This window comes from Amycolatopsis sp. NPDC051106 (assembly GCF_040682775.1).
Classification (GTDB): domain Bacteria; phylum Actinomycetota; class Actinomycetes; order Mycobacteriales; family Pseudonocardiaceae; genus Amycolatopsis.
This window is the reverse complement of sequence record NZ_JBFBBQ010000022.1, coordinates 57,672-113,383: the sequence shown is the minus strand read 5'-3', so window position 1 is coordinate 113,383 and position 55,712 is coordinate 57,672. Positions and strand designations below refer to the sequence as shown.

General features: G+C 68.7%; 56 protein-coding genes, 1 tRNA gene and 2 pseudogenes (2 of these 59 cut by a window edge). 29 read left to right on the top strand and 30 right to left on the bottom strand.

Translation table 11 applies throughout. The features are described 5' to 3' along the window. Window positions 1-140 carry the 5' portion of an NAD(P)H-dependent oxidoreductase gene (locus AB0M83_RS19235; RefSeq protein ID WP_364518746.1) on the bottom strand. It extends 838 nt beyond the left edge of the window, so only the first 140 of its 978 coding nucleotides appear in the window; its start codon is at window positions 138-140; its stop codon lies beyond the left edge, outside the window. A 138-nt stretch (window positions 141-278) separates the two neighbouring features. Between AB0M83_RS19235 and AB0M83_RS19230 the strand changes: the two genes are divergently transcribed. The 8 genes and pseudogenes from AB0M83_RS19230 to AB0M83_RS19195 all read left to right on the top strand — a co-directional run bounded on the left by AB0M83_RS19230 (window position 279) and on the right by AB0M83_RS19195 (window position 6,489). Then, window positions 279-1,076, top strand: a complete 798-nt coding sequence (locus tag AB0M83_RS19230; RefSeq protein ID WP_364518744.1) for an SGNH/GDSL hydrolase family protein — start codon at window positions 279-281, stop codon at window positions 1,074-1,076. Continuing rightward, window positions 1,055-1,612 (top strand): TetR/AcrR family transcriptional regulator, encoded by a 558-nt coding sequence (locus tag AB0M83_RS19225; RefSeq protein ID WP_364518742.1) that lies wholly within the window; start codon window positions 1,055-1,057, stop codon window positions 1,610-1,612. The genes AB0M83_RS19230 and AB0M83_RS19225 overlap by 22 nt, the downstream gene beginning before the upstream one ends. A gap of 89 nt (window positions 1,613-1,701) precedes the next feature. Then, a pseudogene (locus tag AB0M83_RS19220) lies at window positions 1,702-1,839 on the top strand (LuxR C-terminal-related transcriptional regulator); the annotation flags it as partial. Window positions 1,840-1,857: 18 nt separating this feature from the next. After that, complete coding sequence (locus AB0M83_RS19215; RefSeq protein ID WP_364518740.1) at window positions 1,858-2,577, top strand: DUF2786 domain-containing protein; 720 nt, start codon at window positions 1,858-1,860, stop codon at window positions 2,575-2,577. Between the two features lie 165 nt (window positions 2,578-2,742). Continuing rightward, a complete protein-coding gene (locus AB0M83_RS19210) occupies window positions 2,743-3,084 on the top strand; it encodes a helix-turn-helix domain-containing protein (RefSeq protein WP_364518738.1) in 342 nt (113 codons plus the stop codon). Then, window positions 3,081-3,329, top strand: a complete 249-nt coding sequence (locus tag AB0M83_RS19205; protein ID WP_364518736.1) for a hypothetical protein — start codon at window positions 3,081-3,083, stop codon at window positions 3,327-3,329. Before AB0M83_RS19210 ends, AB0M83_RS19205 begins: the two co-directional genes overlap by 4 nt. Window positions 3,330-3,441: 112 nt before the next feature. Beyond that, entirely contained in the window at window positions 3,442-5,559 is a 2,118-nt protein-coding gene (locus tag AB0M83_RS19200) for an MMPL family transporter (RefSeq protein ID WP_364518734.1), read from the top strand. Between the two features lie 27 nt (window positions 5,560-5,586). Beyond that, window positions 5,587-6,489, top strand: a complete 903-nt coding sequence (locus AB0M83_RS19195; protein WP_364518732.1) for a DMT family transporter — start codon at window positions 5,587-5,589, stop codon at window positions 6,487-6,489. On the opposite strand, the gene AB0M83_RS19190 is transcribed toward AB0M83_RS19195, so the two are convergent. Then, window positions 6,438-8,549 carry an EAL domain-containing protein gene (locus AB0M83_RS19190; protein ID WP_364518729.1) on the bottom strand — a complete coding sequence of 704 codons (2,112 nt, stop codon included), beginning with the start codon at window positions 8,547-8,549 and terminating at the stop codon, window positions 6,438-6,440. The genes AB0M83_RS19195 and AB0M83_RS19190 overlap by 52 nt on opposite strands. A gap of 19 nt (window positions 8,550-8,568) precedes the next feature. Then, window positions 8,569-9,387 carry an SAM-dependent methyltransferase gene (locus AB0M83_RS19185; RefSeq protein WP_364518727.1) on the bottom strand — a complete coding sequence of 273 codons (819 nt, stop codon included), beginning with the start codon at window positions 9,385-9,387 and terminating at the stop codon, window positions 8,569-8,571. 180 nt (window positions 9,388-9,567) lie between these two features. Between AB0M83_RS19185 and AB0M83_RS19180 the strand changes: the two genes are divergently transcribed. From AB0M83_RS19180 to AB0M83_RS19165, 4 genes are read left to right on the top strand one after another with little or no spacing between them, the layout of a single operon-like run. Then, window positions 9,568-10,872: a cytochrome P450 gene (locus tag AB0M83_RS19180; protein WP_364518725.1), complete on the top strand. Its 1,305-nt coding sequence runs from the start codon at window positions 9,568-9,570 to the stop codon at window positions 10,870-10,872. A gap of 42 nt (window positions 10,873-10,914) precedes the next feature. Continuing rightward, complete coding sequence (locus AB0M83_RS19175) at window positions 10,915-11,868, top strand: alpha/beta fold hydrolase (protein ID WP_364518723.1); 954 nt, start codon at window positions 10,915-10,917, stop codon at window positions 11,866-11,868. A gap of 52 nt (window positions 11,869-11,920) precedes the next feature. Then, window positions 11,921-12,559: a DUF6308 family protein gene (locus AB0M83_RS19170; protein ID WP_364518721.1), complete on the top strand. Its 639-nt coding sequence runs from the start codon at window positions 11,921-11,923 to the stop codon at window positions 12,557-12,559. A 16-nt stretch (window positions 12,560-12,575) separates the two neighbouring features. After that, complete coding sequence (locus AB0M83_RS19165) at window positions 12,576-13,997, top strand: restriction endonuclease (protein ID WP_364518719.1); 1,422 nt, start codon at window positions 12,576-12,578, stop codon at window positions 13,995-13,997. Here AB0M83_RS19165 and AB0M83_RS19160 read toward each other — a convergent pair. Further along, window positions 13,987-15,189 (bottom strand): cytochrome P450, encoded by a 1,203-nt coding sequence (locus AB0M83_RS19160; protein ID WP_364518718.1) that lies wholly within the window; start codon window positions 15,187-15,189, stop codon window positions 13,987-13,989. The genes AB0M83_RS19165 and AB0M83_RS19160 overlap by 11 nt on opposite strands. A 103-nt stretch (window positions 15,190-15,292) precedes the next feature. Here AB0M83_RS19160 and AB0M83_RS19155 point away from each other — a divergent pair, with 103 nt between their 5' ends. Then, a complete protein-coding gene (locus tag AB0M83_RS19155; protein ID WP_364518716.1) occupies window positions 15,293-18,382 on the top strand; it encodes a BTAD domain-containing putative transcriptional regulator in 3,090 nt (1,029 codons plus the stop codon). Here AB0M83_RS19155 and AB0M83_RS19150 read toward each other — a convergent pair. Next, complete coding sequence (locus tag AB0M83_RS19150; protein WP_364518714.1) at window positions 18,366-19,106, bottom strand: ABC transporter permease; 741 nt, start codon at window positions 19,104-19,106, stop codon at window positions 18,366-18,368. The two genes, AB0M83_RS19155 and AB0M83_RS19150, sit on opposite strands and share 17 nt — an antisense overlap. Then, window positions 19,103-20,041 carry an ATP-binding cassette domain-containing protein gene (locus tag AB0M83_RS19145; protein ID WP_364518712.1) on the bottom strand — a complete coding sequence of 313 codons (939 nt, stop codon included), beginning with the start codon at window positions 20,039-20,041 and terminating at the stop codon, window positions 19,103-19,105. Before AB0M83_RS19145 ends, AB0M83_RS19150 begins: the two co-directional genes overlap by 4 nt. Before the next feature lie 88 nt (window positions 20,042-20,129). On the opposite strand from AB0M83_RS19145, the gene AB0M83_RS19140 reads away from it, so the two are divergent. Next, window positions 20,130-20,729, top strand: coding sequence for a DinB family protein (locus AB0M83_RS19140; protein ID WP_364518710.1), 600 nt, complete (start codon window positions 20,130-20,132; stop codon window positions 20,727-20,729). 488 nt (window positions 20,730-21,217) lie between these two features. Here AB0M83_RS19140 and AB0M83_RS19135 read toward each other — a convergent pair whose 3' ends face one another. Next, the gene (locus tag AB0M83_RS19135) at window positions 21,218-22,990 is read right to left on the bottom strand and encodes a hypothetical protein (protein WP_364518708.1); all 1,773 of its coding nucleotides are present in this window, start codon (window positions 22,988-22,990) and stop codon (window positions 21,218-21,220) included. 166 nt (window positions 22,991-23,156) lie between these two features. On the opposite strand from AB0M83_RS19135, the gene AB0M83_RS19130 reads away from it, so the two are divergent. Beyond that, entirely contained in the window at window positions 23,157-24,122 is a 966-nt protein-coding gene (locus tag AB0M83_RS19130; RefSeq protein WP_364518706.1) for an S-4TM family putative pore-forming effector, read from the top strand. A gap of 20 nt (window positions 24,123-24,142) precedes the next feature. Here the strand turns inward: AB0M83_RS19130 and AB0M83_RS19125 are convergent, their stop codons facing one another. After that, window positions 24,143-25,024, bottom strand: coding sequence for a nucleotidyltransferase (locus AB0M83_RS19125; RefSeq protein WP_364518704.1), 882 nt, complete (start codon window positions 25,022-25,024; stop codon window positions 24,143-24,145). Window positions 25,025-25,304: 280 nt separating this feature from the next. On the opposite strand from AB0M83_RS19125, the gene AB0M83_RS19120 reads away from it, so the two are divergent. Then, the gene (locus tag AB0M83_RS19120; RefSeq protein WP_364518702.1) at window positions 25,305-26,120 is read left to right on the top strand and encodes an alpha/beta fold hydrolase; all 816 of its coding nucleotides are present in this window, start codon (window positions 25,305-25,307) and stop codon (window positions 26,118-26,120) included. A 47-nt stretch (window positions 26,121-26,167) separates the two neighbouring features. Here AB0M83_RS19120 and AB0M83_RS19115 read toward each other — a convergent pair whose 3' ends face one another. The 3 genes from AB0M83_RS19115 to AB0M83_RS19105 form a co-directional block, all read right to left on the bottom strand. Beyond that, the gene (locus AB0M83_RS19115; RefSeq protein WP_364518700.1) at window positions 26,168-27,010 is read right to left on the bottom strand and encodes a hypothetical protein; all 843 of its coding nucleotides are present in this window, start codon (window positions 27,008-27,010) and stop codon (window positions 26,168-26,170) included. 64 nt (window positions 27,011-27,074) lie between these two features. Then, window positions 27,075-28,979 carry a hypothetical protein gene (locus AB0M83_RS19110; RefSeq protein WP_364518698.1) on the bottom strand — a complete coding sequence of 635 codons (1,905 nt, stop codon included), beginning with the start codon at window positions 28,977-28,979 and terminating at the stop codon, window positions 27,075-27,077. 458 nt (window positions 28,980-29,437) lie between these two features. Continuing rightward, a complete protein-coding gene (locus tag AB0M83_RS19105; RefSeq protein ID WP_364518696.1) occupies window positions 29,438-30,940 on the bottom strand; it encodes a helix-turn-helix transcriptional regulator in 1,503 nt (500 codons plus the stop codon). A gap of 108 nt (window positions 30,941-31,048) precedes the next feature. Between AB0M83_RS19105 and AB0M83_RS19100 the strand changes: the two are divergent. Continuing rightward, a pseudogene (locus AB0M83_RS19100) lies at window positions 31,049-31,897 on the top strand (recombinase family protein); the annotation flags it as partial. Window positions 31,898-32,534: 637 nt separating this feature from the next. Here AB0M83_RS19100 and AB0M83_RS19095 read toward each other — a convergent pair. From AB0M83_RS19095 to AB0M83_RS19075, 5 genes are all read right to left on the bottom strand, one after another. Next, window positions 32,535-32,610: transfer RNA gene (locus AB0M83_RS19095), tRNA-Ala, on the bottom strand. A 53-nt stretch (window positions 32,611-32,663) separates the two neighbouring features. Continuing rightward, window positions 32,664-33,527 carry a gephyrin-like molybdotransferase receptor GlpR gene (glpR, locus tag AB0M83_RS19090; protein WP_364518694.1) on the bottom strand — a complete coding sequence of 288 codons (864 nt, stop codon included), beginning with the start codon at window positions 33,525-33,527 and terminating at the stop codon, window positions 32,664-32,666. 162 nt (window positions 33,528-33,689) lie between these two features. Continuing rightward, window positions 33,690-34,358 carry a GNAT family protein gene (locus AB0M83_RS19085; protein WP_364518693.1) on the bottom strand — a complete coding sequence of 223 codons (669 nt, stop codon included), beginning with the start codon at window positions 34,356-34,358 and terminating at the stop codon, window positions 33,690-33,692. Beyond that, window positions 34,358-35,635: a gephyrin-like molybdotransferase Glp gene (gene glp / locus AB0M83_RS19080; RefSeq protein WP_364518691.1), complete on the bottom strand. Its 1,278-nt coding sequence runs from the start codon at window positions 35,633-35,635 to the stop codon at window positions 34,358-34,360. Before glp ends, AB0M83_RS19085 begins: the two co-directional genes overlap by 1 nt. Continuing rightward, window positions 35,632-36,537: a UTP--glucose-1-phosphate uridylyltransferase gene (locus tag AB0M83_RS19075; protein ID WP_364518689.1), complete on the bottom strand. Its 906-nt coding sequence runs from the start codon at window positions 36,535-36,537 to the stop codon at window positions 35,632-35,634. The genes glp and AB0M83_RS19075 overlap by 4 nt, the downstream gene beginning before the upstream one ends. Window positions 36,538-36,561: 24 nt before the next feature. Here AB0M83_RS19075 and AB0M83_RS19070 point away from each other — a divergent pair, with 24 nt between their 5' ends. The 4 genes from AB0M83_RS19070 to mscL all read left to right on the top strand — a co-directional run bounded on the left by AB0M83_RS19070 (window position 36,562) and on the right by mscL (window position 38,758). Then, complete coding sequence (locus tag AB0M83_RS19070) at window positions 36,562-37,152, top strand: 5-formyltetrahydrofolate cyclo-ligase (RefSeq protein WP_364518687.1); 591 nt, start codon at window positions 36,562-36,564, stop codon at window positions 37,150-37,152. A gap of 86 nt (window positions 37,153-37,238) precedes the next feature. Beyond that, window positions 37,239-37,550: an FmdB family zinc ribbon protein gene (locus AB0M83_RS19065; RefSeq protein ID WP_364518685.1), complete on the top strand. Its 312-nt coding sequence runs from the start codon at window positions 37,239-37,241 to the stop codon at window positions 37,548-37,550. Between the two features lie 129 nt (window positions 37,551-37,679). After that, the gene (locus AB0M83_RS19060; protein WP_364518683.1) at window positions 37,680-38,309 is read left to right on the top strand and encodes an SAF domain-containing protein; all 630 of its coding nucleotides are present in this window, start codon (window positions 37,680-37,682) and stop codon (window positions 38,307-38,309) included. 35 nt (window positions 38,310-38,344) lie between these two features. Further along, a complete protein-coding gene (mscL, locus tag AB0M83_RS19055) occupies window positions 38,345-38,758 on the top strand; it encodes a large-conductance mechanosensitive channel protein MscL (RefSeq protein WP_364518681.1) in 414 nt (137 codons plus the stop codon). A gap of 5 nt (window positions 38,759-38,763) precedes the next feature. Here the strand turns inward: mscL and AB0M83_RS19050 are convergent, their stop codons facing one another. From AB0M83_RS19050 to AB0M83_RS19035, 4 genes are all read right to left on the bottom strand, one after another. After that, window positions 38,764-38,937: a hypothetical protein gene (locus AB0M83_RS19050; RefSeq protein ID WP_364518680.1), complete on the bottom strand. Its 174-nt coding sequence runs from the start codon at window positions 38,935-38,937 to the stop codon at window positions 38,764-38,766. 47 nt (window positions 38,938-38,984) lie between these two features. Beyond that, window positions 38,985-39,209 (bottom strand): hypothetical protein, encoded by a 225-nt coding sequence (locus AB0M83_RS19045; RefSeq protein WP_364518678.1) that lies wholly within the window; start codon window positions 39,207-39,209, stop codon window positions 38,985-38,987. 92 nt (window positions 39,210-39,301) lie between these two features. Continuing rightward, the gene (locus tag AB0M83_RS19040) at window positions 39,302-39,601 is read right to left on the bottom strand and encodes an aldo/keto reductase (protein WP_364518676.1); all 300 of its coding nucleotides are present in this window, start codon (window positions 39,599-39,601) and stop codon (window positions 39,302-39,304) included. An 84-nt stretch (window positions 39,602-39,685) separates the two neighbouring features. Further along, window positions 39,686-40,186 (bottom strand): molybdenum cofactor biosynthesis protein B, encoded by a 501-nt coding sequence (locus AB0M83_RS19035; RefSeq protein WP_013230045.1) that lies wholly within the window; start codon window positions 40,184-40,186, stop codon window positions 39,686-39,688. A gap of 122 nt (window positions 40,187-40,308) precedes the next feature. On the opposite strand from AB0M83_RS19035, the gene AB0M83_RS19030 reads away from it, so the two are divergent. From AB0M83_RS19030 to AB0M83_RS19020, 3 genes are all read left to right on the top strand, one after another. Continuing rightward, window positions 40,309-41,382 carry an NAD-dependent epimerase/dehydratase family protein gene (locus tag AB0M83_RS19030; RefSeq protein ID WP_364518674.1) on the top strand — a complete coding sequence of 358 codons (1,074 nt, stop codon included), beginning with the start codon at window positions 40,309-40,311 and terminating at the stop codon, window positions 41,380-41,382. Between the two features lie 101 nt (window positions 41,383-41,483). Next, window positions 41,484-41,726, top strand: coding sequence for a type II toxin-antitoxin system prevent-host-death family antitoxin (locus AB0M83_RS19025; protein WP_229907886.1), 243 nt, complete (start codon window positions 41,484-41,486; stop codon window positions 41,724-41,726). Beyond that, window positions 41,723-41,983, top strand: coding sequence for a Txe/YoeB family addiction module toxin (locus tag AB0M83_RS19020; protein ID WP_364518672.1), 261 nt, complete (start codon window positions 41,723-41,725; stop codon window positions 41,981-41,983). Before AB0M83_RS19025 ends, AB0M83_RS19020 begins: the two co-directional genes overlap by 4 nt. A 1-nt stretch (window position 41,984) precedes the next feature. Here AB0M83_RS19020 and AB0M83_RS19015 read toward each other — a convergent pair whose 3' ends face one another. Genes AB0M83_RS19015 through AB0M83_RS19005 form a run of 3 tightly spaced genes read right to left on the bottom strand, consistent with a single transcriptional unit; the run spans window position 41,985 to window position 45,170 of the window. Continuing rightward, entirely contained in the window at window positions 41,985-43,034 is a 1,050-nt protein-coding gene (locus AB0M83_RS19015; protein WP_364518670.1) for a HAMP domain-containing sensor histidine kinase, read from the bottom strand. After that, on the bottom strand, window positions 43,031-43,732 hold the full coding sequence (locus tag AB0M83_RS19010) for a response regulator transcription factor (RefSeq protein ID WP_364518668.1): 702 nt from the start codon (window positions 43,730-43,732) through the stop codon (window positions 43,031-43,033). Before AB0M83_RS19010 ends, AB0M83_RS19015 begins: the two co-directional genes overlap by 4 nt. Window positions 43,733-43,742: 10 nt before the next feature. After that, entirely contained in the window at window positions 43,743-45,170 is a 1,428-nt protein-coding gene (locus tag AB0M83_RS19005; protein WP_364518666.1) for a hypothetical protein, read from the bottom strand. Between the two features lie 143 nt (window positions 45,171-45,313). Here AB0M83_RS19005 and AB0M83_RS19000 point away from each other — a divergent pair, with 143 nt between their 5' ends. From AB0M83_RS19000 to AB0M83_RS18980, 5 genes are read left to right on the top strand one after another with little or no spacing between them, the layout of a single operon-like run. After that, the gene (locus AB0M83_RS19000; protein WP_364518664.1) at window positions 45,314-45,973 is read left to right on the top strand and encodes a glycosyltransferase family 2 protein; all 660 of its coding nucleotides are present in this window, start codon (window positions 45,314-45,316) and stop codon (window positions 45,971-45,973) included. Further along, window positions 45,970-46,653 (top strand): DUF2064 domain-containing protein, encoded by a 684-nt coding sequence (locus AB0M83_RS18995; protein WP_364518662.1) that lies wholly within the window; start codon window positions 45,970-45,972, stop codon window positions 46,651-46,653. The genes AB0M83_RS19000 and AB0M83_RS18995 overlap by 4 nt, the downstream gene beginning before the upstream one ends. Next, on the top strand, window positions 46,650-47,279 hold the full coding sequence (locus AB0M83_RS18990) for a class I SAM-dependent methyltransferase (protein WP_364518660.1): 630 nt from the start codon (window positions 46,650-46,652) through the stop codon (window positions 47,277-47,279). Before AB0M83_RS18995 ends, AB0M83_RS18990 begins: the two co-directional genes overlap by 4 nt. Further along, window positions 47,276-48,394: a molybdopterin-dependent oxidoreductase gene (locus AB0M83_RS18985; RefSeq protein WP_364518658.1), complete on the top strand. Its 1,119-nt coding sequence runs from the start codon at window positions 47,276-47,278 to the stop codon at window positions 48,392-48,394. The genes AB0M83_RS18990 and AB0M83_RS18985 overlap by 4 nt, the downstream gene beginning before the upstream one ends. Beyond that, window positions 48,391-48,978, top strand: coding sequence for a hypothetical protein (locus AB0M83_RS18980; RefSeq protein WP_364518656.1), 588 nt, complete (start codon window positions 48,391-48,393; stop codon window positions 48,976-48,978). Before AB0M83_RS18985 ends, AB0M83_RS18980 begins: the two co-directional genes overlap by 4 nt. 139 nt (window positions 48,979-49,117) lie before the next feature. Here the strand turns inward: AB0M83_RS18980 and AB0M83_RS18975 are convergent, their stop codons facing one another. The 7 genes from AB0M83_RS18975 to AB0M83_RS18945 all read right to left on the bottom strand — a co-directional run. Beyond that, window positions 49,118-50,548: a trypsin-like peptidase domain-containing protein gene (locus AB0M83_RS18975; RefSeq protein ID WP_364518654.1), complete on the bottom strand. Its 1,431-nt coding sequence runs from the start codon at window positions 50,546-50,548 to the stop codon at window positions 49,118-49,120. 72 nt (window positions 50,549-50,620) lie between these two features. Next, window positions 50,621-51,703, bottom strand: coding sequence for a galactose-1-phosphate uridylyltransferase (gene galT / locus AB0M83_RS18970; protein ID WP_364518652.1), 1,083 nt, complete (start codon window positions 51,701-51,703; stop codon window positions 50,621-50,623). After that, on the bottom strand, window positions 51,700-52,500 hold the full coding sequence (locus AB0M83_RS18965) for a DeoR/GlpR family DNA-binding transcription regulator (RefSeq protein ID WP_364518650.1): 801 nt from the start codon (window positions 52,498-52,500) through the stop codon (window positions 51,700-51,702). Before AB0M83_RS18965 ends, galT begins: the two co-directional genes overlap by 4 nt. A 100-nt stretch (window positions 52,501-52,600) precedes the next feature. After that, on the bottom strand, window positions 52,601-53,026 hold the full coding sequence (locus AB0M83_RS18960) for a hypothetical protein (protein ID WP_364518648.1): 426 nt from the start codon (window positions 53,024-53,026) through the stop codon (window positions 52,601-52,603). 49 nt (window positions 53,027-53,075) lie between these two features. Continuing rightward, complete coding sequence (locus AB0M83_RS18955; RefSeq protein ID WP_364518646.1) at window positions 53,076-54,485, bottom strand: HAMP domain-containing sensor histidine kinase; 1,410 nt, start codon at window positions 54,483-54,485, stop codon at window positions 53,076-53,078. Beyond that, window positions 54,482-55,174, bottom strand: coding sequence for a response regulator transcription factor (locus AB0M83_RS18950; RefSeq protein ID WP_284742850.1), 693 nt, complete (start codon window positions 55,172-55,174; stop codon window positions 54,482-54,484). The genes AB0M83_RS18955 and AB0M83_RS18950 overlap by 4 nt, the downstream gene beginning before the upstream one ends. A gap of 68 nt (window positions 55,175-55,242) precedes the next feature. Beyond that, window positions 55,243-55,712, bottom strand: partial view of a TRIC cation channel family protein gene (locus AB0M83_RS18945; protein ID WP_364518644.1) — the 3' portion only. 139 nt of this gene lie beyond the right edge of the window; only the last 470 of its 609 coding nucleotides appear in the window; the start codon falls outside the window, past its right edge — the gene reads right to left on this strand; the stop codon is at window positions 55,243-55,245.

Here is a 55,712-nt window from a genome sequence, read left to right as displayed (position 1 = left end):
GGCAGCGGGTGGTCGCGCAGGTCGATCACCGCGAACTCGGCGTCGGCGCGGAGGCGCGCCCGGTCGTGGACCCAGCGGGCCACCTGGTCCCCCACGCGGCCGGGACGGGTGCTGCCCAGCACGATTCCGATCTTGATCATCGTTCTCCCCTGTTCGGTCGGTTCACCCAGTCCGACGAAACAGGTCGGCGAGATGTCAGGTGGGCCGATGTAGACAGCGTCTACAGAAGTTTGATAGACAGTGTCCACCAGGTGAACCACGGGTTACGGAGATCGGGCATGAGCCACCACCGTTTCGTCGTCCTCGGCGACAGCTGCGCCGAGGGTCTCGACGACCCGTACCCGGACCGGCGCGCCTACCGGGGCTGGGCCGACTTCGTCGCGGCGCGCCTCGCGCAGGACGAGCCGGGCTTCCGCTACGCCAACTTGGCCGTGCGCGGGCGGCGGCTCGACCAGATCGTGCCCGAGCAGATTCCGGCCGCCACGCGCCTCGAACCCGATCTCGTCGCGCTCTTCGGCGGCGGCAACGACGTCATGAGCCGCGGCTGGGACGCGCGGACCGTCGCGCGGCGGGTCGACGCCGCCATCCGGGCCTGCACCGAAATCTCGCCCGTCGTCGTCACGTTCACCCTCAGCGACATCTCCCACCGGATGCCGCTCGGTCGCCGGATGCGGCCGCGGATCGTCGCGCTCAACGAGGCCATCCGCGAAGCCGCCGTCAGCTACGGCGCGCTGCTCATCGACCTCTGGCCCGACCAGGCCGTCACCGACTCGCGGTACTTCGGCGCCGACCGGCTCCACCTCTCCGCCCACGGCCACCGCCGGCTCGCCGCGTACGTCCTCGGCCGGCTCGGCGTCAGCCACGATCCCGCCTGGCTCGATCCGCTGCCCGGCGTCGCGGCGCCGGGCAGCCTGCGCGCCGACGTGCACTGGCTGCTGCGCGAGGTCCTGCCGGTCGCCGTGACGCGTACCCGCAACCGGCTGATCGGCCGCCAGCCCGGCGACGGCTTCTTCCCGAAGCGCCCCGACCTGCTCCCCATGACCCGGGACGAGGCATGGGCACCCGGCAACGCCTGATCGACACCGCGTCCGAGCTGCTGGCCGGCGAAGGCGTCGACGCGGTGACGCTGCGCGGGATCGCGAAGGCCGCCGGCGTTTCGCACGGCGCCCCGCTGCGGCACTTCTCCGGCCGCGCCGAACTGCTGTCCGCGGTGGCGACGCGCGGGTACGCCGACCTCCTCGCCCGCCGGGAGACACTGCCGGGGAACTCGCCGCGAGAGCGGCTCACCGCCGCCTGCCACAGCTACCTCGACTTCGCGCTGACCAACCCGGCGATGTTCGAGCTAATGTTCCGCCGCGACCTCGTCGACGCGGACGACCCGGCGCTTTCGGCGGCGGCGAGCGCGGTGTTCGATACCTTCGCCGTGCTGGTGGCGGCGGTACCGACGCCGCTCGCGCGGTCGGGCGCCGACCTGCGGCTGGTCGCGGCGTCGCTGTGGGCAGCGCTGCACGGCCTCGCGCAGCTGTGGCTGTGGGGCGGCCTGGCCGGCGCGAGCTTCGCGCCTTCGCCGGAGGCGGCACTGGCCGTCACGCTCGACGCGTACCTCGGTTAGAGCCCGGCGAAGAGAGCGCACCAAAGCCCTCCCCCTTGCCTCGGGTTGGAACCCCCCTCTCCACCGAGCCGGGCGAGGTCGAACTCCGCACGGTGAAGACGCACCTCAACCGCCTGATGGCGAAGCTGGGCATTTCGAGCCGCGCGCAGGCGGTGGTCGTGGCGTACGAAACCGGTCTCGTGTCGCCGGGCGACACGCGCACCCGGTGCACGCGTCCGAACACCTGATCGAATATCCTGCCTCCCATGACCGAGTCAGACCCGCAGCTCGAGCGCATCCGCAAGCTGCTGGCCAAGGCCGAGGACCCGGCGGTCACCGAGGCGGAGGCCGAGGCCTACAACAAGAAGGCCGCCGAGCTGGTCGCGCGCTACGGCATCGACCAGGCGATGCTCGCCGAGTCGGGGGCGACCTCCGACGAGATCGGGACGCTCAAGATCCCGATGAACGACCCGTACAGCCGCGACAAGGCGAGCCTGCTGACCTCGGTCGCCTATCCGCTGCGCTGCCGGACGCTGCTGCACCGCTACGGCCAGAAGGTCGAGAGCGTCACCGTGTTCGGCTACCGGTCCGACCTCGGCCGGGTCGAGCTGCTGTTCACCAGCCTGCTGCTGCAGGCGAGCACGCAGCTGACCCGCGTCCGGCCGGACGGCTTCTTCCCCGGCGAGTCCCTCGCAGCCTACCGGCGCACGTGGCTGCACGGCTTCGCCCGCGCGGTGCACGAGCGGCTGTCCCACGCCGAGCAGGAAGCGGTCCGCACGGCGGCACCCGGCAAGCGGTCGGCCGAGCTGGTGGTCCGCGACCGCGCGCAGCTGGTGCAGCACGCGTTCGACTCCGAGTACGGCGATCTGCGGTCGGCCGCACCCCGCCGGCTGTCCGGCAGCGGCTACCTCGACGGCCACGACGCCGGGACGAGGGCCAACCTCGACCCCTCGGCGTTGACCCGCCGCCTGAAAGCCTTGCGCTGAGCCCAGCTTGCGCCGATACCTGGCGTGGTCGACGGCAGAGCCGGTCGCCGACTCACGCCGCTTGCTTCCGATGCAGTTCCCACCGAGCCGCGGCCGACTCCTTCCCGAACCCTCAGGGATCACCCTGATACCCCCTCGGCGCACCACCTGCTAACTTTTGTTGGCATGTGGACCACCGGCGACGAGCTGCTGCGGCTGCTGGGTGCCCTCGGCAACCCGCACCGGCTGCGGATCGTCGCCGCCCTGCGCGCCGAGCGCACCTACGTCAGCAAGCTCGCGCGCGAGCTGCGGATCAGCCGTGCGCTGCTGCAGGTCCACCTGCGCAAGCTCGAAGCCGCGGGACTGGTCGAGGCCAGCTTCGAGGTCGGCGAAGACGGGAAGACGCTGCGGTTCTACGAGCTCACGCCGTTTTCCGTCGTCCTGACGCCCGAAACCATCGCGGCCGCCGCGCCGACGCTGACCACACCGGAATCCGTCCAAGGGGACGGCGAGGAGGGACGCACATGAACTGGCACCAGTGGCAGGAGATCATCGGCGTGACCGGGGTCTTCGTCCTGATCACCGTCGTGCTGTCGATCGCGATCGTGCAGCTGGCCTCGACCTGGCGCGCCAAGGCCACCCTCGCGCGCGAGGAGGAATACCGGAGCCTCGCCGAGAAAGCCGTGCGGACGCAAGAAGAAACCGAACGGCAGCTGCGGGACGTCCAGGACCGGCTGCGGTCCATCGAACACGTGCTCAAGGAGGTCGACTGACCTGAGGCCCTGGACCGCCGAGCGGCAACTCGGCGGCCCAGGAAGAAGAAGCACCCACTCGCCCGAAGGCGAGCTCTCATCGGATCACTCCTTCACGGAAGGACTTTAGTTCATGCTGCCCGCAAGCACCCCCGTGGTCGAACGCGTCACGAACTGGTCGCTGCGCCACCGCGCCGCCGCGATCTTCGGCTGGCTGGCGCTCGTCGCGCTCTCCTGGGTCATCGGCACGTTCGCCCCCGGCACCGACGCACGCTCGAGCCCCGCCGGCGACGCCGGGACCGGCCAAGCCGTCCTCGACCGCCAGGACTCCCGCGAACCGTTCTGGGAGAACGTCCTCGTCCCCCGCGACGCCACCGCCGTCGTCACCGACCTGGTGACGACGTTGACGGCGTCCGGGGCGGTCGCGGACATCCGCTCCCCACTCGACGACCCGGCCCAGGTCTCCGCCGACGGCCGCGCCGGCCTCGTCACCTTCCGGATCCTCGGCTCCGGCGAAGAGATCCGGCGAAACCTCGCGACGGCGGCCTCGGCCGTCACGACAGTCGCCGCCCGGCACCCGGACGCCCGGCTCGCGCAGGCGGGCGACCTCAGCGTGTCCGGCGCGGTCGACCAGAGCATCAAGGAGGACATCAAGCGGTCCGAGACGCGCTCGCTGCCGCTCACCCTGCTGATCCTGCTGGCCGTGTTCGGCTCGCTGGTCGCGGCCGCCGTCCCGGTGCTGCTTGCGGGCACCACGGTCTTCGCGACCTTCGGGTTCCTGTCCGCAGTGGACAACTGGATTCCCGTCAACAGCGCCACTTCCTCGATGACGTTGCTGATCGGCATGGCGGTCGGCGTCGACTATTCCCTGTTCTTCCTGCGCCGGGCCAGGGAAGAACGCGGGCACGGCGTCGAGGAGTCGCTGCGGATCGCCGCCCGGACGTCCGGGCACGTGATCGTCGTGTCGGGACTGACCGTCGTGCTGTGCGTGACCGGCCTGCTCTTCACCGGGCTCGACAACCTCCGCGGCCTGACCGTGAGCACGATCCTCGTCGTCGGTCTCGCCGTGCTGGCGTCGGTGACCGTGCTTCCCGCGACGCTCTCACTGCTCGGAACCCGCGTCGACCGTCTCCGGATCCCGTGGCTGGGCAAGCGCGGCCCCCGTTCGCGGTTCTGGGCGGCGGTGGCCGGCGTCGTCACCCGGCGGCCCGCGCTGTGGAGCGGGATCGCCGCCGGGCTGCTGGTCCTGCTCGCTCTGCCCGCCGCCGGAATCCGGCTGCAGGACCCGGCTCCGACCGAAAGCCTGCCGCGCAGCGTCCCGGTGATCGACGCGGCCGCGCGCGTCCAGGAAGCGTTTCCCGGCGTGACGATGCCCGCGCACGTCGTCCTGTGGAGCGACCGCGGCCCGGTCGACACGCCCGCGGTCCGCCGGGCGATCGGCGAACTCACCGTCGGAACGCCGAAGCCGGCGGTCGTGGTTCCGGTGGACGACGCACTCGTCGTGCGGATCCCGCTCGGCGGCACCGGAAACGACGAAGCGGCCGACCGGACGTTGACGGCGTTGCGGGAAACCCTGCTGCCACAGACGATCGGCGGTTTGGACGGCGTCCACTTCGCCGTCGCGGGCCGGACCGCGGAAGCGCACGACTTCACCGCGCAGGTCCTGGAACGAGCGCCGTACGTCTTCGGGTTCATCCTGCTGCTCGCGTTCGTGCTGCTGCTCGTCGTGTTCCGGTCGGTCGCCGTGCCGGCGGTGTCGATCCTGCTCAACCTGCTCTCGGTCGGCGCGGCCTACGGCGTACTGACGCTGGTCTTCCAGGACGGCTTTCTCGCACCGCTACTGGGCTTCACGCCCTACGGCGGCGTGCTGGGCTGGCTGCCGATGTTCCTGTTCGTGCTGCTGTTCGGGCTGAGCACGGACTACCACGTCTTCATCCTCAGCCGGATCCGCGAACGACGGCTCGCGGGCGGCTCGGCGCGCGAGGCGATCGTCGAAGGGACGGCACGCAGCTCCGGCGTCGTGACCAGCGCCGCCCTGATCATGACCGGCGTGTTCAGCATCTTCCTGAGCCTCGCGGCGATCGAGTACAAGATGCTGGGCCTGGGTATGGCCTTCGCGATCCTGCTCGACGCGACACTCGTGCGCGGCGTGCTGCTGCCCGCGGCGCTGGCCTTGTTCGGCGACCGGCTCTGGCGTCCGAAAGCTGTAGCAGGCCTTAAAGATCACTCCAGAACTCTTCACTTGTCCTGACAGATCATTTTCGGCACCGTGGACGGTGTGACTGGATGGGTGCGCATCGCGGTACTGGCCTTGCTGTGGGGGTCGGGTTTCCTGTGGATCAAGCTGGCCTTGACCGGGCTGAGCCCCGTCCACCTCACGCTCGTCCGCTGCGCGCTCGGCGCGGTGACGCTGCTGGCCATGGCCTTCGGCACCGGCCAGCGCCTGCCGCGCGACCGGCGGACGTGGGGCCGGCTGGTCGTCGCCGCGTTCTTCTGCAACGCCCTGCCGTTCGCACTCTTCGGGATCGGGGAACGCACGGTGGACTCCGGTGTCGCGGGCGTCATGAACGCCACGACACCGTTGTGGTCACTGCTGATCGGCGTCGCGCTCGGCACGGACCGCCGGCTCGGGCCGGTCCGGTTGCTGGGGCTGGGGGTCGGGTTCGCCGGTGTGCTGGTGATCTTCGCGCCGTGGCAGCAGTCAGGTCTGCTGAGCGGCGGCGCGCTCGCGCTGCTCGGGGCCGGGCTCAGCTACGCGATCGCGTTCGCCTACATGGCCCGGAAACTGCCACCTGACGGCGCACCGCTCGCGCTGTCGGCCGCCCAGCTGATGACGGCGACCGCGTTGACCGCGCTGGCCCTGCCCGTGTCCGGCGTGGCGCCGCACCTGAACCTGACCGCGCTGGTGGCGGTGACGATCCTCGGCGTCTTCGGGACCGGCATCACCTTCTACCTCAACTACCGGGTCCTGACCGAGGAAGGCCCGACGGCCGCCGCGACCGTCGGCTACCTGCTCCCGGTGGTGTCGGTCGCGCTCGGCGCGGTCGTCCTCGGCGAGCCGCTGACGCCCCGGGTCGTCGGCGGCATGGTGATCGTGCTGGCCGCCGTCGGCCTGACGCGGTGGCCGGCTCAAGCGAAGGTGCCGACGAGTTCGCCCGGTGGCGTCGCGACCCCGAAGTAGTCGCCCGTGCCCAGCTCCGCGCCGGCCGTGCCCCACCAGCTCGCCTGGTCCTCGGTGTGGATCCCGTCGACGACGAGCGTGGCACCGACCTGCCGGACGAGGGGCACCAGCGCGCTCAGGAACGTCGAGTCCGACCACGCCTGCCACTGCGTGAGCCGCCGGTCGACGCGGACGATGTCGACCGGCAGGTCCTCGACGGCCCGCAGGTCGCCGGCCCCGAGCCCGAACTCGTCGAGCATGACGCGGACCCCGAGACCGGCGAGCGCGGTGACGTTCTCGACGACCCCGGACACCGGCAACGCGCCGACCGGGACGCCGAGCGTCAGCTGGTCCGGCGGCAGGCCGGTGTCCGCGAGCATCCGCGTCACGCGCGTGCCGAGGGCGTCGTCGGACACCTGGTGCCCGGTGAGCCCGGCGACCACCGGCAGCCGGGAACCCGCGCGCTGCCGCCACCATTCGCCCTGCCTACCCGCCGCGCGCAGCAGCCAGTCCCCGAGCGGCAGCGCGAGCCCGGTCGACTCGGCGAGCTCCGCGCAGCGTTCGTGCCCCAGCGGCCCCTCGGCCGACCGGTCCCAGTGCAGGCGGGCCTCGAACCCGGCGACCTCGCCGTCGGCCAGCCGCGCCAGCGGCCGGTAGCGCACGCCGATCTCGCCGTTCTCCCAGGCACCGGCCATGCCGACGGCCAGCGCCTGCGTCCGCCGGTCCTGGGCGTCGGCGTCCCGGTCGAACACCTTCCACTGACCGCGCCGGCGCACCTTGGCGCGCCGCAGCGTCTGCTCGGCCGCGCGCAGCAGTTCCGCCGGGTCGATGCCCTTGGCCGGCCGGTGCACCACGCCCGCGCTGGCCGACAGCGCGAGCCCGTGGCCGCCGACGAAGAACGGCTCGGCGAGCTCGTCGTTGATCGCGCGCACGATGGTGTCGATGTCCGGCGTCGTCGCCGAGTTCTCGACGAGGATGCCGAACTCGTCGGCGTGGAACCGCGCGATCATGGCCCGCTCGCGGGCCATGACGGCCTTCAGCCGCTGGGCGAAGTGCACCAGCAGCTGCTCACCGACGCGGGTGCCGAGACTGTTGCAGACCATGCCGTACGCGTCGAGGTCGACGTGGAAGAGGGTGACGCCGTATTCCGGGTCGGCGCGCCGCAGCGCCGCCTCGAGGTGCGTGCCGAAGTACTGGCGGTTCGGCAGGCCGGTCAGCACGTCGTGCAGCGCCTGGCGGCTCAGTTCGCCCTGCAGCAGCATCAGCTCGGTGCCGTCCTCCACCACGACGACGAAGTGGCCGGGCCGGTCTTCGGCGTCGCGCAGCAACGACGCGGTGAGCGAGATGCGGGCGACGTCGCCGTCCTTGCGCAGCAGCCGCTGGGACTGCCGGACCCGCTCCTTGCCGCCGCAGACCAGCGCGGTCATCCCCTCGCGGAAGGCCTCGACGGACTCCGGGTGGACGTGGTCGTCCATCAGCGTCCCGGCCAGCTCGCCGGCCGGGTGCCCCAGCATCTCGGCGAGCGCGGCGTTCGCGCGCACGATCCGGCCGTCGAGCGAGACCAGCGCGATGCCGCTCGCGGACGACGTCACCACCTCGTCGAAACGCGCTTCGCTCTGCTTGAGGTTCCACTGCGCGTCCCGCACCGCCTTGAGCAGCGCGAGGTGCATGATCTCCTGCTGGTCGAGGACGCTGCGCTCGTGCGCGACCAGGAAGCCGCAGGAGAGCGCGCCCAGCGTCAGCGCGATCGGCTCGGCGAAGCGGTCCGCCGGCCGCAGTTCGGGCAGCCTCGGCAGGCCCTTCCCGAGGACGTCGAGCGTGCACCGCAGGCCCGGCTCGCCGACGTAGCCGAGCCCGACCAGCCGGGCGCCGATCCGCTCGGCGGGTGCCGTGTCCGCGGACGCGCCACGCAGGGAGTCGACCAGCGTGTCGAGCATTCCGCGCAATTCTTCGCCGAGCAGCTCCCGGCTCAGCGAAACGACGGTCACGCCGCTGAGCAGGTACGCCCATTTCCGGGCGAGCACGGTCCGCGCCCGTTCGGGGTCGGGACCCGCCGGCTGCTCCGGCACTTCTTCGATCATCGGCATCCGCGGCGTCCGCTCAGCTCTTGCGGCCGATTCCGGCGTAAACGAGCATGTTCATCTCGGCCGCGGCGGCGATGTCCGCCGGTCCGGACGGCCGCCATTCGCCGCAGCCGACCAGCCCCGGTTCGACGATTTCGTACCCCGTGAACAGCTCGGACACCTGGGCGTGCGAGCGCAGTGTCACTTGGTCGGGACTGCGGCTTTCCTTGATCACGTCGGTCGCTTCTCCGAGATTTTCGCCCTGGTGGTCGCCGGTCACATGGGTGATCGCGAGAAAACTTCCCGGCGCCAATACCGAACTGTAGCGCGCGACGAGGTCGAGCGGATCATCCGCGTCCGGGACCCAATGCAGCATCAACAGCATCATCAATCCGACCGGCTTTTCGAAGTCGAGCAAACCGCGCACCGACGGCGCATCGAAGATCTTTTCCGGGTCCCGCATGTCGGCGTGCACGATCGCTGCACGATCGTTGCCGGACAGGATGAGTTCACTGTGCGCGACCGCCACCGGGTCGCGGTCGACGTACACCACCCGGCAGCCGGGATCCTGCTCCTGCGCGACCTCGTGCACGTTCGCCACCGTGGGGATACCGGAGCCGATGTCGAGGAACTGCCGGACCCCCTGGCCGGTCAGGAACCGCACCGCGCGCCCGAGGAACGCGCGGTTCACGCGCGCCGCGTCGCGCAGCCCGGGCATCGCGCGCTCGATCTGCTCGCCCACCGCGCGATCGACGGCGAAGTTGTGGCCGCCGCCGAGCATGAAGTCGTAAGTGCGCGCCATGCTCGGCACGGAGATATCGACACCCGATGGAACCCATTCCGGTGATCGTGTCACGGAAAACACCTTCTCAGCCGTTTCGGATCGGAAAGAGCTTAGCGATTCGCGGTGGCCCGGTGACTGCGCCATCCGCGTGAGCGCACACCACCCGATCGGGCACTGTCCGGTTCGGCCGGACGCGCCTACCGTAGGCCGTCTCGTTGGGAAGTCCACACAATGGCGTAACGAGGAGTCCACATGACCGTGCCGGTGGCTCCGGGCCGGTGGCCTTTTCTCGGGCACACTCCGGCACTGCTGCGTCAACGCTCCGCATTCACCGATTCTTTGCACGAACACGGGGAAATCGTCGAAGTCCACCTCGGCCCGCTGCCCGCGTACTTCGTCACCAGCCCCCGGCTGGCGCACGAAGTGCTGGTCACGGCCGGCCCGAAGTTCCGCAAGGGCGCCATGTTCGACAAGTTCAAGCCGTTCGTCGGAAATGGCTTGGTGCTTTCGAACGGCGACTTCCACCTCCGGCAACGCCGGCTGATGCAGCCGGCGTTCCACCGCGACCGGCTGGCCGCGTACGCCGAGATCATGCGACGCGCAGCGGTGGAGCTGAGCGACTCGTGGCGGCCGGGCGAAGTGCGGCCGCTCGACGAAGACCTGCAGGGGCTCGCGGTGACGATCGTCGGCGAGGCCCTGTTCTCCACCGAAATCGGGAAAGCCGCGGTCGAAGAAGCCCGCCGGTCCATTTACCTCATCATCCAGCAGGGAATGATTCGCGCGTTGTCCCCGAAGTTCGTCGAAAACCTGCCGATACCCGGCAACCGGCGGTTCGACGAAGCCATCAAGCGGATGCAGGACATCGTCGTCGAGGTCATCCGCGACTGGCGCACCGAAAGCGTCGACCGCGGTGACCTGCTTTCGACGCTCCTGCTCGCCGGCATGACCGACGAGCAGGCCCGCGACGAGGTGCTCACCCTGCTCACCGCGGGCATCGAGACGACCGCGCTGGCGCTGTCCTGGACGTTCCACGAGCTCGGCCGGCACCCCGACGTCGAGGCGCGGGTGCACGCCGAGGTCGACGAGGTGCTGGGCGGCCGGCCGATCACGATCGACGACATCGCGCGGCTGACCTACGTCCGGCAGGTCGTCGACGAGGTGCTGCGCTGTTACCCGCTGTGGATGCTGATGCGCCGGACGCTCGAGGAGGTCGACCTCGGCGGCACGCGGATCCCGGCGGGCGCCGAAGTGATCGTCAGCCCGCACGCGCTGCACCACGATCCCGCGTCGTTCCCCGACCCGGACCGGTTCGATCCCGGCCGCTGGGCACCGGAGCGGGTGGCGCGGCTGCCCAAGGGCGCGTTCGTCCCGTTCGGCGCGGGCGGGCGGCAGTGCATCGGAAACCGCTTCGCCCAGCACGAAATCGTCATCACGGTGGCCACGGTGGCCGCGCGCTGGCGGCTGGTCCCGGTCCCGGGCCGGCCGGTGCGCGTGAAGTTCACCTCCGCCGCTTACCCGGACAGCCTGCCGATGACGGCTGTCCCCCGTCACCAGTAGAAGGGTTTTTCTCCCGTGCTACGCCGATTTTTCGCTGTCTTCGTGCTGTTCGCGGCCACGGTGTTCGTGCCCGCTCCGGCCCAGGCGGCGCCGACCTGCCAGGACTTGTACGTCCCCGTCACGGTGGCACTCCTGCCGCAGACGATGCACGGGCGCCTGTGCGCCCCGGCCGGCGCGTCGACCGTCGTGGTCCTGATTCCCGGCGGCACGTACAGCGCGTCCTATTGGGACATCGGCTACACGCCGGAGATCCGGTCGTTCCGGCTGGCGATGAACCAGGCGGGGATCGCGACGTTGGCCTTGGACCGGCTCGGCACCGGGCAGAGCTCGAAGCCGTTGAGCGCGCTGCTGAGCGCGTCCGTCCAGGCGACCGCGGCGCACCAGGTGGTCCAGGCGGTGCGCCCGCGGTTCGCGAAGGTGGTCGTCGGCGGCCATTCGATCGGTTCGGCGATGGCGATGATCGAGGCCGGCCGCTACCGCGACGTCGACGGCGTGCTCGTCACCGGGATGACACACCGGATGAACCTGGTCTCGGTGATCCCGACGCTGGCCCAGATGATCCCGGCCCCGCTGGACCCGGCCGTCCCCGGTCGCGACGCGGGCTACCTGACCACCGACCCCGGCACCCGCTACGCGGCCTTCCACACGCCAGGCCCCTACGACACCGCCGCGATGGCCTACGACGAGTCCACAAAGGACGTCTTCGCGGCGACCGAGGCGGTGGACAGCCTGACGCTGACGACCGTCGTCACCCCGGCGTCCCAGCAGATCACGGCACCGGTCCTGCTGGTGGTGGGCAACGACCCGAACTTCTGCGGGCTGCTGGGCAGTGACTGTTCGTCACCCGAGGCGTTGCGGGCGTCCGAAGCACCGTTCTTCGGTACCTCGCGGCTGCAGACGTACATCCTGAACGGCTACGGCCACGCGATCAACTACGCCCCGAACGCGCCGACGTACTTCGGCGTGGTGGGAAACTGGCTGAAAACGCTGTCGTAACGGTCGGTCGGACGGGCGCGACCCTCATTCGGCGATGAGGGGAGCGCCCGACATGATCGACTACGCCCACCAGCACCACGTACTCGACCAGTACGTCCGCGGCGAGCACCGCGAGGAATCGCTGACGGCCCTCCGGCGCTACTTCGACGAGCGCCGCTACACCGGCCGCTGGTTCGAGCGTTTCGCCGGCGGCGGCGACGGCCTGTCGGTGGCCAACACGGTGACCGAAGCGGACGTCCTGGCGCTGAACTTCCTCAGCATCACGAGCCTGGCGGAAGTCGCGATCGACACGACGATGACCCACGCCCACCGGATCACGGAGCTGCTGGAGCAGATCCCGGCGGACGTCTCCATGCATTCGGCCCCGTGGTCCACGTACGAGCGGGGCGCACCGGCCGACCAGCTGTGGGAGCTGTTCAGGCAGTGCGGCGGCAAGCACCGCCCGGTGACGGCGTCCAAGCTGCTGGCCCGTAAGCGCCCCCGCCTGACCCCGGTGTACGACAGCCAGGTCAGCGCGATCCTCAAGGCGCCCGCGAGCCCGTGGAACTGCCTGTGGAGCTGGTTCCACACGGACCCGGCCCGGACGTCGGCCCTGGCCGAGCTCCGCACCGAAGCGGGCGGCATCGAGGACATCAGCTTGCTGAGGTGCCTCGACGTCGTGCTGTGGATGCGGGCTCGGGCGCACACGTGAGCTGGATGATGTCGTGATGAAGAGCGATTTGGAAGCTCGCCTCGAAGCACTCGAAAAGCTGGACGATCCGGCGAAGCGAGGCCGGGACCTCGAACGACTCGCCGCCGAGATGTTCCGCCACCATCATTTCGATGTCAGCCGGAGCCCGGGCACGGCCCGGCCGCGGCAGACCGACGTCCTGGCGACCAGGGACGGCGAGACTTATCTGATCGAGTGCAAGTGGCGGAACGCCCGGGCGGACATCGACGACATCGACAGTCTCCGCTCGCGACTGAGGCGAACGGACCGGCGGGTTGTCGGTATCCTCCTCAGCTTCACGGGCTTCGCCGGTTCGGTCATCTCGGACGTCGAGCAGCACCGGCGTCAGCCGATCCTGTTGATCTCGGGCGAGGAACTCCGCTTGGTTGTCTCGGGACTCGTTCCCCTGCCAGAACTGCTGTGGCGGAAGAGAGAAGCGCTGCTCACGAATGGCACAGTCTTGCTCGACGAGCCCGACACGAAGCGGCCGAAGGTACCGAAAGCCGACTTGCCGGTAGCCGACCTGCAGTTCATGCAACCTGACGGCAGTCGCAGCCGGTTGGTCGAATGTGCCGGACAGTTCGGGCAGTTCGTCTTCGCACACGAGCTCCCGGACATCGATTGGGTGGCAGCTCACGGCTTCGGCGTCACTCTCGACGTGTCACCGAGAGGCCTCGATGAACACGGGCTGCTCCAGCTCGTCGAAAAGCTAGCGGCTCTGGGATGGGCAACGAAGGACGCACGGTGGAGCATCCAGCAGCCGAACCAGAACTGGCACGGCCTCGGTTCGGCGGCGTTCGCCGAACAGCTTCCACAGTGGAGGCAACGTGCGGAGACGCTCGGCGCCCACGACAGTGAAGAGATTTGCTACCTCGACCGGTGTGATGGTGGGTTCTACACGCTGACAGCCAACCTGGCCGCGCACCGGACGCGACGAGCTGTGGCCATCACTCTCTCCTTCGAACTCGAAGGAATACCGCTCGACAGCGCACCGCTCGTACACCTGTGCCGGTCGATCGGCGTCCACGAAGGCGTGTACTGGCGACCGCGCGGCGGCCAATCAGTCACTCGAAGCAGGGAGCCCCGCCCTCTCGTCTCTGACGTACGACCGCTGGCGTACATCGTCGGGCCCGACAGTTTCCAGGACAACGACACGACCGAATGGATTTCCGGGATCGTCATCGCCAACCCGTTTACCGCCGACCTCGCGGGCACCGACCGAGCAGAATTGCCGGACGGGCTGGCCTTGCTGGAAGCGAGCGAACACCTCATCTGCGCCTTGGCCGAACACCACCTGCTCGATGACCTCAGTCGATACACCTACTACTTGCGGAACATCGAGTACGCGCGGACGTCGGATGCCCTGGTGTGTCGTCCGGTCGCCAACTGGCGACCGGACGAACCCACGCCTACCAGGTGACCGGCAGTGCGTGAACGCCGTAGATGTTCATGTCGGTCCGCAGCTTCACCTCGCCGGCGGGGACGGCGAGCCGGAGAGTCGGGAACCGCCGCAGCAACCCCTCGAACCCGGCCCGCATCTCGATGCGCGCCAGCTGCTGCCCCAGGCACTGGTGCACGCCGTGGCCGAAGGACAGGAGCCCGCGTGCGTTGCGCCGGATGTCCAGCACGTCCGGGTCCGGGAAGCGCTCCGGGTCCCGGTTGGCGGCCAGCAGCGAGACGACCACAGTGGACCCCTTGGGGATCGTTTCACCCCCAAGCGAAAGGTCCTCCGTCGCGTAACGGTAGAAGATGTCGGCGACGGACAGGTACCGCAGCAGCTCCTCGACGGCACCCGGCATCAACGAAGGGTCGGCGGCAAGGGCAGCCAGCTCGGCCGGGTGCTCCAGCAGCGCGAAAGTGCCCAGGGACAGCATGTTGGCCGTCGTCTCGTGCCCCGCGATCAGCATCAGGAACGCGGCCCCGGTCAGCTCCTCGATCGTGAGGTCCTCGTGGCGGGCCAGGTCCGAAAGGATGTCCTCACCCGGCGAAGAACGCTTGCGCGTCACCAGTTCGGACAGGTACGTGTTCAGCGCGATGTACGCGCCCATCTTCTCTTCGAGCGTCTGGTCGCGGACCATGAACTGCGCCGAGTTGGTCTGGAAGCTCTCCCGGTCCTCGTAGGGGACGCCGAGCAGTTCGCAGATCACCAGCGAGGGCACCGGCAGCGCGAACTCCTTGACCAGGTCCACCGGCGGGGCCAGGCGCGCCAGGTGGTCCAGCTGCTGCTCGACGATCTCCGCGATGTGCTCTTCCAGCTGCTTCATCCGCTTGACGGTGAAAGCGCCGGTGAGCCGCTTGCGCAGCCGGCCGTGGTCGGGCGGGTCCATCGCGATGAACATGCCCGGCAGCTGCGGGGACGGCTCGGTCGCCACGGGCATGCCGGGCGTCTCGAACGGCACGTGGACGACGTCGAGGTCCAGCCGCGAGCTGAACCGCGTGTCCGCCATCATCTGGCGCACCGCTTCGTAGCCGGTGACGAGCCAGCCCTCGTGCCCGTCCGGGAACGTCAGCGGGCTCACCGGGCGGGCCTCGCGAAGCTTGGTGATCTCGCGGGGCGGGTCGAAGGGACCCGCGTCCCGCTCCATCGGGAGGCCCTGCGGGGTGTCGCTCATCGGAGGTCCTTTCGTGGTGGTTGTGCCGACCACGATCGCCGCCGGACCTGACACGGCGCTGACACGGCCCGGACATCCCAGGCGCCATGGCATCATCGGCCGGGTGCAGATCGGGATACTGGGGTCATTCGAAGTTCGCGCGGACGACGGCGTGGTGGCCGACGTGCCGGGCGCCCGGCTGCGCGGACTGCTCATCGCTCTCGCGCTCGAGCCGGGTCGCGTGGTGCCGAAGGCGACGCTCGTCGACTGGATCTGGGGTGAGAACCCGCCGGCGGACGCGGCGAACGCGTTGCAGCGCTTGGTTTCCCGCCTCCGGAAGGTGCTTCCGGACGGCGAGGTCGAGGGCCGGCCCGCCGGTTACCGGCTGACCGTGGACCCCGACGCCGTCGACGCCGTGCGGTTCGAACGCCTCGTCGCCCAGGCCGGCGACGATGTCCGGCAGCTGCGCGAGGCGCTGGCGTTGTGGCGGGGCCCGGCCATGCAGGACGTCGGCCTGACCGAGAGCGCCGCGTTCGACGCCGCGGTCACCCGGCTCGAAGGACTCCGGCTGGCCGCCCTCGAGGACCGTTTCGACGCGGAGACCGACTTCGGCCAGGGTGCCGTCACCGAGCTCACCGACCTGGTGGCCGCGCACCCCGCCCGGGAGCGGCTCGTCGGCGCGTTGATGCGCGGCCTGGTCGCGACCGGCCGGGACACCGAGGCCCTGCGCGTCTACGAGCGCACACGCGAGACGCTGGCCGACGAACTGGGCGTCGACCCGTCGCCGGAGCTGGCCGCACTGCACGTCGCGCTGTTGCGCGGCGAGCTGACCCGGCGCGAAGAGCCTCGCAAGACGAACCTGCGCGCCGAGCTGACCAGTTACGTCGGCAAGGACGACGACGTCGCCGCCGTCCGCGGGCTCGTCACCGAACACCGGCTCACCACGCTGGTCGGACCAGGCGGCTCGGGCAAGACCCGCCTGGCCACCGAGACGGCGCGCACACTGCTCGGCGACGTCCCGGACGGCGCCTGGCTGGTGGAGCTCGCGCCGACCGAAGGCGACGTGGCCCAGGCGACGCTCGCCGCGCTCAAGCTGCGCGACGCCCTGCTCGGGGACGCGTCGGAGGCTGAACCCACCGACCGGGTCATCGCCGCGCTGCAGGACCGCGACATGGTGCTGGTCCTGGACAACTGCGAGCACGTCATCGAGTCCGCGGCCGCCTTCGCCCACCGGATGCTCGGCGAGTGCCGCCGGCTGCGCATCCTCGCGACCAGCCGCGAACCCCTCGGCATCACCGGTGAGGCGCTGTGGCCGGTCGCCCCGCTCGCCCTGCCGGCCGAGGACGCCGACCCCGCGAAGATCGAGGAAGCTCCGGCCGTCCGGCTGCTGCGGGACCGAGCCGGCGCTGTGCGCAACGACTTCGTGGCCGACGCCCCGACGCTCGCCCGCGTCTGCCGGGCGCTGGACGGGATGCCACTGGCCATCGAGCTCGCCGCGGCCCGGCTGCGCACGATGTCCCTCGAGCAGCTCGCCAACCGCCTCGACGACCGGTTCCGCCTGCTGACCGGCGGCAGCCGCACCGCGCTGCCGCGGCACCGGACGCTGCGCGCGGTGATCGACTGGAGCTGGGAACTGCTCTCCGACGACGAACGCGCCGTCCTCTGTCGGCTCTCGGTGTTCGCCGGTGGCGCGAGCCTGGAGGCGGCCGAGCGGGTCTGCGCGAGCGACGCGGCCGAGGAGCTGCTGACCGCGCTGGCCGAGAAGTCGCTGGTGGTCACCAAAGGCGACCAGGCGCCGCGCTACCGGATGCTCGGCACGATCAAGGAGTACGCCCAGCAGCGGCTCGCCGAAGCCGGCGACACGGATTCGGTGCGTCGGGCGCACCTCGCGTACTTCACCGAGTTCGCCGAAACCGCGGAACCACACCTTCGCCGGGCCGACCAGCTGAAGTGGCTCGCCCTCCTCGACGCCGAACACGACAACATCGCCGCCGCGATGCGCGGGGCCCTCGCGGCCGGCGAAGCACCCGAGGCGATGCGGCTCGCGGCGGCCGCGGGCTGGTACTGGTGGCTCGCCGGGCACAAGACCGAAGGCAGCGAACTGCTCGTGGCGGCCACCGCCGTTCCCGGCGAGGTGTCCGAAGAAATCCGCGCCACGGTGTACGCGTTCGTCACGGGGTTCCTGACCGCCGGCCGCGAAAGCGACCAGAACCAGGCGATCGAGTGGATCCACCAGGTGCACGAGATCGCGTCGCGCCTCCCGCACCCGCACCCGGCGGTGTCGCTGGTCGCCGCGCTGGAGCGCATGGTGCAGTCGCCGGACGCGTTCGCGTCCGCGTGGGAACCGCTGATCACCGACGAAGACCCGTGGGTGCGCGCCCTGGCCCGGTTGCAGCTCGGCAAGATGCGGATCCAGCTCGGCCGGGAGGGGCAGGACGCGGACGCGTACTTCGAAGCGGCCCTCGCCGAATTCCGCGCACTCGGCGAGCGGTGGGGCACTTCGTTCGCCCAGACCGAGCTGGCCGACCTCATGGCCATGCGCGGCGACTTCGCCGGGGCGTGCGAGCACTACGAAGCCGCGATCTCGATCGTCACCGAGGTCGGTGCCATCGAGGACGTCGTGCGGATGCGGGCACGGCAGGCCCAGCTGTACTGGCTGTCCGGGGCCGAGGAGTCGAGCGCCGCCTCGATCGCGGAAGCCCAGCGGTACGCGGAACGGGTCGCCTGGCCGGAGGCGCTGACCGAGCTGGCCCTCTCGAAGGCGGACCTCGCCCGCTGGAGCGGCGACACCGCGCAGGCCCGTCGCCAGCTCGGCGTCGCGACGGCGATGCTCGGCTCCGCGGCCGAGCGAGCCCAGGTCCGCGCCGTGGTCCAGGACCTCCTCGGGTATCTCACCGAGGATCCCGCCGAAGCCCGCGAGCACCGGGCCGAGGCATTGGCGGCGGCGGCCGAGGTGGGCCACCCGCCCCTGACCGCGCAGGTTCTCGTCGGGATCGCGGATCTGGCGCTGCGGCGCGAAGAGTACGAGCAGGCCGCGCGGCTGCTGGCGGCGAGCGCCGGCGTGCGCGGCCTGCCGGACCGCTCCCGGCCGGACCTGGCCCGGATCGAGAAGGTCACGCGAAGCCGCCTCGGTGACGAGGGGTTCACCGAGGCGGCTGAGCAGGGAGCGCGGGCGGACTGGCGGGAACTCGCCGAGGTCACGCTCGCTTCTTGAACGTCGATCGCGCCCAGAAGTAGCCGGCGAGGGCGATGCCGAGGCACCAGGCGACGGCCGTGATCGCGTAACCGGCGGACGGGGTGCCGTTGAGCAGCCCGCGCACGGTCTCGATGATCGGCGTGAAGGGCTGGTACTCGGCGAACTCCCGCAGGCCCGGGCCCATCTTGTCCGCCGGGGCGATCGCGCTGCTGAAGAACGGCAGCATGACCAGCGGCACGGACGCCAGGCCGGCCGTCTCCGGGGACTTGGCGAACAGTCCCAACGCGACAGTGAGCCAGCCCGCCGCGAAGGCCAGGAGCACGACCATGCCGAGCACGCCGAGCCAGTCGAGGAAACTCGCGTTCGGCCGGAATCCCAGCGCGAAGGCCACTCCGACGAGGGCGGCGATGGCGACCAGGTTCGTCAGGACGCTCGCGACGACGTGCCCGGTCAGCACCGCGCCGCGGGAGACGTCCATGACCTTGAACCGGTTGATGATGCCCTTGGTCATGTCCGAGTTCACCGACGTCGCGGTGGCCCCCAGGCCGTAGCAGATGGCGAGCAGCATCAGGCCGGGCGTCGCGTAGTCGACGTAGTTCACTCCGACGTCGAAGGCGTCTCCCAGCATGTAGACGAACATCAGCATGATCACGATCGGCATCAGGACGGCGTTGAACACCGAGGTCGGGTTCCGGGCGATGTGCTTGAAGTTGCGGCGCAACATGACAGTCTGGGCGCTCATTTCGCTGCTACCTCCGTGGTGTTGTGGCCCGTCAGGGCGAGGAAGACGTCGTCGAGGTCGGGGGTGTGGACGGAAAACTCTTCGGCGCTGATGGCGTACTCGTCGAGCCGGTCGAGCAGGTTCCGCAGCGACTTCGTGCCGCCGTCGCCGGGGACCCGCAGGGTCAGCGCCTCGTCGTCGCGCGTGGAGCCGGAGATGACACGCGCGGCCGCGTCGAGTTCGGCGACGCTGGTGAACCGGAGCCGGACGTGCGTACCGGGGATCTGGCGCTTCAGTTCGCCGGGCGTGCCCTGGGCGACGATGCGCCCGCGGTCGAGCACGGCGATCTTGTCGGCGAGCTGGTCGGCTTCGTCGAGGTACTGGGTGGTGAGGAAGATGGTGACGCCGTCGGCCACGAGGTCCTTGACGATGGACCACATGGTGCGCCGGCTGCGCGGGTCCAGGCCGGTGGTCGGTTCGTCGAGGAAGATGATCCGCGGGTCACCGACGAGCGTCATGGCGAGGTCGAGCTTCCGCCGCATGCCCCCGGAGTAGGTCGAGGTGGGCTTCCCCGCCGACTCGGTCAGTTCGAACCGCTCGAGGAGGTCCTCGACGACCCGCTTGCCGTTCTTGACGGGGCTGAGATCGACCATGAGCTGCAGGTTTTCCTGCCCGGTGAGCAGCTCGTCGACGGCGGCGAACTGCCCGGTGACCCCGATGGCCTTCCGGACGGCCTTGGCATCGGAATCGATGTCATGCCCGGCGACGCGCACGCTCCCGCCGTCGGCTCGGCTCAGCGTGGTGAGGATGTTGACGGTGGTGGTCTTCCCGGCCCCGTTCGGCCCGAGAAGGGAGAAAACGCTCCCCGAGGCGACATCGAGATCGATCCCATCGAGCACGACTTTGTCTTGGTAGGCCTTCCGGAGGTCCGTCGCGGTGATCGCTGAAGTGGTCATGGGAGGACTCTGAACGCCCGCCCTGACACGGACCTGACCCCGAACTGACACCGTGACTGTCACGACCGCGGATTGGTAGCTTCCTCGCATGACCGACTCCGATCCTCAGGCCGATCTGCGGCGGTACCTGCAGGCGGCGCGTGACGCGCTGCTGTGGAAGCTCGACGGCCTTTCCGAGTACGACATGCGCCGGCCGGTGACGCCCACCGGGACCAACCTGCTCGGCCTCGTCAAGCACATGGCCGGTGTCGAGCTCGGTTACTTCGGCGACACGTTCGGCCGGAAGTTCCCGGAGTCGCTCCCGTGGTACGACAACACGGACGCCGACCCCGGCGCCGACTTCTGGGCGTCCGAGGACGAGTCGCACGACGACATCGTCGGGCTCTACCGGCGCGTCTGGGCGTTCGCGGACGAGGCCATCGAGTCGACCCCGCTGGACGCGACCGGCGAGGTCCCGTGGTGGCCGCCGGAGCGCCGCAAGACGACGCTGCACCGGGTGCTGGTGCACGTGATCGCCGAGATCCACCGGCACGCGGGCCACGCGGACATCGTCCGCGAACTCATCGACGGCGCCATCGGCATGCGGGCCGACGCGACGAACCTGCCCGATCTGGACGCGGACAAGTGGGCGGAGTACCGCGAGAAGCTGGAGCGGGTCGCCCGCGCGGCCGGCTCGGCGCAGTCGTAGCGAGGGCAACGAAAAGGGCCGCCCACTCAACTGTGGACGGCCCTTGACCTGCTGTGGGCCTGACGGAGGCCCTTTCAAGGCCTCCCCGGCCGGTCCGGCACATGCTCGGGCTCGTCCAGATGTGGTCAAATCTGCCGCCTTGTGACACACATCACAAATCTACCCATCGGACTGCCCGCCAGCTGCGCCCAGCCGAAGTCGATGAACTCGTAGCCGCCTACCAGGCCGGAAGCCGCGTCCGCGAGCTGGCGACCCTCTTCGGTATCAGCCGCAACACGGCCGGCGGGCATCTCCGCTCCCGAGGCATCGACACCAAGCCACCTGGACTCCATCCTGAGGATGTACCCGAAGCTGCCCGGCTCTACCGATCCGGCTGGCCGCTCGCCCGGATCGCTGAGAAGTTCGACACCACCGCCGACACGGTGCGACGAAGACTCCTAGAGGTCGGCGTGCGAATGCGGGACACCCAGGGGCGGGAGCGGTAGCCCCTACTGGTCGTCCGGGTCTTCGACCGCCGTCAGCACGAAAGACTCATAGCGCCATTGTTGGGCCGTGGCGTGTGCGCGCAGGACCACCTCAACGATCTCTGGCACGGGAGCATCCTCCTCGGCCCGGCACCGGTCGATCTTGCGCTTCAGCGCTGGCCATAGCTGCTCAGCCAACGCGACCTTACTGGGCTCGTAGCTCCACTGGCTCCACACGTGCTTGATGTCCACCCGGTTATGTCCCTTTCGCGAACGCTCGCGCAGGTTCGCGAGGTCCCGAATCAACTCATCTCGGGTTAAGCCGTTCACCGTCTCATGCACGGCCATCAAGGCGTCGGCCAGCTCGCCATCGTCGAAGTGAGCGAACTCGTAGCAGGACGCCGACCACGTCTGCACATGGACGAGCAGGCCGAGTTCTTCCTCGGTGGTCTTGGCGCCCTGCGCGCGAAGCACACTCCTGATCTCGTCCAGGATGTCTTCGCGCGTCTTCGCCGCCCTGTCTGGAGACCACTTGCCTTCGGGATCAACGGCGACCATCAGGCAGGTAGGCGGCTTAAGCAGGTCCCAACTGCCCTGAACCCGTCGGCCGCCGATTAAGGGCGCAGCGGCCAGCGCAGCCACCTTCTGCAAGTCTTTGTCCACGCCATCGAGACGCAGTACTCGCATGAGCTCAGGTGCCTCGCGGAAGCCTAGCTCCGCCCAGAGTTTCGGCACGTGCACCGCCTCGCTTTCACCCTCCACGGCTAGTACAACGCGAGGATGAGGGGATATGCCGAGCCTCATCAGGTCTTGATCCAATGTGCCTTCGCGGTAGCTCAAGCGGTCGTGCATGGGATGCACTGTCATCAACGGCGGCTTCGGAAGTGGATCAGCCGCACCGCGGCGGGCCAAGTCCTCATAGAAGAGAAGCAGGATCTCAGCCGTCTGCCGCATGTCCATTGCGGCCAGGGCTGGCCCTTTGAGGTCATCCCATGCCTTCTTCGGCGCTCGCCGCGCCAGCTTGCCCCATGACCGTCCAAGTGGGTCAATTCTCTGTGCCAGCTCAAGGAGGTCTTCGGCGTCGTCCCTCGCCTGAGCTGCGGAGTAGCCAAGAGCACGGCTCGCTGCGATTGGATCGAAGCCGTCTCTATAGACCTTCCACTCTTCGACACCCGCACTCGACAAGCGAACCCACTCCGGATCGAGTGCCGGGTTGTACCTCGCCTCAAGAGCGGTAGCCGCGATGGCAAGCCTCCTGCACTCGGCCGCCCGCTCGATCAAGTGCTCATGAGGCACTGGCAGCGTTACGCGCAGTTCTCGACCTCGCCACTTGTTCCGACGCCCTTCCAGTATCCACGGCATGACCGACAAGACGTGCAGCTGATGCCATGAGTAGATGAAGCCGTTCCACCAGCGCCGGTTGAAGCGTGCCTGCCGAGCAAATGGTAGGTGCGGTCGGAAGGTCGTCGTAGCCAGGTCACGCAACCTGCCTGCCTCGCGAGCGAGACGCAGTTCCGTAAGCAAGGTCCCCGCGCGACCCGGCTCATCATCGACGGAGACCGCCAGCGACGGGTCCGGCTCGTTTTGCGCCCACACGAACGGGATAAGCAACCGATGCCGGTAGAGTTCGCGCATAACCTGAGTGTTGAGATCGAACCCGCGTCGCTTCGCCTCTGAGATGAACCCATCTGAGCTCAAGGGCGATCGCTGAGTGAAGACCCAGGGCATCGATGCAACGATCAGCGACGAAGGTGAATCACCTGAGCTCGTGGCACCAGCAGAAGAGATCTGCGTCATCGATCGATCCTACCTTATCCTGGCCATTCAGCTTGCTCACTGCTTAGACGTCTTCCACCCCAAGGATCCCGGGGTCACGGGATCGTAAGAAATATGGGTCGACACGTTACGCGAGATGTCGAGCTGGTATGCACTCTGCTATTATTCACAGTAACGAAAGGCCAGGATGATGACAGACGCCCACGCCCCTCTCAACGCAGGGGAATACAATCCTCCAACGAGTGAAATTATTGCCCGAGAGCAGAATACGATTGAAGCTGCTCGCCTCCTCCTCGCCCAACGGCGTCTGTACTCCAAATCAAAGCGTTGGCTGGCACTCCGTACAATCGGCGTCCTTCTGATCGCGATTGTCACACCGAGCGCCTGCCTAGTTTGGCCAAAGTCCGCCATAGTCTGGGGTGCCATAGCCACGTTATGGACTTTTGCCGGCCGAACTGCGCTTATTCAACTGGAGAAGAGGACTTCGGCCAAGGCTGCAGCTGTGCAAGAAATATTTGACACGCTGATTTTTGGGATGCCGTCCCAGGGTAAGCGCACACCAAGCCCGTCGCTGGAAGAAATTTCCGCAATCGCCGGTGCGGACGAGAGCATCTTGCCTCAAGCAAAGGAGGCCAAACTTCTCGACTGGTACGACATCGACAAGGCACAGGATCCCTTAGTCACGGTCGCGATATGTCAGCGAGCAAACGCCTCTTACTCTGACCGACTTCTGCGCACCTATGCCAATACCTGGCTGGGTATCGTAATTGCCTGGACAGCCCTCTTGGTTACATTCGGAGTCGTGCAGAAGCTCAACTTTACCACCTTCTTGCTTGGCGTTCTCCTACCACTGCTTCCGGCCTTCTTGAACGCTTTTGAGTACTGGTTCGGCATCCGCCGCGCAGCGGCGGACCGCAGCGACCTCACGGCCACAATCGAGGCGAAACTAGAAGACAACGCCAAAGAACTTGAGAGCGAAGACCTGCTTGTTTGGCAGAGTCGCCTATATACTCTACGCCGGGACGTTCCCCAGGTTCCCAACTTCATCTACAAGCTCAAGCGTAAGAAGAACGAGGCAACGATGAAGAGCGTCGCACGCCTGCTTTCTTCACGTGTCAAGCGATCAAGTGACTCTGAAAACGGTGAAAGCTAGAACACATTTTTTTACCGAGCCTAGTAGTAAGCCGGAAATTCCCCATTGAATAGTAATTCCCACCACTCGAACGCCTTACGCTCATTGCCGCTCTTGTGTTCGTCGAGCGCCTTGGTTGCCCGAGTTACAGCGGTGTCAAGCTTCGATAATGCGTCCGCACGCTTTACGTCACTTGAACATGCATGGATTCGACCCGTGTACCCAGTCGGATCATTCATCGACGCGAGCTCATGCCCCTGCAATCGATCAAGGAATCTCTTGAGGTCCTGAGCATAGTCAATAAAGGTCTCGTCGTCCATATATTGAGCCGCTCGCATCTCAAGGTAGAAAGACGAGATCGGCACGTTACGATAGTACTTCCACGCCTTAGCTAGACGGGCCAGCTCCTTTGCGCCGCCCTGCGGGTTGGAGTTGCAGCTGTTAACGTAACTGAGGTGGGCCTCTGGCGTGGACTCCATCCACTCGTCCACGACGCCGGGGATATTGAACTTCATGACCTCTTTGTCAGTCACGCGCTCCTTCGCGTAGGCAGGGATAACCTCGACGCGCTCATATCCCTGACCGAACTCAAGCACGACAGCGGGCCGCGAGACATGGATATGCGTATACGGAAATCTCTCCTGCAACGCACTCCGCACAGCCGAGAGCGTACTGTCCGACAAGCTCGGTCGGTTCGACTTAAGCGACACGAAGAAGTCAACATCACTGTGACCACTTACTCCGGTGCCATGCTTGAACGAGCCACTCTCAAACATACGATAGACGCCGAACTTCGCGTCGAGTTTTGACATAATGCTTTCACGATGCGAGGAGGCCTTCGAACGCTCGCTGCCGCTCGGCGTGAGTCCGTTTAGAAAGATGTTGAAAGCCGCTGCCGCCGTCTTTGCCATGCTGCCTGCCATTTACGATTGTATGTCGCGAACACGACGGAGACATGATCATGGTAACAATTCAACCCCAGTCATGATTTCTTGCTAAATTAATCAAGAAACAACATATATTCTTGCCCATTAGCGAACTGAAGGCAAGTACTCAAATGGGTGGCGCATTTCCTGCGGGCGGTAGTTGAACGATCGCAAAGAGTCAACGTGTAAGCTGAAGCCTGCTTATTGGGTATCGCTCGGAATGAACTACCCACACGAGCCAGCTCTCCGATCGGACGCCCCACCGTAAGCTTGGGATATGACCGCACGTAGCACCGACACCACGTTCCGCACGCTAGACGGCCTCAGCCTGGTCGGCACGCTGGTCGAGCCGGACGGCCAACTGCACCACGCCGCCGTACTCGTGCACGGCGGCGGCGTCACGCGCCATGAGGCTGGATTCTTCACCCGACTGGCCGCCGGCCTGGCCGAGGGCGGTGTAGCCTCGCTCCGCTTCGATCTCCCTGGTCACGGCGAGAGCGAAGGCCGTCAGGAGGAGCTGTCGCTCGCCGGGGTCCTCAACGCCATTCGCGCAGCTCGCGCCCACCTCTGCCGGGAGACCAGCCTGGCGTCGGCGTCGCTGGTGGCGGCCAGCTTCTCCGGTGGCCTGGCTGCCTACTACGCCGCTCGCCGTCCGGCCGACGTCGAACGACTGGTTCTGTTCAACCCGCTGCTCGACTACAAGCAGCGGTTCGTGGATCAGAAGGACTTCCGGCAGGACGACTACCTGACCGACGAGGCGGCGCGTGACCTGAGCGAACAGGGCTTCTTGCCGCACTCCCCGAGCTTCAAACTGAGCCGGGCCCTGCTCAATGAGGTGTTCTGGCTGGATGCTCGCGGGGCGCTGGCTGACATCCAAGCGCCCACGCTCATCGTGCATGGCACCAAGGACACCTTCATCCCGGTGGAGTCGTCGCGGGATGCAGATCGCCGGCTGACGGCCCCACACCGGCTGCTTGAGCTCGAGGGTGCGCAACACGGACTGGCCGTCCACGATGACCCGACGTACGCCGCCCCTCAGAGCCAGGCCTGGCAGGCGCAGGTTATCGGTGAGGTACAGGGCTGGTTAAGGTAACTACGCTCAAACGACCACTTGCGCCACGCTCAACCAGAGTAACAACGCTAAGCGGCGCCGGAAGGCAGCGCTCCAGCATAGTAGAGATCCAGCATTGGATAATTTGTTTCTATCTGCCCTAAAATAATCTCAACACTCGCATGAGGCATCGGCGACTCCTCTAATACTTCGGCGAGCATCTGCCTCATAGTCAGGGTGTCGGCTGCGCCGAGATTCCACTGACGCTCAAGGAGCCGCCAAAACCGCAGAATAGATCCCTCTCGAGTGGCACATACAGCCATTAGCATGCTCTCCGAGAACCTATGCACCTTGGAGTTGTAGAATGCGAATGATCCATTCTCAGCAAAATTCAAGGGCGGGAACGTATCGACGAGGTATGCCAATCCAGTTCTCGGATGGACGATAATGTTGCTTGGTTTAAGGTCGATTCCGTAGGGCATCATGGACAGCGTCGTCACATTATCGACAGCAGTTAATGGCAACTGACTGGCGACCAAGGAAACAGCATTAACAACCTGCAGTAGCGCCTTGCGAATCCTGGAATCTCGGAAACCGAGTGTCGCGATATCTCCACCGGGAATATACTGCTCAATAGCCCATACTTCAACAGCGTTGCCACTTCCGACAACTGTTGTCTCGGCTACCGCAGGAATATTCCAGTCACTAAAAGCGAGTTCATCTCGGTAGGCACTCAAGTTAGCCACTGCGGCGTTGGCCTCGTGAAGAGTCAAACCCCGGCCGAGTGCAGCTCGCTTAAGGACTCGCGCACCATCCCTACGCCCGCGAACCGATACGACAGACTGACTACCCTGTCGACCAGCAGGAAGTTCAGCAAAGCCTTTCGACCACTGGAAGTCAGAATCTTCAGGAGGCACGCTTACGCCCTTCATACATAAATCCAAATAACTTAAGTAACCATATCTTACCATCCTTCAATTAGCCCTGTGATCCGGGTCACTTGACTTCTGATACGTTCACTTCGCCGATATGCCGCAAAGCGAAATTTCGAATGTCGGACATTACGTGCGACGCCAGTTTTAAAAATCGTTCATTGTCGATATTCTTTGTAGCGGCCAGCACGATCAGCTCTTCTTCGACCTGCAAGACCAGAACGTTTGGCCAGCCGGCCTGAACGAGGCCAGCACGCACCAATGCCAGGCGTCCCCTTTGCGTTGTGTGCCCTTGATACATAACGATCCAATCCGAGCGCTCTGCGCACAGCTGAACCAATGAAGGCTGCTCCGCCGCGCCAAATAATAGATCCAAAAGCTCGGCGTGAGGTGGGTCGAGCCCGATTACGTCAAACTTCTGCTCTATGAGGGGACTGGAATGCTTCAGCACGGCTCGGGCATCAGTCTGCAGCCATAGCCCGTCGCCACCGTCGGGAGCAACTTGAACGGCTCCTGCTGCGACATACAGATCAACAGATATCACTGAGTGACTGTGCATTGAAAGTAATCTATTTGCCACGCCGCTGCCCGAGAAGAGATCGAGGACCATCGCCCCGGGAGTCCCATCTTTGATTGCTGCCGCTGCCGCGTGCAGCGTCATCGCATGTGCAACAGAGGGACCGATGGTTTCTGATTCATTGAAGCAGACAAGTGAATTCATCCGGCAGTATTCGAGGAACTTTCCAATTACAGAGTCGCCGGAAACGTAGCCATCGTCAGCAAGAAGGGTCCCCATGCGTGGAGCGGAAAGTGCTGCTCGAACGGCAGCCATGTACTGGCCGCTGTCACCACCAAGAGCCGGGGGGCGTATATCAACTCGAAGTCGGTGCGGAATACTCTGATTTCCCAACCATAGCAGCCGCCTCTTCCCGAGCCCAGTTACAGCACCTTCAAGGAGCATCTCAGCTTTCTGAAGGTTATATCCTCCATCTCGAAATAAGAACGCGGTAGCCTCAGCGCTATGCACTTGCACTGGTACCGTCAGCGTTTTACGCTTCTCGTTCGTGCGGCTACTAGTGTGTATGAGCTCATAAAGGTCCGCAGCAACGACTTCGATCTTCGGCTGTCTGCTATCAGTGTACGAACCACGCAGGTCAACGGCCGAAAAAACACCATTCGCCAGTTCGGCTAGGTCTCGTGCGAGTGCCGCAGTGAGGTATCGACCCCCAGTTTGCGCGCCCGCTAGCGTTCTTGCCAGAACTTTTAGCTTACGGCCCCAAGTTCTCCTGAACGCGGCACTGTTGCTGATTTTGAAGTACACCGCATCCTGAGTGCCATAATGGTTGCCCGCTATGACAGGCGGCACCTCGGATGAGTATCGATTTTCAATGAGCCAACGCAAGGAAGGTAGAGCAGCCTCAAGGTCACGCCTGTAGAATAAGACACGATCGTCACCTAGCCAAACCAAGAAAACCGCCGAGGCTGGCGGGTTCTCAGCGTCACAGATCCCTTCAAGAATTTCCACTTCCTGGGTTGCGCGGCTACTTAGAATCTTGATCTCAAGCGTTACGTCTTCGTTGTCATAGTTCTCAAGAAACTCAATCCCATCGGAAACATTGGCCAAAGTCGATTCGCTCGTCGCGGCGTCTACAACCTCCTCTAGGGGCTGACTTTCGAGAAGAAGCCGCCAGTGGGCGTCCGGATCGGCGTCGATCCATTTTCTTAGTGATCTTGTATCGTCAAGGTCCGTGCTGGAATGATTGGCAGGTATGGCCCTAGCCGAAACGAGAGAATAGCGCAGGAGTAGCTTCTCGTGGGCCTGAAGGTCCATACCGAGCGACCCGTAGATAATATCGTCGGGAGGTATCAGGATTTTGATCTCAGGAAGAGTCTCATTATTAAGATGTTCATGATATCCATCTGGCCAACGATGCGACCATATCTCAACTTCAGCGTACGTATCCAGCAAGAGCCGTAACTTTCTAACACATAGCGCGGGATCCAAATCATAGAAAGTTATGCCGAAGATTATTATCTTTGTGACGTCAGCCCCCGGCCTTTGTAGGATTGTCGCGACATGCTCATGCCAGAAAGACGTAGCACTCCGCCCAGCCCCCAATGACTCAATTGTTACAGGCTGCTTCGATCGACGCAGCAAGCGCGCCAACACGGTCGCCCCTAGCCCGCCTGGCAGGCGGCCATCGTGAACGATTAAGGTCTCCGAGGTTGTCATGTCACCTCACGAAATCCGTGGACTGAGAGAGTCTGGACACTCTAGCCACAAATATCTCTCAGCTAGGCCACTTGCAAGTGAATTGACCTTAAATTGTCACAAATCTGTACGCTCAGTCACCGATCAGGATGCAGTGAAAATTTATACTTGGATCGACCGAGAAGACGTTCAAAGATTTCGCTACTCACCGAGTCTCAGACCGCCATCGCCTCGCGCAGCTCTCGAACCGCAGGGCGGTTCTGCCACGGCTCCAGCACCCGAACGACGCGTACCAACTCCTGTCGCGTCCGCCGGGAGCTGGTGCTGTCGGCACGGGCGGCCGACTCGACCCCGGTCCGGGCGGCCTCGTCGGGCTCGCCCGCTAATGCCAGCGAACCAGCCCACAGCGACAAAAAGAAGCCGTAGTCACGGGGCGAAAACCGGTCTTCCATCAGCGACTCGTCGTACAACTCCACCGCCCGCCGCGGTGCCCCGGCCTCGGTGTAGCAGATCGCCGTCTGCATGGTCAGCAACGTGTCGTTGTAGTGCGCTCCCAGCGTGGACGCTCCGTCGTCGCGGGTGCCCAAGAGCTGACGCGCCCGGTCGAGCTTCGGCGCCACAGCATCGGCGGTCGCGCCGAGCATGACTTCCGCCCGCGCCTCCTGCTGCACTGATTCAGCCTGCACGCGGGTCGGCAAGGACCACGGGCCACGCCGGACGGCCTGCGCCAGCGTCAGCATCCGCAGCGGTTCGCGCTCATCGAAAGCCAGCTGGGCCTTCTTGAGCAGCACGTAGCCCTGCATGGCTGGGTCGCCCGCTTCCTGCGCCCACTCAATCGCCCGGTCGTACCAGAACAACGTCCGTCCGAAGTCGCGCACGTCGCGGTAGAGCCAGCCCGCGAACTCGGCACCCTCGGCCCCCAACTTGAGCAGGTCGGGGCGGATGTTCGGCTTGACGTCGCGGGCGCACTCTTCAATCGCGCCCACCACCCCGAGCACAAGCGGCAAGGTCTTCGCCGGTCCGAGCGTGCCGTCATCGGTCTTGCAGGCGGCCAGCTGGCGGCTGAAGTAGTCGAGTACCGGGCCATCGAAGTAGCGGCGGGCGTCGGCCATGGCTTCGGCGACGCGTTGCAGTTCGTCAAGGCCAAGGGCCGGGAGGGCGGAGGCGGCGAGTCCTGCCGTAAGCAGGGAGCGGCGACTAAGCGGACTCATGGTGTCCCATTCCGCGGCTTGGGCCGCTGGGAAACGGGTCTCGTCACCGGCGACGAGAGCGGACGGCAGAAGCGGCCCGAACTCGCTGGCGGCAGCGGTAGCCGCGTCCAGCGGCACCAGTACGGGCCTCCCGTTCACCATAACCGGCAGGAGCAGACCGCCGCGCGGCGTGGACGACGGTGGTGGGCTCGGCGCGGCGGGCTCGACGGCCGCCGCCGGCTCCGCGGGAACACCAGCGGTCCCCTCCGCCAGCAGCTCTTCCAGCTTCGCCAGCGAAATGCCCAGCAGCTTGGCCAGCTTCGGCCGCTTATACGGCACGGGCTCCGCCTCGCCGCGCTCCCACGTACCCACCGTCTTGGTGTCCATGTTCAGGGCGTGGGCTAACGACTCCTGGGTGTAGATGGCGGCCTTGCGCGCCCGTATCAGGCCCGTCTGACGCCCACCAATGATCGTCTCCCCTCGGTGACAGCGCGAGATCGCCACATTACCGCAGGTCAGACCGCCCACCACCCGATTGGCCCGACATTCGCCCGGTTTCGTCCCCCTGGTGGACCAGGGGCGGCCCCTCCATGGTCATTTCGGCACCCCGGTGACCGGTTGAACCGTCCACGGGTCATGTTCTCCATGCCCGTTCCGACGCGGGTCTTGGTCGCCGAGGTGCTCCCAGACCCACGAGGAAGCAGGGATGACATGGCGGCTCGCATAACCCACCACAACCGGAGGCGACCGCTGGCGCTCGTGCCTCGGTGCTGGCGGCGCGGCCAGCCGCTCACTCCCGTAGCTGAACTGCGGGTGCCGGAACCGGCCCAGCTGCTTATGGCTGAGATTGCCCAGTTCTACTCGGGCAATCTGGCTCAGGACGTCATGAAAGGGCTGTTGCGGAAGGCCCAAGAGGGCGGCACGCCTTTCCGTGCGCCTCTTGGTTACCTCAATCGCCGCGAGACGCGGGGCAGTGTGGAGTTCTCGTGGGTAGAGTCAGATTCCGAGCGCGCCGAGATCATTCGTTGGTGCCTTGAGGAGTACTCGACAGGCCAATGGAGCGCCATTGATCTGACGCTCGCCGCCCAGACGAAGGGCCTCACAAGCAGACCAACGCCGAGCCGTCCGGCCAAGCCCATCTCCCTTACGACGATGTACAAGATCTTGGCCAACCCGTACTACATGGGCGTGGTCAGCTACCAAGGTATTCACTATGAGGGTAAGCATGAGCCGCTCGTCGAGCCTGACATCTGGCTGGCGAACCAGGCTATCTTGGCCGCCCATAACCACACGGGTGACAAAGAGCGCGTACACAACCATTACCTGCGCTCCACTATCTACTGCTCCGACTGCGGGGGGCGTCTCATCTTCTCCCGCAACCGCGGCAAGAGCAGCGAGGCGTACGACTACTTCATGTGCGTCAAGAAGAAGACCAAGGCCAACAACTGCCTCCGCCGGGCTATCCGTGCCGAACGGGTCGAAGAGGCCGTAGCCCGCTTCTACGGCACGTTCCACGTTGCGCCGCAGCATACCGAGCTGATCCGCGCGACCGTTCACGAGGAGCTGGCAACACAGCAAGCCGAGGCGGCCCGCAGCCTAGAACAGGCCACTTCGCGCAAACGCCGAGTGCAGGACGAGCGCGAAAAGCTGCTCCAAGCCCACTACGCCGGGGCGATCCCGCAAGACTTGCTCGCCGCCGAGATGAAGCGCCTAACCCGCGCGCTGGCCGAGGCCGAGGTGCAGATCAAGGCGGCCAAAGTCTCCACCGCTGACGCGGAAGACACGCTCAGCCGAGCCCTGGTAGCCGCAAGCCACTGCGAGCGGGCCTACCTCACCGCGCCAGACCACGTGAAGCGGCAGATCAACCAAGGGTTTTTCGAGAAGCTGTACATCCGCGAAGACGGGACCGTCGAGCGCGCCGCCATGACCGAACCGTTCGCAGCGCTGCTGGACGCTGGTCGCGCCGTTCAGGTTCTCGCATCGGGTCCCGAGGCCACGCGAACGAGTCCGACTGACGTACTCCGGGCGACGTTCGGCGAAACGGTCGCCATGACAGACCGTGTGGATACAAACACGCCCGGCGCGCGTATCGCGGCCGGGCGGTGTCTGAATAAAGACCTTCTGGTGGAGCTGAGGGGAATCGAACCCCTGACCTTCTCGATGCGAACGAGACGCGCTACCAACTGCGCTACAGCCCCTTGGTTGTGCTCGTAGAGCTTAGCAGTGCCCTACGAGCACTTCGCGGAGGGGGTCACTCTCCGACGGCCCGGCGATAAGGCCCGGTCCCGGGCTCGTCGAGCTCCTCGAAAGCCGGGTCCTCGTCATCCAGATCCACGACCACCGCGCTGCGGCGAACCCGCGAAGTCGGCGACGGACGGCGCTCGACGACATCCCGGCGGACCGGTTCGACGACGTCCACATCCTCGACGTCCTCGACCGGCTCGTCCTCGGCCACGTCCGCCACCGGAGCCGAAGCCGAAGTCGAGGTCGAGGTCGAAGCCGAAGGACGCGGCGTCGAACGCCGGGGCGCACGACTGCTGTTGAAGCGGGCCAGCCGGCGCTGCCGGATCTCCTCTTCGATCCGCACCTGGCGGCGCAGGTACACGAGGTAGCCGACGAGCACGACGTCGACCGCCGCGTGGCCCCACCAGACCAGCGGCATGACGAAGCCGGCGACGGCGGCCGTGATCACCGCGATCGCGAGCAGGATGACGACGATGCGCTGCCGGAAGCTGTACTTCGCGCGCGCCGCCATCTCCGCGGCTTCGGGGTCGAAGCCGCCACGGCCGGGGCGGTAGCCGGCTCGCTCGCGTTCGGCCCGCTCGGCGCGGGACGGCTGCGGGAGCGGCTCGGGCTCCGGCTCCTCGTACTCGTCCTCGAGTTCGAGGTCCGCTTCCAGCTCCGCGAGGTCGTCCTCGACCGATGGCCGGGACTTCACGTTCTCCTCGGACATGGCGAATTCCTCCCGGTCTTCGTTGCGTCCACTGCGTACGACCCTGGCCGCCAGCGCGGAGTCGGCCGTATGGGCCACCTGCTGCCGCCGGCGCGCGACCATGGGCACGAGAACGACGAGCCATGCCGCGGCGAGCGCGACGATGATCACTGAGCTGGGCATCCCCCGTCACCTCCCCCGATCCGTCACCTGAAATCACGCTAGTCACAGGAGTAACAGATCGGACGGAGGCTCGCCGGGTTGGATCACGGAAATGCCTCACCGGATTAGGTGAATCTCACAGCATGTGGTAACGCGCTCACGGACCCAGGTGGGTAATGGCCGTCAGGCGTAGCCGGCGCGGCCCGCCGCGACCAGCCGCGACACGAGCCCGGCCCCGGTCTCCTCGCGCGTGACGGCGAAGCAGTAGTGGTCCCGCCAGGCGCCCGCGACGTCGAGGTAGCGCTCGAACAGGCCCTCCTGCCGGTAGCCCGCCTTGGTGAGAACCCGCAGGCTGGCGGCGTTTTCCGGGCGCACGGTGGCCTCCAGCCGGTGCAGCCCGGCCACGCCGAAGGCATGGTCGGTGACCAGCGCGACGGCGGCCGTCGCGACCCCGCCGCGGACCACGTCGGACGACACCCAGTAGCCGATCCAGGCGGACCGCAGCGACGCCCGGATGACGTTACCCACAGTGATCTGGCCCGCGAGCCGACCGTCCACCGTGATGGTGAACGGCAGGCACTGACCGCGCCGCGCGAGCGACCGCAACGCCGCCCACTGCGACGGCCATGACCAGAAGGCGTTGCGTTCCGGCCACGGGCCGATGCCGGTCGGCTCCCACATCTCGAGGTGGGCCCGGTCCCGGAGCCGGATCCGGCTCCACTCGCCGGCGTCGCGCAGCCGCACCGGCCGGATCACGACCTCGCCGGCGGGCACCCGCAGCGGGCCGAGCCGGGCCGGCCAGCCCGGGTGCCGGCTTTCGACCGGGTAGGACAGCCCCGACACGTGGTTCATCAGGCGCGTTGCGCGAGGAAGGTGACCTGCACCTGCTCCCCGGCGGGGACGTCGGTCAGCTCCTCCGGCACGTTGATCAGGCAGTTCGCCTCGGCCAGCGACGCGAGCAGGTGCGCCCCCGACTGGCCGAGCGGCTGGACGAGGTACTCGCCGTTGGACTCGTCACGCAGGAGCTGGCCGCGGAGGTAGCCGCGCCGGCCCTCGGTCGACGTGATCGGCGAGAGCAGCCGGGCCCCGACGATCCGCCGGTGCGGGTTGCGCGTCCCGCGGGCCGCCCGGATCAGCGGCCGGACCAGCACCTCGAACACGACCAGCGCGCTCATCGGGTTGCCGGGGATGAGGAACGTCGGCACCGAGTCGGGGCCGAGCCTGCCGAACCCCTGCACCGAACCCGGGTGCATCGCGATCCGCGTCATGTCGATCCGGCCCAGGTCGGACAGCGCCGCGTGGACCTCTTCGCCGGTGGCGCCCCCGGCGCCGCCCGCGACCACGACGATCTCCGACATCAGCAGCCGGCCCTCGACGATCTCCCGCAGCCGCTTCGGCTCGCTCGGCACGATGCCGACCCGGCTGACCTCGGCGCCCGCGTCGCGAGCGGCCGCGGCGAGCGCGTAGGAGTTGACGTCGTAGACCTGCCCGACCGACGGCGTCCGGTCGATGTCGACCAGCTCGTCGCCGACCGACACGATCGACACGCGCGGCCGGGGGTAGACCAGCACCTTGGCCCGGCCGACGGCGGCGAGCAGGCCGACCTGCGCCGACCCGATCGTGTCGCCGCGGCGCACCGCGACGTCGCCGATCTGGACGTCCTCGCCGGCGCGGCGCACGTAACCGGCCGACGGCACCGAGCGGTGCACGGTGACCCGGGCCTGGTGCCCGTCGGTGTAGGCGAGCGGCACGACCGCGTCGGCCAGCGTCGGCAGCGGCGCGCCGGTGTCGACGCGCACGGCCTGGCCGGGTTGCAGGCGCCGCGGCTGGCGTGAGCCCGCCGCGATCTCCCCGACGACCGGCAGCTGCACCGGCTCCTGCCCGGCGGTGCGCACGTCGACGCTGCGCACGGCGTAACCGTCGATCGCGGCCTGGTCGAAGCCGGGCAGCGCGTGCTCGGCGACGACCTCCTCGGCGCAGAGCAGCCCCTGGGCCTCGGAAATCGCCACGCGCACCGGCTGGGGCCGGACGGCGGCGTCCAAGGTCATCGAGATCTGCGCGTCGACCGAGCGCAGCTCGGTCTCGTCCCCGGCCACTTCGGGCGGTGCCGCGTCGAGGGATTCCGTCATGGGCGTTCTGTCCCGATCCGTTCCGTCAGCCACGCCCGTAAAGATGGACCGTACTCGGGCGTTTCAAGCGCGAAATCGACCGCGGCGCGCAGGAAACCACCCGGATTCCCCAGGTCGTGGCGTCCGCCGCGGTGCACGACGACGTGCACCGGGTGTCCTTCGGAGATCAGCAGGGCGACCGCGTCGGTCAGCTGCAGCTCCCCGCCGCTACCCGGCGTGATCCGCTTCAGCGCGTCGAAGATCGCCCGATCGAGCAGGTAGCGCCCCGCCGCGGCGTACGTCGACGGCGCGTCCTCCGGCTTCGGCTTCTCGACCATCCCGTGCACGCGCTTGACGTCTTCGTCGTCGGTGTCGGTGACGTCGAAGACGCCGTACGGCGAGATCTCGGCCTTCGGGATGTCGAACGCGCAGAGCACGCTGCCGCCGTACTGCGCCCGCACCGCGCTCATCCGCCCGAGCACGCCGGTCGGGAGCACGAGGTCGTCCGGCAGGAGCACGGCGACGGCCTCGTCGTCCGGGTTCAGGTTCGGCTCGGCCTGCGCGACGGCGTGGCCGAGACCGAGCGCCTGCTCCTGGATGGCGGTCTCGACGGCGAGCAGGCTGGATCCGCGGCGCACCTTCTCGAGCAGCTCGGTCTTGCCCTTGGCCTCGAGGTTCTTCTCGAGCTCGGGCTGCTCTTCGAAGTAGCGGACGACGGCGTCCTTGCCCGGTGAAGTCACGATGATCAGGCGCTCGGCGCCCGCCGCGGCGGCTTCGGCCGCGACCAGCTCGATCCCCGGCGTGTCCACGACCGGCAGCAGTTCCTTGGGCACGGCTTTCGTCGCCGGCAGGAAGCGCGTTCCGAGGCCGGCGGCCGGCACGATGGCGGTTCTGAACGTCTGGGTGGTTGCGGCGCCCGTCATGGGCGCAGAGCCTAACGTGAGGTCATGCACGCGCTGGGCAATGAGCACCTGAGCAAGGCGGAGTGGCGTGACCGGCTGGCGCGTGCCCGGGCGGACCAGACCCCGGAATCGCACGCCCGGGAAGCGTCCGCACTGGTCAGCGCAGTGTCGAAGGTCACATCCGGAACGGTGTGCGCGTACCTGCCCTTCGGCACCGAACCGGGCACGACGGCGCTCGTCGACGCGCTCGCGGCCGGCGGCGCGCGGGTGTTGCTCCCGGTCATCCGGCCGGAGCCGGGCCCGCTCGACTGGGCCGAGTACACCGGCGAGGCCGATCTCGTGGCGAGCCGGTTCCGCGGGATCCGCGAACCCGGGGGAAAACGCCTGGGTACCGAGGCCGTGGGGGCGGCCGAGCTGGTCCTGGTGCCCGCGCTGGCCGTCGACCACCGGGGCGTCCGGCTCGGGCGGGGCGCCGGCCACTACGATCGCTCGCTGGTGTTCGCCGCGGCCGGCGTGCCCCTGCTGGCCGTCGTCCGGGACGAAGAGCTGGTCGAACGGCTGCCCGGGGAACCCCACGACGTGCGCATGAGCGGGGCCCTGACCCCTGCTCGCGGCGTGCTCGACCTGCCGCTGTGAGCAAGCAGGAATTGCTTTCGGGGAATGTCTTCAAGCACAATTGAGTTGGCACTCTGGTCGGATGAGTGCCAGCAAAGGAGCCCTCAGTGCCTACGTACCAGTACGCCTGCAAAGAATGCGACCACCGGTTCGAAGCCGTGCAGTCGTTCTCGGACCCCAGCCTGACCGTGTGCCCGCAGTGCTCCGGCACGTTGCGCAAGGTGTTCAGCTCGGTCGGCGTGGTCTTCAAGGGCAGCGGGTTCTACCGCACCGACTCGCGCGATTCGGCCAAGTCGAGCACCACCGCGACCCCGGCGAAGACCGAGACCAAGACGGAGTCGAAGTCCGAGTCCAAGTCCGAGACGAGCTCGGCATCCTCCTCCTCGGGTACGACGAAAACCACCGCTGCGGCTTCCTGACCGCGGAGTTGTCCACAACACCCCGGTTGTCCACAGATGCCGGACGCGGCCCTTCCGGCGGCCCGTCCGGCTTCCCTAACGTCGATCAGGTGCGGCACGCCGTCGCACCCGATCCGACGAGGGGGCACCGTGGACGTGCTGGCGAGGTTTCGCACTCCTGATCTGACCCGGCTGCAGGGCCGCCGAGCGCGGCTCATCCGCCGCTGGCTCGCCGCCGGCCTGCTGCTGGCCGGGGCGCTGCTGTTCGCACACCCCGGTTCCGCGCGGGGCGCACCGACGACTCCGACCGTCGTCGCGGCACACGACCTCCCCTCCGGCGCGGCTCTGCGCGCTCTCGACGTCCGGCTGGCCGACCTCCCCGATTCCGCACGTCCGGCGGGCGCGTTGAGCACGCTGGACGGCATCGACGGCCGCCTGCTGGCGGGCGCTGTCCACGCCGGCGAACCCCTGACCGACGTCCGGCTGGCGACGACCCTCCCCGGCTCGGGTGATCCCGCGGCGGCGACGGTGCCGGTGCGCCTGGCCGACGCCGGCGTCGCCGAGTTGCTGGAGCCGGGCCGGCGCGTCGACGTCGTCGCGGCGCCGGAGCCGGGCGTGCCCGCGTCCGTCCTGGCCGGTGGCGCGACGGTGGTGGCGGTGGGACAGCGGGAGGCGTCCGCGGCGAAGGGTCCGCTCGTGCTGCTCCGGCTCCCGGAGGCGATCGCGACGAGGGTGGCGGCGATTTCACTGGAGCGTCCGGTAACGGTTACTCTCCGCTAGCCCATCCCCCCGTCCCTGTTCGTGAGGAGAGCAAGTTGTTCAAGGGTTTCAAGGACTTCCTGATGCGCGGCAACGTCGTCGACCTCGCCGTCGCGGTGGTCATCGGCTCGGCGTTCACGGCGATCGTCACGGCGTTCACCAACGGCCTCATCAAGCCGCTGATCAGCACGATCGGCGGCACGGACGCCGCGCAGGGTCTCGGCTACCAGATCTTCGAGAACAACAAGGCCACGTTCCTGGACTTCGGCGGCGTCATCAACGCGGCGATCAACTTCGTGCTGGTCGCGGCGGTGATCTACTTCGTGATCGTGCTGCCGGTGAAGAAGATCCAGGAGCGGCGCAAGCGCGGGCAGGAGCCGGGCCCGTCGGAGCCGACCGACGTCGAGCTGCTCATCGAGATCCGCGACCTGCTGCGCGCCCAGTCCCAGCGCGACAACGGCCGCGACTGAGCAGGTCAGCGATCGTGGTGCGGTGGCCGGTTCTCCCGGTACCAGTCGTCCGGGAGCCCGGTGCGCCGATCGGGATCGCGCTCGTCGGAGGTCGTCTCGGGCAGGACGTCCCCGAAGATCTCATCGACCCGGCGGCGTTGCTCGCTGGTGGTCTTGGGGTCGCGATTCTGGCCGGACATGCCCCCAGTCTCCCACGACGCGGTGATTGACAACTCCAGAGCGAACCTCAACGACGGCGGCGCGCCCGCACCTCGTCCCGCCCGCTGCGGATCTGCACGTCGTCGTGCAGGAACGCGGTGCCCGGCCCGCTGGTGAGGTCGATGTCCGCGAGCAGCCTGAGCGCCCACAGCTGGTCTTCGTCGAGTTCGACCCGGCCCTCGAAGTCTTCGCGGCGCCACCGCATGGCCCAGCGATCGGCCGCGTCGCGGCTGATCCGTCCGGCGGAGAACACCGTCGAACCAGGCCTCGATCTCGCCGAGGCCCGGCCCGTTCACGACGGTCCGCAGTCGACGAGGGCATCGAGCAGCTCCTGCTGCTCCCTGCTCAGCTGAATCCCGGCCGCGGCGACGTTCTCCTCCGGGTGCGCCCGGAATCGGCAGGATCACCGGCGAGCGCACCAGCAGCCAGGCGAGCGCCACCTGAGCGGCGGTGGGCACCCAGCTCGGCGCCGGATCCGGTGCGCGCGACCCCCACCTTCGTGGTGATCACCAGCTCGTCCGGGTAGGGGTACAACGCCGACGCGAGCAGTTCCTCGTTGGCCCCGCCGCCGTAGAGGTGAGCGGTGTCGATCAGCGTGCCCCCCCAGCTCGACGGCCCGCCGCGCGACCGCGATCGCCTGATCACGCGCGGAGTCCACCGGCAGGTGCATCGCCCCGAAGCCGAGGCGGTGCACCTCCAGGTCTCCGCCGATGCGGAAGTGCGAAGGGATCAGACCTCTTCGAGGCCCGAGAGCTCGTCGATCACGTGCGGCACGAGCGAGGTCAGCGTCGCCATCCCGTCGCGCACCGCGGACCGCGACCCGGCGAGGTTGACCACGAGCGTGCTGCCCGACACCCCGGCGAGCCCACGCGAAATGCCCGCGTCCACGGCTCCGGCGGCGAGCCCGGACGCCCGGATGGCCTCGCTGATGCCCGGGATCGGCCGGTCGAGCACGCCGGCGGTGGCGTCCGGCGTGCGGTCACGCGGCAGCACACCGGTGCCGCCGACCGTGATCACCAGGTCGGCGCCGCCGATCACGGCGGTGTTGAGCGCGTTGCGGATACCCGCGGTCTCGGCCTCGACGACCACGACACCGTCGACGATGAAACCCGCTTCTTCGAGCAGTTCCGTGACCAGCGGGCCAGTGGTGTCCTCGTGCTCGCCGTGCGCCACGCGATCGTCCACGATGACCACGAGGGCCCGGCCCAGCCGTTGTGCACTCCGTTCCATGGCGCCCACCGTAGTCGGTTTCGCCCTTGCGGCGCCGGGAGGTGCCGGGTGAGTTCTGACGATTCCGTGACGTGCCCGCGCGCGGGCGGGCACGCCGGTCCACGGCCCCCTAGCGTGGCCGTGTGCGCGTACTGGTCACCGGCGGAGCCGGGTTCATCGGGTCCCACATCGCCGATCTGCTGGCGGACGGCGGTGACGAGGTCGTCGTGCTCGACAACCTCCTCCCGACGGCCCACGGCTCCCGAACCCCGCCCGCGTACACCGGCAGGCACCGGTTCTTGCGCGGCGACGTAACCGACACCGAGATCGTCGCCGAGCTGCTGGACGGCGTCGACGCGGTCTGCCACCAGGCGGCGGTGGTCGGACACGGCGTGGACCCGTCGGACGCGCCGTCGTACGCCCTGCACAACGACTACGGCACGGCGGTCCTGCTGGCCGGGATGCACGCGGCCGGCGTGCGGAAGCTGGTGCTGGCGTCGTCGATGGTCGTCTACGGCGAAGGCCGATACGAGTGCCCGGACGACGGCGTCGTCCCGCCGTCGCCGCGCCGCGCGTCCGATGTGGACGCCGGCCGGTTCGAGCCGCGGTGCCCGGCCTGCGACGCCGAACTCGGCTGGCGGCTGGTGCCCGAGGACGCGCCGCTGAACCCTCGCAGCACGTATGCGGCGACGAAGCTCGCGCAGGAACACCTGGCCGGCGCGTGGGCGCGGCAGACGGGCGGCAGCGTGTGGGCGATGCGCTACCACAACGTCTACGGCCCGCGAATGCCGCAGAACACCCCGTACGCGGGGGTGGCATCACTGTTCCGCTCGGCCCTGGAGCGCGGCGAAGCGCCACTCGTGCTGGAGGACGGCCGCCAGCGACGCGACTTCGTGCACGTCCACGACGTCGCCAGGGCAAACGTCCTGGCTCTCCGGACAGCCGGCCCGGCCGGCGACATCACACCGGTCAACGTCTGCTCCGGCACCCCGCACACGGTCGGCGAACTGGCCGAGGAACTGGCGCGCGCCTGCGCCGGCCCAACCCCGAAGGTGGCCGGCGGCGCCCGCGCGGCAGACGTCCGCCACGTCGTCGCCGACCCGGCCCGCGCCCGCGAACTGCTGGGCTTCACCGCGGAAATCGGCTTCACCGAGGGAATCGCCGACTTCGCGACGGCGGAACTGCGCGACCCGGTCACCTCCGATGCGGCCCGGTGAGGTGGCACCCCTCGTCAGTCATGGTACAGATCACCTTGCCACCCCCTCCCCTTCGACGTACAGTAATCTGTACGTCGAAGGGAGGAGTGTCTGTGAAGACCATGAGCTACTCCGAGTCTCGTGCGAAGTACGCCGAGACGCTCGACTCTGTGGTCAACGACCGCGAAGAGGTCGTGATCACTCGCGCTGGGCACGAGCCGGTCGTGATCGTTTCCCTTGACGACTACCAGTCGCTCAAGGAAACCGCCTACCTGCTTCGCAGCCCGGAGAACGCGCGACGCCTGATCACGGCGATCGAGCGATTGGAGTCCGGCGGCGGGACACAGCACGAACTCGTCGAATGAAGCTGGTCTGGGACGAGCACGCTTGGGCTGACTACCTCTGGTGGCAGACCGAAGATCGAAAGATCCTCAAGCGCATCAACGAACTGCTCAAGGACGTCCGCCGAAACGGCAATGAAGGTCTGGGCAAGCCGGAACCCTTGAAGCACGGCTTCCAGGGTTACTGGTCACGCCGGATCACCGATGAGCACCGGCTGGTCTACAAGATCGCCGAGGACGAGATCCGGATCGCGGCCTGTCGCTACCACTACGGGAAATAGCTCAGGACATCGCCAGCGGTAACCGCACCTCGAAGCGGCACCCCGGACCGTGGTTGTGGACGCCGATCTTCCCGCGGTGGGCCTCGACGAGCCCCTTGGTGATCGCCAGGCCGAGCCCGCCGCCGCTGGTCGTCCCGCCGCGCTCGGGCGTGCGGGCCTGGGTGCCGCGGAAGGCGACGTCGAAGACCCGGCTGATCTCGTCGTCGGGAATGCCGCCGCAGGAGTCGTCGACGGCCAGGAGGGCCTCGTCGCCGTCGACGCCGATCTGCACCGCCACCGTCCCGTCGGGCGGGGTGTGCCGGATCGCGTTGGACACCAGGTTCCGCACGATCCGGGCCAGTTCCGGGTCGCTGCCGGTCACGACCGGCCAGGTCGACGCGTTGGCGAGCACCCGCACGCGTTTCCGCTCGGCGACCGGCGACTGGGCGGCGACGGCGTCGCTGACGACGTCCCGCAGCGGCACCGCGGACATCGTGAGCTCGAGGGCGCCGGCAGTGATGCGCGACAGCTCGAACAGGTCGCCGACCATCGCGGACAGCCGTCTGGTCTCGCCGCTGATCCGCTGGGCGTAGTCGGCGACCTCGTGCCGCTGGGACACCACGCCGTCGGCCAGTGCCTCGGCCATCGCCTGGATACCGGCCAGGGGACTGCGGAGGTCGTGGCTGATCCACGCGACGAGCTCGCGCCGTGACGCCTCGGCCGCGCGTTCGCGGTCGCGTGCCTCCCGCTCCCACACACTGCGGCGCGCGATCGCCCGGCCGAGGATGATCGCCGCCGGCACGGTGACCACGGCGACGAGCAGGCAGACCAGCAGCATCGTCGTCAGCGCCGGGGTGAACATGAACCCGCTGACACCCAGCACGCCGACCAGGGTCGAGAGCACCGGGATCAGCACCAGCACCGTGAGCGTGGTGGCCAGCGAGCCGCGGCGCAGGACGTAGAGCACCACGCCGCCGAGCGCCGCGACCGGCAGCGAGAACAGCAGCGCGAACGGCAGGATGTGCCAGAGATGCGTCATCATCTCCGCGGGGGACTCACCGGGTTCGATCACGGCTGCTCCCGGTCGTAGCGGTAGCCGACACCCCACACCGTCGCCACCCGGGCCGGCTTGGCCGGGTCGCGCTCGATCTTCTCGCGCAACCGTCGCACGTGGACGGTCACCGTGGACTGGTCGCCGAAGTCCCAGCCCCACACCTTCTCGAGCAGGTCCGAGCGAGAGTAGGCGACGCCGGAGTGGGCGAGGAAGAACGCGAGCAGATCGAACTCCCGCGAGGTCAGCGGCAGTTCCCGGCCGACGAGCGTCGCGGTGCGCGCGGTCATCTGCAGACGCAAGTCGCCGTCCGCCAGCTCGGCGGCGACCGGTGCCGGGCGCGGCATCCGCGCGCGGCGCAGCACCGAGGCGACGCGCAGGGCGAGTTCCTTGGGGCTGAAGGGTTTCGTGACGTAGTCGTCGGCGCCGAGCTGGAGCCCGGCGATCCGGTTCTCCTCCTCGCCGAGGGCGGTGAGCATGACGATCGGCACCTGGCTGACCTGCCGCAGCCGCTTGCACACTTCGAGGCCGTTGATCCCCGGCATCATGACGTCGAGGACGACGAGGTCCGGCTCGTGGGCGGCGAACCGGGCCAGCCCCTGGGCGCCGTCGCCGGCCTGGTCGACGGTGAACCCGGCCACCTCGAGGTAGCGGCGCACGACGTCACGGACCGTCTCGTCGTCGTCGACCACGAGCACGCGTCCGGCCTGATCGTTCATCACGTCTCCCTCACCAGCCGGTCAGCAGCAGGTGGTTGACCGCCAGCGCCGTCGCCGCCTGGGCGGCGAGCCACCACCGGCGTCCGGGCCGCGGCAGCAAAGCCGTCATCGGCAGCAACCACACCCCGAACGGTAGCCAGATTCGTTCGGTCTCGGCTTTCGACAGGCCCGAGACGTCGGCGAACACGATGGTGAGCAGGGCGGCGACGCCGAGGAGCAGCACCGGATCGGTGACCAAGCCACGACCCGGGCGGGGCAGGAAGGCGTCGGCGAGACCCCGGCGGAGGGCGGCCACCCCCGCGGGGCCGAGTGCGACGACCACCGCCGCGAGATCCGCCCAGACCCAGTACGAGTAGGGCCGGACGAGCGCCACGCCCTGGTAGTAGCGCTCGACGACGAGGTGGTAGCCGTCGAGCCACCAGAAGCCCGCCCACGCGAAGACGCCCACGACGGCCAGGGCCGCCGCGACGGCGAGGGCGGCGGCCCGCCACTGCCGGCCGAGGACGGCGACGGCCAGCGCGAGCAAGCCGAGCAGCACCAGGCCGTACGAAAGGAAGATCCCGAAGCCGAGCAGCACGCCGGCCGCCAGCCCGGCCGGCACGGCGTACCGGCGGCCGTGGCCGAAACCCTTGGCGGACAAGGCGAGCAGCGCCAGCCCGGTGGCGGTCGCCCCGGCGAACAGGCCGTCCGCCGACACGCCGATCCACACCGCGCCGGGGGTCAGGACGGCGAAGGGCAGCACCGCGCGGGCCGCGTCGGGCCGGCCGAGCAGGGCGACCGTCGCGGGCACGGCCACCGCGACCAGGCTGCCGACGAGCACGACGGCCGTCGCGGCCCACGCGCCGCCGTGCAGGCCGAGCCGGTCCAGCCAGACGAAGACGAGCGTCGCGCCCGGCGGGTGCCCGGACACGTGCGTCGTCCACGAGTCCGGCTGGAAGTCGAGGATGCGGGAGGAGAACTCGCGCAGCATCCGCGGGATGTCGGTGATGCCGGGCACCTCGTGGAGGTACTCCTGCGGAATGGTGAGGTGCCCGGCGAAGCCGCGCGACCAGCCGTCGACCATGGCCAGCGAGAAGATCCAGGCGAGGCAGGCCAGATAGCCGGCCGCGAGCGCCCGGCGCCACGGCAGGCGGGCGGCCAGCGCCGGGCCGTGGAGCACCACGGCGACAGCGATGAGCACGGCGAAGACCGAACCGGGGCCGACATGCGGCAGCCAGTCGGCGAACAGCGGCGGCGACGAAACGAAGATGACGACACCGGAATGCGGCCGGTTGTAGTAGATACCGACCGCGGTGGCCGCGGCCACGAGCACCGCGGCGGCCGCGACGGCGAGGAGATCGGCCCGGCGAGCGCGACGTCCGGGTCGATCGGGTGCCGGGAGTTCGGGTTCGCGGGCAGGCGGCTCGGCGAGCCGGGCTGCCGGGTTCGGCTCGCTCATCGCTGTCCACCCTAGGTCCACGGCGGTGGTTCCGCGGGCCGGCGAAGGCAGCCGTAACGACCCGGTAAGAACTCCTCACTCGTCATGATTCAGTAAGGAGCGCAAGGGTTTTCCCCGGTCCACCCCGGACTTACGGTCGGCGCGTGACTGATACGGAAGTCGACGTCGTCCTCCCTTGCCTCGATGAAGCGGGCGCCCTGCCCGGAGTGCTGGCCGGGCTGCCCCCGGGCTACCGCGCGATCGTGGTCGACAACGGTTCGGCCGACGGCTCGCCCGAAGTGGCGGCCTCGCTCGGCGCGAAGGTCGTCCACGAGCCGCGCCGCGGCTACGGCGCCGCCGTGCACACCGGCCTGGAGGCCGCCACCGCGGACATCGTGTGCTTCGCCGACGCCGACGGGTCCCTGGACCTCGGCGACCTGCCGCGGCTGGTGACCGCGGTCGAGGACGGCGCCGACCTGGCCGTCGGACGGCGGGTGCCGACCGGGCCCGGGGTGTGGCCGTGGCACGCGCGGGCCGGCAACGTCGTGCTGGCGCAGCTGCTGCGGGGCCGTGGGCTGCCGGTGCGGGACATCGCGCCGCTGCGCGCCGCGGACCGGCGGGCGCTGCTCGGTCTCGGCGTCACGGACCGCGCCTTCGGCTATCCGCTCGAGCTGCTGATCAAGGCCCAGCGGGCCGGGTGGCGGGTGCGGGAGTTCGACGTCCGCTACGGCGCGCGCGCCAAGGGGACGAAGTCGAAGGTGTCCGGCTCGGTGCGGGGCACGCTGCGGGCGGTCCGCGACTTCGGGCGGGTGCTGGCGCGATGACGGCACGTTTCGTACTGCTGGTCGTGGCCAAGGCGCCGGTGCCGGGGCTCGCCAAGACCCGGCTCTGCCCGCCGGCGACACCGGCCCAGGCCGCGCGGATCGCCGCCGCCGCGCTACTCGACACGCTCGACGCCGTGTGTGCCGTCCCCGGCGCCGCGCCCGTCGTCGCGATGACGGGCGACCTCGGCGCCGCCGCTCTGGCCACCGAAATCGGCCTGGCGCTGCGTCGCGTCACCATGATCCCGCAGCGGGGCTGGGACTTCGGCGCGCGGCTGGCGAACGCCCACGCGGACGCCGCCGCGGTGCACGCGGGCCTCCCGATCTTGCAGATCGGCATGGACACCCCGCAGGTCACGCCGGAGTCGCTCGCCGCGGCGGCCGCGCCGGTGGTGCACGGCGGGCACGACTCGGTGCTCGGCCCGGCCGAGGACGGCGGCTGGTGGGCGCTGGGGCTCGCCGACCCCCGGCACGCGCAGGTCCTCGCGGGCGTCCCGATGTCGCAGGACGACACCGGTGAACGCACTCTGGGCGCCCTCACCGCGTGCGGGCTGCGACCGCGGCAGGCCGCCCGACTGTCCGATGTGGACACCATGGTGGACGCCCGTGCGGTGGCGGCGGCGTACCCGGACGGCCGGTTCGCCCGCGCCGTCGCCGCGGTGGCAGGGCGGGCGGTCGCATGAAGACGGCACTCATCGGCAACGAGTTCGACCGGGGCCTGCTGGGCCAGCGGTGCTGGCTCGAACTGGCCACCGGCGAGCGGGTCGACCTGCCGGTCGAGCGGTGGACCGCGCCGTCCGAAGGCGACGAGGTCCTGCTCGACTCCTGCGCCGGGCCGACCCTCGACATCGGCTGCGGCCCGGGACGGCTCACCGCGGCCCTGGCCGCGCGCGGGGTCGTCGCACTCGGCGTCGACAGCTCCCGCACGGCCGTCCGGCTGACGCGCCGTCGCGGCGGGAGTGCGTTGCACCGCAACGTCTTCGACCACGTGCCCGGCGAAGGGCGGTGGCGGCACGCCCTGCTCGCCGACGGCAACATCGGCATCGGCGGTGACCCGGTGGTCCTGCTGCGGCGCGCGGCGCAGCTGATCGCCGGCGACGGTGACGTCCTCGTGGAACTGGAACCGCCCGGGCGCGGGCTGCGGCACGAACGCGTCCGGCTGCGGCCCGGGCACACCGACAGCGCCTGGTTCACCTGGGCGTGGGTCGGGGTGGACGCGATCGCCGAAGTGGCCATGCGCGCGGGGCTGCGCGTCGGCTGGACCACCCGGCACGGCCACCGCTGGTTCGCGCGGTTGGAGCGGTCGTGAAGCTGCCGATCCCGAAGGAAGAACAGTTCACGGCGCCGGCGCACCACGAGCGCGTGACGTCGAAGATCGGCCTGGCGCTGGCGGTCACGTTCACGACGTGCTTCGTGACCGGCCTGATCAGCCACCTGATCCAGCACCCGCCGGAGTGGTTCTTCTGGCCCAGCCGCCCGGTCGGGCTGTACCGCGTCACGCAGGGGCTGCACGTGATCTCCGGCGTGGCGTCGATCCCGCTGCTGCTGGCGAAGCTGTGGAGCGTCTACCCGAAGCTGTTCGGCCGGCCGCTCGTCCGCTCGCTGCCCCACGCCCTGGAGCGCCTCTCGATCCTGGTGCTCTCGGGGGCAGCGTTCTTCGAGCTGACGACCGGGCTGCTGAACGTCGCGCAGAACTACCCGTGGGGCTTCTACTTCCCGCAGGTGCACTACGCGGTCGCGTGGCTGGCGATCGGGTCGATCCTGGTGCACGTCGCGGTGAAGCTGCCGGTCATCCGGCGGGCGCTGAGCCGGGCAACACCCGAGGAGGAGCCGCCGACCGCCGGGCTGTCCCGGCGCGGGTTCCTGCGGACCACTGGGCTCGCGACGGGTGTCGCCGTCGTCGCCACCGCGGGTGCGACGGTTCCCTTCCTGCGCGGCGTTTCCGGCCTCGCGTGGAAGACCGGCAAGGGAACGCAGAACCTCCCGGTGAACCGGACGGCGGCGGCCGCGGGCGTCACGCGGACGGCGGACTGGCGGCTCTCGGTGGTGACCCCGCGCGGCACGACGAAGTTCTCGCTCGACGAGCTGCGCGCGCTGCCGCAGACGACCGCGGAGCTGCCGATCGCGTGCGTCGAAGGCTGGAGCCAGTCGGCGACCTGGCGCGGGATTTCCCTGCCCACGCTGCTGAAAGCCGTCGGCGCGGCACCGGGCACGGCCGTGCGAGTGTCCTCTTCGGAGCGTTCCGGCCTCTACGGCGTCAGCGTCCTGCCCGGCGAGCACACGGCCGACGAGCTGACGCTGCTCGCGCTGGAGCTGAACGGTGAGGTGCTCGACCTCGACCACGGCTTCCCATGCCGGATCATCGCCCCGAACCGGCCCGGGGTGCTGCAGACGAAGTGGGTCACGAAGCTGGAGGCGCTGTGAAGACCGCTCGCGCTCTGCTCGCCTTGCCGGGCCTCGCGGCACTGGCCTGGGGTGTGGTGCTGTTCGCCGAGTACGCGTTCCCGTTGCGCCCGGACGTGTTCGGCACGGTCGGCTGGATCATCGGCGGCCCGCTGCTCAACGACGGCGTCGTCGCCCCGCTGACGGCGGTGCTCGGCGTCGTCCTGGCCCGCGTCCTTCCGCGTCCGTGGAAGGTCCCGGTGGTCACGGGCACGGTGCTCACCGGAGTCCTGCTGATCCTGGCGTTCCCGCTCCTCTGGCGCCCGTACGGCACCCCGCCGATGCCCGGCCTCCACGACGGCAACCCGGCCCTGGGCCTGGCCCTCACCTTGGCCGCGGTCTGGCTGGCCGTCCTCCTGACTCCCCTCGCCCGCCGTGTCGTCGACCCAAGCACGCGTGTCGTCCCTCCAAACACACGTGATGCCTCTCCAGTCACGCGAGATGCCCCCTCGACCACGCGAGATGCCCCTCCAGACACGCGAACCGACTCCCCAGGTACGCGAACCGACCCTCCAGGTACGCCGGCCGACCCTCCAGGTACGCGAACCGACCCCCCGAGCACCTGAACCCGGCCACGAAAACGGCCACGCGCGACCGGCATGGAGTGCCCGGTCGCGCGTGGCCTTGTGGGTCCGGCCCCGAGATGCGGGGGTCGAGCCAGTGCTGGTCTCGGCCGCACCAGGGCGGCCGAGCGACGGGAAGGGATCAGTTGGCCGGGACGGGCTGTCCGCCGAGCGTCACCTCGACCGTGCGGCCGTCGGAGAGGGTGAACGTCGCCTTCTCGTCCGGGGCGCGGGTGCGGATCGCGGCGACCAGCGTGTCGGACGTGTCGATGTTCCGGTCGTCGATCTTCGTCACGATGTCGCCGGACTTGAGGCCGGCCTTCTCCGCCGGGCTGCCCGCGGTGATGGCACCGAGCTTCGCGCCGCCCTGCGGGGCGTCCGTGACCTGCGCGCCGATGTAGGTCTGCACCGCCTGGCCGGTCTTGATGATCGTGTCCGCGGTGCGGCGGGCCTGGTCGATCGGAATGGCGAACCCGATGCCGACGTTGCCGCTCTCGGACCCGCCCTGGCCCTGGCCGCCGGACGCCGACTGCGGGCTGTAGATCGCCGAGTTGATGCCGATGACCTGGCCGGACATGTTGGCGAGCGGACCGCCCGAGTTGCCCGGGTTGATCGCCGCGTCGGTCTGGACGGCGTCCATCACCGTCTCCTGCCCGCCCTGGCCGCCGCCCGCCCGCACCGGCCGGTGCAGCGAGCTGACGATGCCCGAGGTGACCGTGCCGGCCAGCTCGAACGGCGAGCCGATGGCGACCACCGACTGGCCGACCCGCAGGTCGTCGGACCGGCCGATCTCCACGGGGGTCAGGTTGGCGACGCCGTCGACCTTGACGACCGCGATGTCGGTCGTCGGGTCGCGGCCGACGACCTTGGCGGCGGCCTTCTTGCCGTCCTGGAACACGGCCTGGATCTGCCCGCCGTTCGCGGCGACCTCGACGACGTGGTTGTTGGTCAGGATGTAGCCGTCGGTGCTGATGACGAACCCGGAGCCCTCGCCGGCCCCCTGCTGGCCGCTGACCTGCAGCTCGACGACGCTCGGCGACAGCTTCTGCGCGACCGCCTCGACCGAGCCGGCGGGCGCGTTGCCGGTCTGCTGGGCCGGCTTCGGCGCGTCGAGCGCGTTGCTCGCCGGACCGTTGGCCGCGCCGCCGGTGAGGTACCCGACCGCCCCGCCCGCGATGCCGCCGACGAGCAGCGCCACCAGCGCGACGCCGGCGAGCAGCTTCCCGCCGGACCGCTTCGGCTGGGCGGGCGGCGCGGGGGGCACGCCGTAGACGGACGTACCGGACTGCGCGTACGGGTTCGGGTTCGGCGGCGGGTAGACGCTCTGCTGGGTCTGGCCCGACGGCGTCCCCTGCGCGGACCAGGGGTTCGCCGCCCCGTAGGACGGATCGGCCCCGGTCACCGCGTGGTAGGACGGCTCCGGCGCCGAGTACTGCGGCGTGCCGCCGGACTCGGGCGTGGCGGCCTGGTCACCGTACGGGCTCCCCGCCCAACCGCCCTGAGCGGCCTGCTGGCCGGTCTCGGGGTGCCGCGGCGCCGCGGGGTCGTGCGCGCTGGGGTCGTTCTCGGTCATGTCCTCACCTTGCGCGATGGTCCTGAGAAGTTCCTGAGCCGAACCTGTGCATCGGAGATGAGTATGGCCGGATCAGCCCGCCGCGCGGAGCTTTTCCGCGATCTGCTCCGGCGTCGCGTCGTTGATCCACACCGCCATGCCCGATTCGGACCCCGCCAGGTACTTCAGCTTGTCCTTGGCGCGCAGCACGGAGAACAGTTCCAGGTGGAGCCAGCCGAGCTCGCGGTCGCGGCGCACGGGCGCCTGGTGCCACGCGGCGATGTACGGCAGCGGCCGGTCGTACAGCGCGTCACACCGGCGCAGGACGTCCAGGTAGACGTCGGCGAAGTCGTCACGCTCGGCGTCGGTCAGGGCCGGGATGTCCGGCACCTGCCGGTGCGGCACCACGTGCACCTCGATCGGCCAGCGTGCCGCCGGCGGCACGTACGCCGTCCAGTGCTCGCCGGACGCCACCACGCGCGCACCGGACTCGATTTCCGCGGCCAGCACGTCGCCGAGCACCGGGCGGCCGTGCTCGGCCTGGTAGGCGCGGGCGACGTCGAGCATCCGCTCGGTCTTCGGCGTGACGAACGGGTAGCCGTAGATCTGCCCGTGCGGGTGCGACAGCGTGACGCCGATTTCCTCACCGCGGTTCTCGAACGGGAAGACCTGTTCCACACCGGGCACTTCGGACAGCGCGGCGGTGCGGTCCGACCAGGCGTCGACGACGGCGCGCACCTGCTTCGCGCTCAGCCGCGAGAAAGCGCCGTCGTGATCACTGGTGAAGCAGACGACCTCGCAGCGTCCGCGGCCGGGCCGCACCGGCACCAGCCCGAGACCATCCACAGTGGACGGCTCGCCGATGACATCCTCCGCGAAGGAGGGAAAGCGGTTCTCGAAGACGACGACGTCGTAGTCGCTTTCGGGGATCTCGCTCGGTTTGCCGGGCTTGCTGGGGCACAGCGGGCACAGGTCGGCCGGCGGCTTGTAGGTCCGCGTCTGCCGGTGGGCGGCCATCGCGACCCACTCGTTGGTCAGCGGGTCCAGCCGGATCTCCGACGCGGCCGAGACCGGCGGCAGGTCGCGGGTGTCCTCGGCGACGCGGTCGGGCGCGCCGGGCTGGTCGAAGTAGATGATCTCCCGGCCGTCGGCCAGGTGTCGTACGGTGCGCTTCACGCTTCTTCGGCCTCGACTGTCTCCGCCGTTTCGGCGATCATGAGTTCCGTTGCCCTTTCGGCGAGTATTTCCTTGGCCTCGTCGGGAATCCCGTCATCGGTGACGACGACGTCGGCCTCGTCCAGGTCGGCGATCGTGGAGATCCCGACGGTGCCCCACTTGGTGTGGTCGGCGAGCACGACGAGCTTGCGCCCGGCTTCGACCAGCGCGCGGTCGGTCTCGCTCTCGGTGAGGTTCGGCGTCGTGAAGCCCGGCCCGTCGGCCATCCCGTGCACGCCGAGGAAGACGACGTCGAGGTGCAGCGACCGCAGGCTGTGCACGGCGACCGGCCCGACCAGCGCGTCCGACGGCGTGCGCACCCCGCCGGTGAGCACGACGGTGCGCTCCGGCTGCGTCGACGCGCGGAGCACGTCGGCGACCTGGATCGAGTTGGTCACGATGGTGAGCCCCGGGATGGCGTCGAGCGCGCGGGCGAGCGTCCACGTGGTGGTGCCGGCGGAGATGCCGATCGCGGTGCCGGGCCGGACGAGTGTCGCGGCGAGCTCGGCGATGGCCTCCTTCTGCGCGCGCTGGCGCACGGACTTCGCCTCGAAGCCGGGTTCGTCGGTGCTCTTGCCGACGATCGAGGTGGCGCCGCCGTAGACCTTCTCGACGAGCCCGCGCCCGGCGAGGACGTCGAGATCGCGCCGCACCGTCATGTCGGAGACGCCCAGCCTGGTCACGAGGTCACTGACCCGGACCGCTCCGGTCCGGCGTGCCTCTTCCAGGATCACCGCCTGTCGCTGACGCGCCAGCACCGCTCAACTCCGTCCCCGTCACACCTCAACCACACAAAATCCTACACGATTCAACACGGTATCCGCAGAGCCGACGTGGGTGAACTTTGGAAAGCACAGGTCACAGCACAATCGGGCGCACCACGCCCCAAGCGAACAACACCACCACGGGCGCGCCGAGCGCAACCCGCCACGCAACCGGCAGCCCGTCCGCGGTGACGAGCGCCGCGAACGCGTAACAAGCGGCGGCCACGGCGGCGAACACCGGGAACGACCCGACGTCGACCACCGTGGTGAGCACCGCCGGGAGCGTGGCGAGCCCGGCCAGGGCGACGGGCCAGGCCGGGCGGAGGCGGGCCAGCGCCATGAGCACCCACGCCAGCGAGGCCGCACCGAACACCAGGAGCGGGCCGACCACCAAGCCGATCAAGAGGCACTCCGGGCCGGTACACAGGTCCGACACCGGCGCTGCCTTCAGAGCGAGGGCGGCGATCAGGGCGCTGACCGCCGCGATCAGGCACCGGCGGACCAGCTCGCGAGGGGACACCCGCCCGATCCTGGCCGGTTCCGCCGCCCGCGTCTCGCGAACGCCCGGATCAGCCGGGTGCCCCCGGCAGCCGGATCGTCATCAGCGCACCGCCCTCGGGCGCCCGCGCCGCGTACACCGCGCCGCCGTGACGCTCGGCCGCGTGCTTCACGATCGCCAGGCCGAGGCCCGAACCGGGCAGCGTCCGCGCCTCCGACGAGCGGTAGAAGCGGTCGAACACCTTGGGCAGGTCCTCCTCGGCGATGCCCGGGCCGGCGTCGGCGACCTCGACCACGGCGGTGCCGTCGCCGAGCGGGTACAGCCGCACCCAGACCGTCGCGTCCGGCGGCGAGAACTTCACCGCGTTGTCCAGCAGGTTCAGCACGGCCCGCTCGATCGAACTGTTGTCGCCGGTGAGCACCCACGGCTGCAGCGAGACGTCGAAGTTGATCTCGCCCGCCCGCCGCCGCGCCCGGTCGAGCGCCCGCTCGACGACGTCCAGCAGCTCGACGCGCTCGAAGCGTTCGCGCGGCTCGTCCTGGCGCGCGAGCTCGACGAGGTCGCCGATGAGCTGCGTCAGCTCGTCGAGCTGGCCACTGATGTCCGCGACGATGTCGACGCGGTCGGCGTCCGGCAGCGGCGGCGCCCCCGGCTTGCTCGCGGCGAGCAGCAGTTCGAGGTTGGTTCTCAGCGACGTCAACGGCGTCCGCAGCTCGTGTCCCGCGTCCGCGACCAGCTGGCGTTGGCGTTCCTGCGAGTCCGCGACCGTGCCGAGCATGGTGTTGAAGGTCGTGGTGAGGCGCGCCAGCTCGTCGTCGCCGCTGACCGGGATCGGCCGCAGGTCGCCGGTCCTGGCGACGCGCTCGGCGGCCGACGTCAGCCGGTCGACCGGGCGCAGGCCGGTCCGCGCGACCGCCGTCCCCGCCGCGGCGGCGACCAGGATGCCGGCGCCGCCGATCAGGAACAGCACCAGCGCGAGCTCGTTCAGCGTGCGCTTCGTCGGGCCCATCGACTGCGCGAGCACGATGGCCTCGCCGTGCCCGGTCGGCAGCGCGACGACCCGGCTGTCGGTGCGGAAGTCCGTCCGCATCGACTCCGCCGAGTCCCCGTTCGCGACGTTCAGCTCGTCCTGGCCGAACGGCGGCGCCGAGCTCGAAAGCGGGTAGGTCATCACGGCGTGCTGGACGTCGGGCGCGGCGGTGAGCTGCCCGATCTGCAGGTCGGCGCTGGCCAGGAAGGCGCCGGGCACCTGCCGCAGCTCGGTCTGCACCTGGGGCGACGCGACGGCCGCCTGGGCGCGCGCCATCAGGCCGTCGTCCAGCTGCTGGTAGAGGTTGCTGCGCACGACCATGTACGCCCCGAGCGACACCAGCGCGACGGCGCCGGCGACACAGGCGGCGGCGAGCAGCGTCACCCGGCCGCGCAGCGAGAACCGGCGCGTCCCCCAGCGCGTGCCACGGGGATCGCCGGGTTCGGTCACGGCGGGGTTTCCCTCAGGACGTAGCCCACTCCCCGCACCGTGTGGATCAGCCTCGGCTCCCCCTCGGCCTCCGTCTTGCGGCGCAAGTAGCCGACGTAGACCTCCAGCGCGTTGCCCGACGTCGGGAAGTCGTAACCCCATACTTCCTCCAGTATCCGGCCCCGCGTGAGGACGTGCTTCGGGTAGGAAAGGAACAGTTCCAGCAGCGCGAACTCGGTCCGGGTCAGGCTGATCTCGCGGCCGTCACGGCGGACTTCGCGCGTGCCCGGGTCGAGCGTCAGGTCCGCGAAGGACAGCATCTCCGAGGCCTGGCCGTTCTGGGCCTCGGGGCTGGCGCGGCGCAGCAGCGCCCGCAGCCGGGCGAGCAGCTCCTCCAGCGCGAACGGCTTCGGCAGGTAGTCGTCGGCGCCGGCGTCCAGCCCGGACACCCGGTCGGAGACGGTGTCGCGCGCGGTGAGCACGAGGATCGGCAGGTCGTCGCCGGTGCTGCGCAGACGACGGGCCACCTCGAGGCCGTCGAGCCGGGGCATCATGACGTCGAGGACCATGGCGTCCGGCCGGTCGGCGATGATCGCTTCCAGCGCCTGCGCACCGTCGCTGGCCAGCTGGACCTGGTAACCGTTGAACTCCAGGGACCGCCGGAGCGACTCACGGACGGCGCGGTCGTCGTCCACCACAAGGATGCGCATGGCGACAGTTTTACTCAGCGTGCTGAGACTCGCCTAAGAACACACACAGAACTAACAAAGAGAATCCCTCACTCCGGCGCTCGCGCGACCGGCGCGTTCCAGTGCCGCCAGAGCGCGATCATCCGGATCGCGACCACGCCGGCGGCCGCGATCACGGTGACCGGCCCTTCCGGCAGTCGCACAGCGTGACCGACGACGACGAGCACCGCACCGGTCAGCGCGGCCACGGCGTAGATCTCTTTCCGCAGGACGAGGGGGATTTCCCGGAGCAGGAGATCCCGGACCGCGCCACCGCCGATGCCGGTCGTCATGCCGATCAGGCACGCGGCGTAGACGGTCGCGCCGGCGTTCAGCGCGATGGTCGTCCCGGAGGTGGCGAAGACGCCGAGCCCGAGCGCGTCGGCGAGCAGCACGCCCCGCCGCAGCCGCGCGACCTGCGGGTGGAAGGCGAAGACGACCAGGGCGGTGACGGCGCAGACGGCGAGGTAGGGCCAGTTCCGCAGCGTCGTGGGCGGGTGGATGCCGAGCAGGACGTCCC

Coding starts and splice junctions, on each gene's coding strand:
- AB0M83_RS19225 (WP_364518742.1), top strand. CDS start 1,055: ATGGGCACCCGGCAACGCCTGATCGACACCGCGTCCGAGCTGCTGGCC.
- AB0M83_RS19170 (WP_364518721.1), top strand. CDS start 11,921: ATGATCGACTACGCCCACCAGCACCACGTACTCGACCAGTACGTCCGC.
- AB0M83_RS18995 (WP_364518662.1), top strand. CDS start 45,970: ATGACGGCACGTTTCGTACTGCTGGTCGTGGCCAAGGCGCCGGTGCCG.
- AB0M83_RS19130 (WP_364518706.1), top strand. CDS start 23,157: ATGATGACAGACGCCCACGCCCCTCTCAACGCAGGGGAATACAATCCT.
- AB0M83_RS19140 (WP_364518710.1), top strand. CDS start 20,130: ATGACCGACTCCGATCCTCAGGCCGATCTGCGGCGGTACCTGCAGGCG.
- AB0M83_RS19215 (WP_364518740.1), top strand. CDS start 1,858: ATGACCGAGTCAGACCCGCAGCTCGAGCGCATCCGCAAGCTGCTGGCC.
- AB0M83_RS19005 (WP_364518666.1), bottom strand. CDS start 45,170: ATGAGCGAGCCGAACCCGGCAGCCCGGCTCGCCGAGCCGCCTGCCCGC.
- AB0M83_RS19010 (WP_364518668.1), bottom strand. CDS start 43,732: ATGAACGATCAGGCCGGACGCGTGCTCGTGGTCGACGACGACGAGACG.
- AB0M83_RS19165 (WP_364518719.1), top strand. CDS start 12,576: ATGAAGAGCGATTTGGAAGCTCGCCTCGAAGCACTCGAAAAGCTGGAC.
- AB0M83_RS19150 (WP_364518714.1), bottom strand. CDS start 19,106: ATGAGCGCCCAGACTGTCATGTTGCGCCGCAACTTCAAGCACATCGCC.
- AB0M83_RS18990 (WP_364518660.1), top strand. CDS start 46,650: ATGAAGACGGCACTCATCGGCAACGAGTTCGACCGGGGCCTGCTGGGC.
- AB0M83_RS19035 (WP_013230045.1), bottom strand. CDS start 40,186: ATGGAACGGAGTGCACAACGGCTGGGCCGGGCCCTCGTGGTCATCGTG.
- AB0M83_RS19160 (WP_364518718.1), bottom strand. CDS start 15,189: ATGAGCGACACCCCGCAGGGCCTCCCGATGGAGCGGGACGCGGGTCCC.
- AB0M83_RS18950 (WP_284742850.1), bottom strand. CDS start 55,174: ATGCGCATCCTTGTGGTGGACGACGACCGCGCCGTCCGTGAGTCGCTC.
- AB0M83_RS19115 (WP_364518700.1), bottom strand. CDS start 27,010: ATGAAGGGCGTAAGCGTGCCTCCTGAAGATTCTGACTTCCAGTGGTCG.
- AB0M83_RS19070 (WP_364518687.1), top strand. CDS start 36,562: ATGCACGCGCTGGGCAATGAGCACCTGAGCAAGGCGGAGTGGCGTGAC.
- AB0M83_RS19120 (WP_364518702.1), top strand. CDS start 25,305: ATGACCGCACGTAGCACCGACACCACGTTCCGCACGCTAGACGGCCTC.
- glpR (WP_364518694.1), bottom strand. CDS start 33,527: ATGCCCAGCTCAGTGATCATCGTCGCGCTCGCCGCGGCATGGCTCGTC.
- AB0M83_RS18975 (WP_364518654.1), bottom strand. CDS start 50,548: ATGACCGAGAACGACCCCAGCGCGCACGACCCCGCGGCGCCGCGGCAC.
- AB0M83_RS19085 (WP_364518693.1), bottom strand. CDS start 34,358: ATGAACCACGTGTCGGGGCTGTCCTACCCGGTCGAAAGCCGGCACCCG.
- AB0M83_RS19230 (WP_364518744.1), top strand. CDS start 279: ATGAGCCACCACCGTTTCGTCGTCCTCGGCGACAGCTGCGCCGAGGGT.
- AB0M83_RS19020 (WP_364518672.1), top strand. CDS start 41,723: ATGAAGCTGGTCTGGGACGAGCACGCTTGGGCTGACTACCTCTGGTGG.
- AB0M83_RS19210 (WP_364518738.1), top strand. CDS start 2,743: ATGTGGACCACCGGCGACGAGCTGCTGCGGCTGCTGGGTGCCCTCGGC.
- AB0M83_RS19180 (WP_364518725.1), top strand. CDS start 9,568: ATGACCGTGCCGGTGGCTCCGGGCCGGTGGCCTTTTCTCGGGCACACT.
- AB0M83_RS19200 (WP_364518734.1), top strand. CDS start 3,442: ATGCTGCCCGCAAGCACCCCCGTGGTCGAACGCGTCACGAACTGGTCG.
- AB0M83_RS19135 (WP_364518708.1), bottom strand. CDS start 22,990: ATGACGCAGATCTCTTCTGCTGGTGCCACGAGCTCAGGTGATTCACCT.
- AB0M83_RS19145 (WP_364518712.1), bottom strand. CDS start 20,041: ATGACCACTTCAGCGATCACCGCGACGGACCTCCGGAAGGCCTACCAA.
- AB0M83_RS19050 (WP_364518680.1), bottom strand. CDS start 38,937: ATGTCCGGCCAGAATCGCGACCCCAAGACCACCAGCGAGCAACGCCGC.
- AB0M83_RS19205 (WP_364518736.1), top strand. CDS start 3,081: ATGAACTGGCACCAGTGGCAGGAGATCATCGGCGTGACCGGGGTCTTC.
- AB0M83_RS19125 (WP_364518704.1), bottom strand. CDS start 25,024: ATGGCAGGCAGCATGGCAAAGACGGCGGCAGCGGCTTTCAACATCTTT.
- AB0M83_RS19025 (WP_229907886.1), top strand. CDS start 41,484: ATGAGCTACTCCGAGTCTCGTGCGAAGTACGCCGAGACGCTCGACTCT.
- AB0M83_RS19190 (WP_364518729.1), bottom strand. CDS start 8,549: ATGATCGAAGAAGTGCCGGAGCAGCCGGCGGGTCCCGACCCCGAACGG.
- AB0M83_RS19075 (WP_364518689.1), bottom strand. CDS start 36,537: ATGACGGGCGCCGCAACCACCCAGACGTTCAGAACCGCCATCGTGCCG.
- glp (WP_364518691.1), bottom strand. CDS start 35,635: ATGACGGAATCCCTCGACGCGGCACCGCCCGAAGTGGCCGGGGACGAG.